Annotated in this window: 64 protein-coding genes; 54 read left to right on the top strand and 10 right to left on the bottom strand. The window is 26.5% G+C overall.

Features of this window, described 5'->3' with window-relative positions; all coding sequences use genetic code 11:
* From HMPREF1092_RS16160 to HMPREF1092_RS16110, 11 genes are all read left to right on the top strand, one after another.
* Positions 1-1,432: virulence-associated E family protein (locus HMPREF1092_RS16160; protein ID WP_002599774.1), on the top strand; the 1,432-nt coding region annotated here is incomplete at its 5' end.
* A gap of 261 nt (positions 1,433-1,693) precedes the next feature.
* Positions 1,694-1,978: a VRR-NUC domain-containing protein gene (locus tag HMPREF1092_RS16155; RefSeq protein WP_002599773.1), complete on the top strand. Its 285-nt coding sequence runs from the start codon at positions 1,694-1,696 to the stop codon at positions 1,976-1,978.
* Positions 1,968-3,326: an SNF2-related protein gene (locus HMPREF1092_RS16150; RefSeq protein ID WP_002599772.1), complete on the top strand. Its 1,359-nt coding sequence runs from the start codon at positions 1,968-1,970 to the stop codon at positions 3,324-3,326. Before HMPREF1092_RS16155 ends, HMPREF1092_RS16150 begins: the two co-directional genes overlap by 11 nt.
* Positions 3,313-3,723, top strand: a complete 411-nt coding sequence (locus HMPREF1092_RS16145; protein WP_002599771.1) for a sigma-70 family RNA polymerase sigma factor — start codon at positions 3,313-3,315, stop codon at positions 3,721-3,723. Before HMPREF1092_RS16150 ends, HMPREF1092_RS16145 begins: the two co-directional genes overlap by 14 nt.
* Before the next feature lie 157 nt (positions 3,724-3,880).
* The gene (locus tag HMPREF1092_RS16140; RefSeq protein ID WP_002599770.1) at positions 3,881-4,288 is read left to right on the top strand and encodes a terminase small subunit; all 408 of its coding nucleotides are present in this window, start codon (positions 3,881-3,883) and stop codon (positions 4,286-4,288) included.
* Between the two features lie 473 nt (positions 4,289-4,761).
* Positions 4,762-5,073: a helix-turn-helix domain-containing protein gene (locus tag HMPREF1092_RS16135; RefSeq protein WP_002599769.1), complete on the top strand. Its 312-nt coding sequence runs from the start codon at positions 4,762-4,764 to the stop codon at positions 5,071-5,073.
* Between the two features lie 20 nt (positions 5,074-5,093).
* On the top strand, positions 5,094-6,356 hold the full coding sequence (locus HMPREF1092_RS16130; RefSeq protein WP_002599768.1) for a PBSX family phage terminase large subunit: 1,263 nt from the start codon (positions 5,094-5,096) through the stop codon (positions 6,354-6,356).
* Positions 6,357-6,370: 14 nt separating this feature from the next.
* Positions 6,371-6,568 (top strand): hypothetical protein, encoded by a 198-nt coding sequence (locus HMPREF1092_RS16125; RefSeq protein ID WP_002599767.1) that lies wholly within the window; start codon positions 6,371-6,373, stop codon positions 6,566-6,568.
* Between the two features lie 22 nt (positions 6,569-6,590).
* Positions 6,591-7,883, top strand: coding sequence for a phage portal protein (locus HMPREF1092_RS16120; protein ID WP_002599766.1), 1,293 nt, complete (start codon positions 6,591-6,593; stop codon positions 7,881-7,883).
* Positions 7,884-7,886: 3 nt separating this feature from the next.
* Complete coding sequence (locus tag HMPREF1092_RS16115) at positions 7,887-8,708, top strand: structural protein (protein ID WP_002599765.1); 822 nt, start codon at positions 7,887-7,889, stop codon at positions 8,706-8,708.
* A gap of 150 nt (positions 8,709-8,858) precedes the next feature.
* Positions 8,859-9,155 (top strand): hypothetical protein, encoded by a 297-nt coding sequence (locus HMPREF1092_RS16110; protein WP_002599764.1) that lies wholly within the window; start codon positions 8,859-8,861, stop codon positions 9,153-9,155.
* On the opposite strand, the gene HMPREF1092_RS16105 is transcribed toward HMPREF1092_RS16110, so the two are convergent.
* Complete coding sequence (locus HMPREF1092_RS16105) at positions 9,136-9,321, bottom strand: hypothetical protein (protein ID WP_040414582.1); 186 nt, start codon at positions 9,319-9,321, stop codon at positions 9,136-9,138. The genes HMPREF1092_RS16110 and HMPREF1092_RS16105 overlap by 20 nt on opposite strands.
* A 177-nt stretch (positions 9,322-9,498) precedes the next feature.
* Between HMPREF1092_RS16105 and HMPREF1092_RS16100 the strand changes: the two genes are divergently transcribed.
* The 23 genes from HMPREF1092_RS16100 to HMPREF1092_RS15995 all read left to right on the top strand — a co-directional run bounded on the left by HMPREF1092_RS16100 (position 9,499) and on the right by HMPREF1092_RS15995 (position 26,138).
* Positions 9,499-10,131 (top strand): DUF4355 domain-containing protein, encoded by a 633-nt coding sequence (locus HMPREF1092_RS16100; protein WP_002599763.1) that lies wholly within the window; start codon positions 9,499-9,501, stop codon positions 10,129-10,131.
* Between the two features lie 26 nt (positions 10,132-10,157).
* On the top strand, positions 10,158-10,493 hold the full coding sequence (locus HMPREF1092_RS16095) for a hypothetical protein (protein ID WP_002599762.1): 336 nt from the start codon (positions 10,158-10,160) through the stop codon (positions 10,491-10,493).
* Positions 10,494-10,510: 17 nt separating this feature from the next.
* Positions 10,511-11,575: a major capsid protein gene (locus HMPREF1092_RS16090; RefSeq protein WP_002599761.1), complete on the top strand. Its 1,065-nt coding sequence runs from the start codon at positions 10,511-10,513 to the stop codon at positions 11,573-11,575.
* A 2-nt stretch (positions 11,576-11,577) separates the two neighbouring features.
* Positions 11,578-11,904, top strand: a complete 327-nt coding sequence (locus tag HMPREF1092_RS16085) for a hypothetical protein (RefSeq protein ID WP_002599760.1) — start codon at positions 11,578-11,580, stop codon at positions 11,902-11,904.
* Between the two features lie 11 nt (positions 11,905-11,915).
* The gene (locus HMPREF1092_RS16080) at positions 11,916-12,323 is read left to right on the top strand and encodes a DUF6751 family protein (protein WP_002599759.1); all 408 of its coding nucleotides are present in this window, start codon (positions 11,916-11,918) and stop codon (positions 12,321-12,323) included.
* The gene (locus HMPREF1092_RS16075) at positions 12,323-12,670 is read left to right on the top strand and encodes a minor capsid protein (protein WP_002599758.1); all 348 of its coding nucleotides are present in this window, start codon (positions 12,323-12,325) and stop codon (positions 12,668-12,670) included. The genes HMPREF1092_RS16080 and HMPREF1092_RS16075 overlap by 1 nt, the downstream gene beginning before the upstream one ends.
* Positions 12,667-13,098, top strand: coding sequence for a hypothetical protein (locus tag HMPREF1092_RS16070; RefSeq protein WP_002599757.1), 432 nt, complete (start codon positions 12,667-12,669; stop codon positions 13,096-13,098). Before HMPREF1092_RS16075 ends, HMPREF1092_RS16070 begins: the two co-directional genes overlap by 4 nt.
* Positions 13,099-13,107: 9 nt before the next feature.
* The gene (locus HMPREF1092_RS17610) at positions 13,108-13,326 is read left to right on the top strand and encodes a hypothetical protein (protein WP_002599756.1); all 219 of its coding nucleotides are present in this window, start codon (positions 13,108-13,110) and stop codon (positions 13,324-13,326) included.
* Between the two features lie 21 nt (positions 13,327-13,347).
* Complete coding sequence (locus HMPREF1092_RS17605; protein ID WP_002599755.1) at positions 13,348-13,623, top strand: hypothetical protein; 276 nt, start codon at positions 13,348-13,350, stop codon at positions 13,621-13,623.
* A 55-nt stretch (positions 13,624-13,678) separates the two neighbouring features.
* Positions 13,679-14,080 carry a hypothetical protein gene (locus HMPREF1092_RS16060; RefSeq protein WP_002599754.1) on the top strand — a complete coding sequence of 134 codons (402 nt, stop codon included), beginning with the start codon at positions 13,679-13,681 and terminating at the stop codon, positions 14,078-14,080.
* Positions 14,080-14,670, top strand: coding sequence for a bacteriophage Gp15 family protein (locus HMPREF1092_RS16055; RefSeq protein ID WP_002599753.1), 591 nt, complete (start codon positions 14,080-14,082; stop codon positions 14,668-14,670). Before HMPREF1092_RS16060 ends, HMPREF1092_RS16055 begins: the two co-directional genes overlap by 1 nt.
* Before the next feature lie 84 nt (positions 14,671-14,754).
* Entirely contained in the window at positions 14,755-15,501 is a 747-nt protein-coding gene (locus tag HMPREF1092_RS16050; protein ID WP_002599752.1) for an SHOCT domain-containing protein, read from the top strand.
* 80 nt (positions 15,502-15,581) lie between these two features.
* A complete protein-coding gene (locus tag HMPREF1092_RS16045; protein ID WP_002599751.1) occupies positions 15,582-18,521 on the top strand; it encodes a tape measure protein in 2,940 nt (979 codons plus the stop codon).
* A complete protein-coding gene (locus HMPREF1092_RS16040) occupies positions 18,521-19,234 on the top strand; it encodes a distal tail protein Dit (protein WP_002599750.1) in 714 nt (237 codons plus the stop codon). The genes HMPREF1092_RS16045 and HMPREF1092_RS16040 overlap by 1 nt, the downstream gene beginning before the upstream one ends.
* A 2-nt stretch (positions 19,235-19,236) precedes the next feature.
* Positions 19,237-21,201 (top strand): phage tail spike protein, encoded by a 1,965-nt coding sequence (locus tag HMPREF1092_RS16035; RefSeq protein ID WP_002599749.1) that lies wholly within the window; start codon positions 19,237-19,239, stop codon positions 21,199-21,201.
* Positions 21,202-21,306: 105 nt separating this feature from the next.
* A complete protein-coding gene (locus HMPREF1092_RS16030) occupies positions 21,307-21,837 on the top strand; it encodes a lysozyme (protein ID WP_002599748.1) in 531 nt (176 codons plus the stop codon).
* A 14-nt stretch (positions 21,838-21,851) separates the two neighbouring features.
* Positions 21,852-22,187, top strand: coding sequence for a BppU family phage baseplate upper protein (locus HMPREF1092_RS16025; RefSeq protein WP_002599747.1), 336 nt, complete (start codon positions 21,852-21,854; stop codon positions 22,185-22,187).
* A 144-nt stretch (positions 22,188-22,331) separates the two neighbouring features.
* On the top strand, positions 22,332-23,048 hold the full coding sequence (locus HMPREF1092_RS16020) for a hypothetical protein (protein ID WP_002599746.1): 717 nt from the start codon (positions 22,332-22,334) through the stop codon (positions 23,046-23,048).
* A 13-nt stretch (positions 23,049-23,061) separates the two neighbouring features.
* Positions 23,062-23,436 (top strand): hypothetical protein, encoded by a 375-nt coding sequence (locus HMPREF1092_RS16015; protein ID WP_002599745.1) that lies wholly within the window; start codon positions 23,062-23,064, stop codon positions 23,434-23,436.
* 18 nt (positions 23,437-23,454) lie between these two features.
* Complete coding sequence (locus tag HMPREF1092_RS16010) at positions 23,455-23,691, top strand: XkdX family protein (protein WP_002599744.1); 237 nt, start codon at positions 23,455-23,457, stop codon at positions 23,689-23,691.
* Between the two features lie 80 nt (positions 23,692-23,771).
* Positions 23,772-24,059 carry a hypothetical protein gene (locus tag HMPREF1092_RS16005; RefSeq protein WP_002599743.1) on the top strand — a complete coding sequence of 96 codons (288 nt, stop codon included), beginning with the start codon at positions 23,772-23,774 and terminating at the stop codon, positions 24,057-24,059.
* 16 nt (positions 24,060-24,075) lie between these two features.
* Positions 24,076-24,576 carry a hypothetical protein gene (locus HMPREF1092_RS16000; RefSeq protein ID WP_002599742.1) on the top strand — a complete coding sequence of 167 codons (501 nt, stop codon included), beginning with the start codon at positions 24,076-24,078 and terminating at the stop codon, positions 24,574-24,576.
* A gap of 593 nt (positions 24,577-25,169) precedes the next feature.
* Positions 25,170-26,138, top strand: a complete 969-nt coding sequence (locus HMPREF1092_RS15995) for a GH25 family lysozyme (RefSeq protein WP_002599741.1) — start codon at positions 25,170-25,172, stop codon at positions 26,136-26,138.
* Between the two features lie 38 nt (positions 26,139-26,176).
* Here the strand turns inward: HMPREF1092_RS15995 and HMPREF1092_RS15990 are convergent, their stop codons facing one another.
* Genes HMPREF1092_RS15990 through HMPREF1092_RS15980 form a run of 3 tightly spaced genes read right to left on the bottom strand, consistent with a single transcriptional unit; the run spans position 26,177 to position 28,479 of the window.
* Positions 26,177-26,809, bottom strand: a complete 633-nt coding sequence (locus tag HMPREF1092_RS15990) for a tetratricopeptide repeat protein (RefSeq protein ID WP_002599740.1) — start codon at positions 26,807-26,809, stop codon at positions 26,177-26,179.
* A 16-nt stretch (positions 26,810-26,825) separates the two neighbouring features.
* Complete coding sequence (locus tag HMPREF1092_RS15985) at positions 26,826-27,596, bottom strand: ABC transporter permease (protein ID WP_002599739.1); 771 nt, start codon at positions 27,594-27,596, stop codon at positions 26,826-26,828.
* Complete coding sequence (locus HMPREF1092_RS15980; RefSeq protein WP_002599738.1) at positions 27,589-28,479, bottom strand: ABC transporter ATP-binding protein; 891 nt, start codon at positions 28,477-28,479, stop codon at positions 27,589-27,591. The genes HMPREF1092_RS15985 and HMPREF1092_RS15980 overlap by 8 nt, the downstream gene beginning before the upstream one ends.
* Positions 28,480-28,640: 161 nt before the next feature.
* Between HMPREF1092_RS15980 and HMPREF1092_RS15975 the strand changes: the two genes are divergently transcribed.
* Positions 28,641-29,222 (top strand): peptidoglycan-binding domain-containing protein, encoded by a 582-nt coding sequence (locus HMPREF1092_RS15975; protein WP_002599737.1) that lies wholly within the window; start codon positions 28,641-28,643, stop codon positions 29,220-29,222.
* A gap of 27 nt (positions 29,223-29,249) precedes the next feature.
* Here the strand turns inward: HMPREF1092_RS15975 and HMPREF1092_RS15970 are convergent, their stop codons facing one another.
* From HMPREF1092_RS15970 to HMPREF1092_RS15960, 5 genes are all read right to left on the bottom strand, one after another.
* Positions 29,250-29,540, bottom strand: a complete 291-nt coding sequence (locus tag HMPREF1092_RS15970; protein ID WP_002599736.1) for a helix-turn-helix domain-containing protein — start codon at positions 29,538-29,540, stop codon at positions 29,250-29,252.
* 85 nt (positions 29,541-29,625) lie between these two features.
* The gene (locus HMPREF1092_RS17725) at positions 29,626-29,748 is read right to left on the bottom strand and encodes a hypothetical protein (RefSeq protein ID WP_002599735.1); all 123 of its coding nucleotides are present in this window, start codon (positions 29,746-29,748) and stop codon (positions 29,626-29,628) included.
* Between the two features lie 98 nt (positions 29,749-29,846).
* On the bottom strand, positions 29,847-30,014 hold the full coding sequence (locus HMPREF1092_RS17375) for a hypothetical protein (RefSeq protein ID WP_002599734.1): 168 nt from the start codon (positions 30,012-30,014) through the stop codon (positions 29,847-29,849).
* Positions 30,015-30,018: 4 nt separating this feature from the next.
* Positions 30,019-30,297 carry a hypothetical protein gene (locus HMPREF1092_RS15965; protein ID WP_002599733.1) on the bottom strand — a complete coding sequence of 93 codons (279 nt, stop codon included), beginning with the start codon at positions 30,295-30,297 and terminating at the stop codon, positions 30,019-30,021.
* Between the two features lie 11 nt (positions 30,298-30,308).
* Positions 30,309-31,229, bottom strand: a complete 921-nt coding sequence (locus HMPREF1092_RS15960; RefSeq protein ID WP_002599732.1) for a ParM/StbA family protein — start codon at positions 31,227-31,229, stop codon at positions 30,309-30,311.
* Between the two features lie 171 nt (positions 31,230-31,400).
* Here HMPREF1092_RS15960 and HMPREF1092_RS15955 point away from each other — a divergent pair, with 171 nt between their 5' ends.
* The 5 genes from HMPREF1092_RS15955 to HMPREF1092_RS17720 all read left to right on the top strand — a co-directional run bounded on the left by HMPREF1092_RS15955 (position 31,401) and on the right by HMPREF1092_RS17720 (position 36,440).
* Positions 31,401-31,721: a hypothetical protein gene (locus HMPREF1092_RS15955; protein ID WP_002599731.1), complete on the top strand. Its 321-nt coding sequence runs from the start codon at positions 31,401-31,403 to the stop codon at positions 31,719-31,721.
* A gap of 326 nt (positions 31,722-32,047) precedes the next feature.
* Positions 32,048-33,040 (top strand): hypothetical protein, encoded by a 993-nt coding sequence (locus HMPREF1092_RS16690; protein ID WP_002599730.1) that lies wholly within the window; start codon positions 32,048-32,050, stop codon positions 33,038-33,040.
* A gap of 144 nt (positions 33,041-33,184) precedes the next feature.
* Positions 33,185-33,466 carry a hypothetical protein gene (locus tag HMPREF1092_RS15945; RefSeq protein ID WP_002599729.1) on the top strand — a complete coding sequence of 94 codons (282 nt, stop codon included), beginning with the start codon at positions 33,185-33,187 and terminating at the stop codon, positions 33,464-33,466.
* Positions 33,467-33,493: 27 nt separating this feature from the next.
* Complete coding sequence (locus HMPREF1092_RS17785; protein ID WP_002599728.1) at positions 33,494-34,351, top strand: hypothetical protein; 858 nt, start codon at positions 33,494-33,496, stop codon at positions 34,349-34,351.
* 1,966 nt (positions 34,352-36,317) lie between these two features.
* Entirely contained in the window at positions 36,318-36,440 is a 123-nt protein-coding gene (locus tag HMPREF1092_RS17720) for a hypothetical protein (protein WP_002599727.1), read from the top strand.
* 7 nt (positions 36,441-36,447) lie between these two features.
* Here HMPREF1092_RS17720 and HMPREF1092_RS15935 read toward each other — a convergent pair whose 3' ends face one another.
* On the bottom strand, positions 36,448-36,813 hold the full coding sequence (locus HMPREF1092_RS15935) for a helix-turn-helix domain-containing protein (RefSeq protein ID WP_002599726.1): 366 nt from the start codon (positions 36,811-36,813) through the stop codon (positions 36,448-36,450).
* A 158-nt stretch (positions 36,814-36,971) separates the two neighbouring features.
* Between HMPREF1092_RS15935 and HMPREF1092_RS17370 the strand changes: the two genes are divergently transcribed.
* The 14 genes from HMPREF1092_RS17370 to HMPREF1092_RS15875 all read left to right on the top strand — a co-directional run bounded on the left by HMPREF1092_RS17370 (position 36,972) and on the right by HMPREF1092_RS15875 (position 43,643).
* The gene (locus HMPREF1092_RS17370; protein ID WP_002599725.1) at positions 36,972-37,127 is read left to right on the top strand and encodes a hypothetical protein; all 156 of its coding nucleotides are present in this window, start codon (positions 36,972-36,974) and stop codon (positions 37,125-37,127) included.
* Between the two features lie 153 nt (positions 37,128-37,280).
* Positions 37,281-37,535, top strand: coding sequence for a hypothetical protein (locus tag HMPREF1092_RS15930; RefSeq protein WP_002599724.1), 255 nt, complete (start codon positions 37,281-37,283; stop codon positions 37,533-37,535).
* Positions 37,489-37,761 (top strand): hypothetical protein, encoded by a 273-nt coding sequence (locus tag HMPREF1092_RS15925; RefSeq protein WP_002599723.1) that lies wholly within the window; start codon positions 37,489-37,491, stop codon positions 37,759-37,761. Before HMPREF1092_RS15930 ends, HMPREF1092_RS15925 begins: the two co-directional genes overlap by 47 nt.
* The gene (locus HMPREF1092_RS17365; RefSeq protein WP_002599722.1) at positions 37,758-37,898 is read left to right on the top strand and encodes a hypothetical protein; all 141 of its coding nucleotides are present in this window, start codon (positions 37,758-37,760) and stop codon (positions 37,896-37,898) included. Before HMPREF1092_RS15925 ends, HMPREF1092_RS17365 begins: the two co-directional genes overlap by 4 nt.
* A gap of 3 nt (positions 37,899-37,901) precedes the next feature.
* Complete coding sequence (locus HMPREF1092_RS15920; protein ID WP_002599721.1) at positions 37,902-38,306, top strand: hypothetical protein; 405 nt, start codon at positions 37,902-37,904, stop codon at positions 38,304-38,306.
* Positions 38,306-39,457 (top strand): DUF2800 domain-containing protein, encoded by a 1,152-nt coding sequence (locus HMPREF1092_RS15915; RefSeq protein WP_002599720.1) that lies wholly within the window; start codon positions 38,306-38,308, stop codon positions 39,455-39,457. The genes HMPREF1092_RS15920 and HMPREF1092_RS15915 overlap by 1 nt, the downstream gene beginning before the upstream one ends.
* 28 nt (positions 39,458-39,485) lie before the next feature.
* Complete coding sequence (locus HMPREF1092_RS15910; protein ID WP_002599719.1) at positions 39,486-40,037, top strand: DUF2815 family protein; 552 nt, start codon at positions 39,486-39,488, stop codon at positions 40,035-40,037.
* 3 nt (positions 40,038-40,040) lie between these two features.
* The gene (locus HMPREF1092_RS15905) at positions 40,041-41,999 is read left to right on the top strand and encodes a DNA polymerase (RefSeq protein WP_002599718.1); all 1,959 of its coding nucleotides are present in this window, start codon (positions 40,041-40,043) and stop codon (positions 41,997-41,999) included.
* A 14-nt stretch (positions 42,000-42,013) separates the two neighbouring features.
* Complete coding sequence (locus HMPREF1092_RS15900) at positions 42,014-42,349, top strand: hypothetical protein (protein ID WP_002599717.1); 336 nt, start codon at positions 42,014-42,016, stop codon at positions 42,347-42,349.
* Positions 42,350-42,362: 13 nt separating this feature from the next.
* Positions 42,363-42,623, top strand: coding sequence for a hypothetical protein (locus HMPREF1092_RS15895; RefSeq protein WP_002599716.1), 261 nt, complete (start codon positions 42,363-42,365; stop codon positions 42,621-42,623).
* A 1-nt stretch (position 42,624) separates the two neighbouring features.
* Entirely contained in the window at positions 42,625-42,861 is a 237-nt protein-coding gene (locus tag HMPREF1092_RS15890; protein ID WP_002599715.1) for an AbrB/MazE/SpoVT family DNA-binding domain-containing protein, read from the top strand.
* 151 nt (positions 42,862-43,012) lie between these two features.
* On the top strand, positions 43,013-43,207 hold the full coding sequence (locus HMPREF1092_RS15885) for a hypothetical protein (protein WP_002599714.1): 195 nt from the start codon (positions 43,013-43,015) through the stop codon (positions 43,205-43,207).
* Positions 43,208-43,414, top strand: coding sequence for a hypothetical protein (locus HMPREF1092_RS15880; protein WP_002599713.1), 207 nt, complete (start codon positions 43,208-43,210; stop codon positions 43,412-43,414).
* Between the two features lie 19 nt (positions 43,415-43,433).
* Entirely contained in the window at positions 43,434-43,643 is a 210-nt protein-coding gene (locus tag HMPREF1092_RS15875) for a hypothetical protein (protein WP_002599712.1), read from the top strand.
* Positions 43,644-43,779: the final 136 nt, after the last annotated feature.

The following is a 43,779-nucleotide window of genomic DNA, read 5'->3' as shown; positions in this document are numbered from 1 at the left end:
ATTTACTAAAATGTGTGAATTTGCAGCAGCAGATAAAAATGTTTTAAAGCTTATGGGAGAAGAAAAAATTCAAAAAGCTAAAGAAGATTTTGGGGTAGTAGATGAAGATAATACAGAATGGTTATGTGAGATAGAATATACAACTAAAGGAGAAATTAAGAGTACAATTAATAACTTTAAATTAATAATTCTAAATGATCCTTTATTAAAAGGAAAAATAGCATTTAATGAATTTTCTAATAGAGCTACAGTCTTAGGTAATTTACCTTGGAGAAAGGAATATAAAGAGTGTGATTGGATTGATAGTGATGATAGTGGAGTAAGAGAATATATAGAAAAGTATTATGGTATAAATTCAACTTCTAAAATTACAGATGCTTTAAATTTAGTTTTTGAAATAAATTCATTCCACCCAGTTAAAGATTATTTAAATAGTTTATCCTGGGATGGAGAATATAGATTAGAAACTTTATTAATAGATTATCTTGGTGCTGATGATAATAGTTATGTAAGAACAGTAACTAGAAAAATGTTAGTAGCTGCAGTAGCTAGGATTTTTAATCCAGGAATAAAGTTTGATAATATGATAGTTTTAGCTGGAACTCAAGGAATAGGAAAAAGTACATTAATTGCTAGGTTAGGTCGTGAGTGGTTTAGTGATAGTTTAACAACTGTAACTGGTAAAGATGCATACGAGCAATTACAAGGTGTATGGCTTATTGAAATGGGAGAAATGATGGCCACAAAAAAAGCAGATATAGAGGCTACTAAACACTTTTTATCTAAGACCGAAGATATTTATAGAGTTGCTTATGGCAGAAGGACAAGCAGGTTCAAAAGACAATGTATTTTCATTGGTACTACTAATGATAGAGAATTTTTAAGGGATAGAACTGGTAATAGAAGATTTTGGCCAGTAGATGTAGGAATAAATCCTATAAAGAAACAAGTCTATAAATGCTTAGATGAAAACACAGTTAATCAAATATGGGCTGAAGCTATAGAACTATATAAAAAAGGTGAAGAACTATATTTAACAGGAAAAGAAGAAAAAGAAGCTAAAAAACAACAAGATGCACATAGCGAAGAAAACGCTAAATTAGGACTAGTGCAAGAATATCTAGAAAAATTAATTCCTGATAATTGGTATGAACTAGATATAGCTGATAGAAAGACTTTTATTCATGGTGGAGATTTTGGGGATAGTGAAGGAACAGTTCAAAGAACTAAAGTATGTGTTATGGAAGTTTGGGTAGAGCTATTCAATGGTGATCCTAAAAAACTCACACCAATTCAAAGTAGAGAAATAAATGATTTATTGAATCAAATTAAGGGGTGGAAAAAGGCTAAAAGCAGTTTAAGATTTGGAAAAGATTATGGCACACAAAGGGCTTATGTAAGAAAAATAGGTGTCAACAAAATAGAAAAATAATTTTGTTGACGCGTTGACGCATAGTGTCAACATTGACAACAAAAAAAAGGATTTGTTGACGCTATGTGTTGACACCTTTAAATATGATATATAGAGGTTTTAAGACTTATTATATACTATGTCAACAAAATATTATTTATAAGTATAAAAATAATAATTAGATACTATATATATGTACAATATGTTAATACTAACGCCTAATTAGCCTAATCTATATAGCTAATAGAAATTTTGTTTACTTTGATTAAAACAGGAGGAAAAATGGAAGAAAGTAAAATTGAAAGATATCTTAAGAAAAAAATAGAGTTGTTAAATGGAAAAGCTTATAAGTTTGTATCACCAGGAATTTCGGGAGTACCTGATAGAATTGTATTATTACCACATGGAAGGATTGTTTTTGTAGAACTTAAAGCACCTGGTAAGAAATTAAGGAAATTACAAGAAATAAGATTTAAGGAACTTAGAAATTTAGGTTTTAGGTGTGAAATGATAGACTCCATAGAAGCAGTAAATGAGTTTGTAGGTGAATTTAAGAATGAAGTTTAAAGCACATAATTATCAGAGATATGCAATAAATCATGTTATAAATAATGAAAAAGCAGGTTTATTTTTAGATATGGGATTAGGAAAAACTATTTCAACTTTAACAGCAATTCAAGAATTAATTTTTTTAGGATATGTAACTAAGGTTTTAGTAGTAGCACCTAAAAGAGTAGCAGAAGATACATGGAGTACAGAAGTAGAAAAATGGGACCATATAAATTTAAAAGTTTCTAAAATTTTAGGTGATGCAAAAAAGAGAATTAGAGCAATAAATGAGGAAGCAGATATATATGTAATTAATAGAGAAAATGTAGTTTGGCTTGTAGATCATTACAGAAATAATTGGATATGGGACACATTAGTTATTGACGAATTATCAAGTTTTAAGTCAAGTAGTTCTAAAAGGTTTAGAGCTATGAAGAAAATAAGAAAAAATTTTAAAAGAATTATAGGATTAACAGGTACACCAACACCAAACGGATTATTAGATTTATGGCCACAACTTTATATAATAGATGGCGGAGAAAGACTTGGAACTACAATAACAGGATATAGAGAAAGATATTTTACACCAGGACAAAGAAACCAAAATATAATATATGAATGGAAGTTAAAAGAAGGTTCAGAAGAAGCAATTCATAAAAAAATATCTGATATTTGTATTTCAATGAAATCAGAAGATTATTTGGATTTACCAAAACAGATAAATAACATAATTAAAATTGAATTACCTGATTCAATTAAAAAGCAGTATAAACAATTTGAGAAAGAATTAGTTTTAGAAGAAGAAAATATAATAGCATCTAGTAAAGCAGTTTTATGTAATAAATTATTACAATTAGCAAATGGTGCAATTTATAAAGATGATGGAAGTTTTAAAGAATATCATAATGAAAAGATAAAAGCACTTGAAGAAATAATAGATATTTCAAATGGAAAACCAATATTAGTTTTTTATAATTTTAAAAGTGATTTAGAAAGAATAAAGTCATCAATTAAAAACTGTAAAGAATTAAAAGATCAGAAGGATATTAAATTATGGAATGAAGGAAAAATTCCAGTTTTATTAGTTCACCCAGCATCAGCAGGACATGGATTAAATCTACAGTATGGAGGTAATATTATTGTTTGGTTTGGACTTACATGGAGTTTAGAGTTATACCAACAAGCAAATGCAAGACTTCATAGGCAAGGACAAACTAATAGCGTAATAGTGCATCATTTAGTTTCTAGTAATACAGTAGATGAAGATGTATTAAAAGCTTTAGAAAATAAAGAAGTTAATCAGAACTTATTATTAGAAGCAGTTAAAGCAAGAATAAAGGAGTTTAAAGCTAATGAAAAAAGTTAAAGATAAAATAAAAAAATATAAATCTATAAAAGCCGATATAACTAATATAGATATTAGACTTCAAGAAATAGAAGAAGAACTTTTAGGTGTAACTTCAATGGAGAATGGAGAGAGAACAAGTAAAACTTATAAGATAGTTTCAGGTGTAGAAGTACAAGCCGATAAATATATGAATGAGAAAGAAAAATTACTTAAGGAAAAAGTTGTATTATTGAGAGAATTAAGAAGAATTGATAATGCAATGAGTGTTTTAGATGAAATAGAAAAAGGTATTATTGAAATACTAATAATAGATAATAGAAGTTGTGCATTAGCACAAATGAAATATAATTTATCATATTCGAGAGTTAAACAATTACAATCAGAAGCAATTAAGAAAATGGCTAAATATCTATGATTATAAAAAAACTATAAAAAAATTATAAAAAAATTATAAGATTTTAGGAATTTAGGGTGCTATAATGGTACTATGAAAAAGATGTAGGTAGGGACTTAGAAGTTATTTTCTAAGTCCTTTTTTAGTAGATAAATTTATAGAAAGGAGATGTGGTATAATGTCTAATGTTAATAGTAAAAATAAAGGTGGCAGACCTTTAAAGTTTAAAAGTCCTGATGAATTACAAAAGAAAATTGATGAATATTATAAGTGGGCTAATGAAAATAGAAAACATATTACTGTTACTGGATTAGCTTGGTTTTTAGGTACTAATAGACAAACATTATTGAACTATGAAAATGAGAATAGTGATTTGTATAGGAATATTAAAAATAGCGAAAAAGCTAAGTTTATTGACTCCATAAAGTGTGCTAAGGCTAGAATAGAAATGGAATACGAAGAAAGTTTATTTTATAAGAATAGTTCTGTTGGTGCTATATTCACATTGAAAAACAATTATGGATACGTTGATAAGCAAGAAATAGTCCAAGAAAACAGGGAAATAAATGTAACTTTAGAAGACTAATTTTATGCATAAAATGCTTAAAAAATTGCATAATTAGTGTATAAAATGAATACTTGATTTAGCGAAATAAAATTACCAATTCAAAGACTTGCTATAAAGCTAGTGTTATCAACGGTTTACGGCGATTTTAATTATAAAAAAAGTATATTATTTATTTGCACTAAACCGTTGTTTAGCGAAATAATTTGAGAATTGGAAATTTAATGCTAATTAGAAGTTTGGGAAATAGTTTAGGAAATTAAATAAAGAAATAGACCTAAAATTCAAGGCTTTGGAATCTAAAATAGATTTTATTTTAAAAAATTTTTTTAAAATTTTTATTTTGAAACCACCCCCCTACCTTCTAATTAGAAATTTAATTTAAAATTTACGGTCTAAAATAATATTTTTTCAAAACAAAGGCCAAATATATTGAACCTCGAAGATTACTTTTGATATAATTATGTTATAATATGGTAAAAAGAGGTACGGAAGTGTTTAAAGAGTTTATAGGAAGTTTAATTAAAAATAATATAGGTAGTCTAATTAAAAGTATTATTGAGGTATTTAAATTTTTCATTGATTATTTTAGAAGAAATAAAATAATCAAATATATAATTAATAATAAAGATAGTCAATGTTTACATTTTGATGATATTGTACAAAAAACAAAGTTAACGCCTAAAATTATTTATTATCAATTAAAAAAACTTGAAGAAAATGGTGCAATATTAGATTTGTCATCAGATTTAGATGGTTGTCGAGAATTTGAACTCATAAGAATATTGAATATAGATATTATTTAGATTACAAGGAGGTGATTGGATTGGCACTAGAAAGTTTTAAAATATCAAAAAAGTGTTTTAATAAAGTATATTTAAAAGAATTAGAAAACTATAGTAAAAGATATAATGTATTTTACGGTGGTGCTGGTTCAGGGAAATCTCACTTCGTAGTTCAAAAGCTAATATTTAAATATCTAAAGTATAGTAATCGAAAATGCCTTGTTACTAGAAAAGTAGGAAATACATTAAAAGATTCTATCTATGCTTTATTTAAATCAGTCCTTGGGGATTGGAAAATATATGACCAATGCAAAATAAATAAAACAGATATGACAATAGAGTTGCCAAATGGTAGCTCTTTTATTTTTAAAGGCTTAGATGATAAAGAACGTATTAAATCTATAGCAAATATTGATGATATTATTGTTGAGGAATGCACCGAAATAGATGCAGATACTTTTGACCAGCTAGATTTAAGACTTAGAACTAGAAACCCTTACTTACAAATCCATGTAATGTTTAACCCTGTTTCAAAAGCTAACTGGGTTTATGGAAGATGGTTTGAAAAAGGATATAACAAGAAAGATACAGTAGTTTTACATACAACATATAAAGATAATAAGTTTTTACCACAAAGTTATATAAATGCATTACTAAAAATGAAAGAAAATAACCCAGTATATTTTAAGATATATGCCCTCGGGATGTTTGCTACACTCGACAAACTAGTTTATACAAACTGGGAAGAAAAACAGTTCGATTTTAGAGAAATAATTAAAACTAATAAGAATGTTAAAGCTGTTTTTGCTATAGATTTTGGATACACAAACGATCCTACGGCTTTTGTTGCTGCATTAATTGATGATGTAGAAAAAATTATATGGGTTTTTGATGAATTCCAACAAAAAGGAATGACTAATAAGGATATTGCAGAAAAAGTAATAGAAATGGGCTATAAAAAAGAAAGAATTACTTGTGATAGTGCTGAACCTAAATCTATAGATGAGTTAAAAGTCAATGGATTAGATAGGGTAAGGCCATCAATTAAAGGAAAAGATAGTATTTTAAATGGAATCCAATATATTCAGCAATATAAAATATATGTTTTACCAAAATGTATTTATATTTTAGAAGAACTTAAAAATTATACCTGGATTAAAGATAAAACAACTGGTGAATACATAAATAAACCAATAGATAAGTGGAATCATGGCCTAGATTCTCTACGCTATGCAGTTACTACTGAAGCAAAATCTGTTTCACCAGTAATAACATTATTAGATAGAAGATTACTAGGTATATAAGGAGTGTAATAGAAATGGTTATAGATAAAAATGATTATTATCAAGATGTAGAAATTACAGATAAGAGTTTTAAAATAGATGGGCATGAAATTAGAGGAATAACTAAATATCAAATTAATTATGATAGTAAATCAAGAGTTATATCATTAGATTTAAGTATAGATGTTAAATCTGTAAAGAATTTTGATGCAGTAGAAATCCACTTAAAATAAAATTAAGAAAGGAGCTGATAAAATGTCATTTGATTTAAGCGATCAAGAAAATTTAGAATTAGTTAAAACCCAGTATAGCACATATATTTCAAGTACAAATTTTAATTTGTTTCAGAAAATGTATGATTACTATAAAGGTAATACAGATGCGATGGCTAATTATAAAATGATTACTGACAGAAGTAATTTGAAAGTAAATTTAAATTACATAAAGAAATTTATTAAAGAAGAAGTTTCATATTCAGTAGGAAATCCAATTATCTACGAATCAAGAAGTAGCAATAAGAATTTTATAGATGATATAGATTATATATTAGGTTCTTGGCCAAGCAATCACGATAGTGATTTAATGAAATATCTTTTAATATTTGCAGAAGTTTACGAGCTTTATTATATAGATGAAGATGGAGATTTTAACTCAAAAATAATTAAACCTACTGAAGGATTTGGATTTATAAATAATGATGGTGATTTAGTATTTTTTATAAATATAAGAACTGACGTAATAACTCAAAAGCAATTTTTAGATGTTTATACAGATGATTTTATATATCATTTTGATACACAATTTAATCAATCAGAAGCTCCAACTAATAATATATTTGGAAAAGTTCCTGTATCAGTTGGTCAATTAACTTTTGAAACTACAGATGATAGTCTTTATAAAGATTTAAAAGGACTCCAAGATGCATACGAAACTAATTTATCTGATATTTCTAATGAAATAAGTGATTTTAGAAATGCCTATTTAAAATTTATAGGAGCTCAAATAGAAAAAGACCAAGCAAAAGAAATGAAGGCTATGGGTATAATACAAATGCCTGAAGGTGGTAACGCTGAATGGTTAATTAAGAATATAAATGATTTATTTATTCAAAATACTTTAGATAGATATGAGGATAAAATGTATCAAATAGCCTGTCATATAAATGCAAATGAAAAAATGCAAAGTAATACTTCATCATTAGCACTAAGAGCAAGATTAAATTCATTAGAAAATAAATGTAGCTTAAATGAAGGAGCACATAAAGATATTCTAAAAAATAGAATTAAATTTTTATGTAAGTTTTTAAGTATAAAACAAAATAAAACTTATGATCCAAAAGATATAAAAATAAAATATACTGCTAATATTCCACAAGATGATCTAATGATGGCCCAAATTTTCTCACAAACACCAGAAGGAACTATCTCAAAACAAACTGCAAGGGCTCAATTTACTTTTGTAGATAATCCAGTAAAAGAAGGCCAACTTTGTGAACAAGAACAACAAGAAGAATTAAATATGACGGAACCAATTCACCAAGGAGTTTAATAAATGGCTGATAATAATAAAATAAATTATGATACAGAATTAACTCCTGAAGAAAAAGAAGAAGTTCAAGCAGCATTAAATAATTTAAATGACCAAGATGTACAAGATGATGAAGATTTTATAAAAGATGTTTATGGGCAAGCTGATAATGATATGAATGAGGTTTATAAAAGTAATAATGAAAATAAAAAAAGCATTTTAGATAAAATATCTAAGGTGCTTTTATATTATACAATAGCAAATGAAACATTAAAGCTTTCTAATAGCGAATATAAGAGCCTTTTTTCTGACTTTAGTAAAACTATAGCCATTATGTTTAAAAGCCACGCTAAACTAACCCATAACGTTATGGAGAATACTTTAAATAATGTGGCTAATAAAATAATGGATAAATATAATATAAGAAAAACTCAAAAAGATAGAGAAAAATTGGTTAATCAATTATATCATGGAAAGCATTTTTCAGAGAGAATTTGGGAAAATGAACAAAAAGTAGCTAAACAAATTCAATTGGAAATTAAAAACTTACTAAAAGGAAAAGTAAGTGCTAATCAGATAGCAAAAAGAATTCAATTAAGATTTAATTCTAATGAATATAACGCTAAAAGACTTGCAGACACAGAAATATCAAGAATACAAAATGAATTATTCAGACAAAATTGTCATGAAACAGGGGCTAAGTATGTTTTATATAGGGCTACATTTTGTAGAAGTTGCTTAGAATGTTTAAGCCATCATAATATAACATATAAATTAGAGAATGCACCAATCTTACCTGTACATCCAAACTGCAGATGTTATTATTCAGTAATTAATAAGGAATAAAAATAATAGCTTTGGCAATAATTTAAATGTAATTCAAAAAAATTAACTTACCATAATACATTTTGAATCCCCATTCAAAATAATATTCACTTTCTAGGAGTAGCATTATAAATGTTACTCTTTTTTGTTACAAAAATAAGGAGTGATTAAATGAACGAATTAGAAAAATTAAGTAGACCATTAATTAGATATTTAGAGAAAAATTATAATCCTCATACTAAGATAGAGATTACGAAAAATGGAATAAAAGTTTTAACTGAAGAAATTTCTATTCCTAATATAGATAATAAACAGAAAAAGTATGAGTTAACCTATGATTATAAACTAGGAGATAGCCGTTTGGTGATAACTAATTCAGAAGCTATATATAATCAGATAGAAAACAAAAAATTATTTATAGCTCCTGATATTATAGATGATAGAACCTTTATTTTTTTAGTGAATTAGGTAAAATCGGTTTTGTATCATCTTCCCAAAGGAAACATGCAAAATAATTGATATCGGCTAGACTATAAGTTCTAATATATTTCCAACCAAGATCTTTGAATTCTTCAAAAAGTTTTTCACGTTCTTGATTAGACATATTTTCTATTGCGACACGATATTCTTGCATAGTTTATCACCACTTTTCTTTAGTAATTTATAAGCATAGTACAAACTAATTATAGCATTTGAGGAAAGTCTTAGATAACTAAGGCTTTTTATTTTGTCCTGGAATAAGACATTAAACTGTTTCAAAAAAAATAAGTTTCTAGTTCTTAGGAGTTAGAAGTTTAGGAGGAATTTATAAATGAAAAAATCAGAATTAATTAATTTATTAAATGATATTGCTGACGATGGTTCAATAGATGAAGTGTTACAGAATACTGATTTAGTAAAAGGTTTTATAGCAAATGGATTAACATTAGATGCATTTAAAGGTAAAGCATCTGAAAAAGAATTTAAAGCTTATATAGATAGTTTAAATGATAAACACTTTGAAAAGGCTTTAAAAACTTGGAAGGATAATAATTTAGAGAAGGAATTTGAACCTTGGATAAAAGAAAAATATCCTGATTTAATTAAAGATCCAGTACAGAAACAAATAGCAGAATTACAAGCCCAACTTGAAAAAGAAAAAGCGGCTAGTGCTAGAAAAGATTTATTGGCACAAGCTATAAGTTATGCAAATGAGAAAAAAATACCTAGCCAATTTGTAGAAAGATTTTTAGGAGAAGATTTAGAAAAAACTAAAGCTGCACTAGATGAATTTAATACAGTTTATTCTAAATCTTTAGAAAGTTTAGTAGATGAAAGGATTAAATCAAGTTCATTTAATCCTGGTATGAATTCAAAAGGATTAGATAATAATTTTGGTAAACAAATGGCTGAAAAAATGAATAACGTAAGTAATGAGCCTAAAGGTCCTAATCCTTGGGCTTAAATTTTTATAAAAAGGAGTGAAATTTAATGAATTTCAATGCAAATGTAAAACAATTTTATACATCACCTGAAATTTTAGCAACAGAAAAGAATTTAGTTTCTTTTACAGTTACAGTTTCAGATTCTTCTATTTCAGGGAATGCAGAAGGAAAAAAGGTAGTGCCAAGAGGTAGTTTATTAGCTTCTGATGGAACTATAAAAAATGATGGGACAGTTATAGGAATATTGGCCAATGATGTTGATGTTACTTCTGGTCCACAACCTGGTTCTTTAATAGTTGAAGGATATATATTAAAAGATAGACTTCCAGTAAAACCAGCACAACTTGCCATTGATGCACTAAAGAAAATAACATTTAGATAAAAAGGAGATGAATAGGAATGGCAAATATAGATGATTTATTTAATTCAAATGTATTATTAAATTACTATCAAACAAGACAAATACCACCAATGTTAGGAGAATCTTTATTCCCAACAATGAAAATTCAAGATATTGAATTCGATATGATTACTGGTGCTGATGGACTTCCTGTTTCTGCTTCAATACATGCGTTCGATACTGAAACAGAATTAGCAAGTAGAGAAGCAATTCAAAAAGGAGCAGCAACATTAGCATTAATTAAAAGAAAAATTAGAATTGGAGAAAAAGATTTAATTAAAATTAACACTCCAAGAACTAATGCAGAACAACAATTAGCAATTCAAAAGCTATTTAATGATTCTGATAAAATGGTACAAGCAGTTCAAACTAGAGCTGAAGCAATGAGAATGGAATTACTTTCAACAGGAAAAATAAACATCAATGAAAATGGTGTAGCAGTTGAATTAGATTATAAAGTTCCAGAAGCTAATACAAAAACTTTCGATTGGAGTGATCCTAAAAAATCTACACCTTTAGCAGATATTCAAACTTTAGCACAAGCAGTTCAAGAAACTTCAGGAGTATTACCTACTAGAGCCTTAACTTCTACTAAAGTTTTAAATCTAATATTGTCATCAGTTTCAGTTAAAAAAGCTATATTTGGAGTTAATTCAGATAAAATCGCTACTAGAAATGACTTAAATACCCTTTTAACTGCTATGGAATTACCAACAATAGCCGTTTATGATGCTAAATATAGAGTTTTAGGTGCTGACGGAAAATATACTACTAAGAGATATTTTAATGAAAGTTCATTTACTGTATTTGGTCCTGATAAAGTTGGAGATTCAGTATTTGGATTAACTGCAGAAGAAATAGAACTTATAGGTGATAATAAAATGTCCCAAGCTGAAATGGTTGGAAATATTTTTGTTGGAGTAGAAAAAGAAACAGATCCAGTTGCTAGATTTACAAAAGCAGCAGCTACTTTCTTACCTTCATTAGTAACAGGAAATACTATAGGTATTGCAACAATTCAAGAAGTTTCATCTCAAGCATCAACTTTAGCAACAGGTAAATAGTAATGACTAAAACAATAAAGCAGTTCTTAGAAGAAATTCAAAATAATTATCCTAGAGTTAATTCAAAAAAATTAGAACTTTATCTTAATATAGCATTAGTTAAAATAAAAAATTATCTAAATACAGATATGACAGACACTAGTTTAATAAGTAATTATAGAACGGCTATAATTGTAGCAATAGACAATGAAATAAATTTAGCAGATAAAAAGAATATATCAATGATTAAGGAGGGTAATATTTCTATAACTTATAAAGAAAATTCTAGTAAATTAAGTTCTGAAGTTAAAGCTTTATTACCAAGACCCTTTATAAAATTAATGGGATAGGGGCTGATAAAATGGTTTTATTCCCTAATACAGATATAACTATATATAATAAATACTTTAGGCCTGATGATGATATAGAACATTATCAAAAAAGTATAATTGAAGAAGTTGACTGGCAAAATAAAATAATAGCAACAGAAGGAAATAAGGGTGTTACTTTAAGTGATAGCACTCTTATTTTTATAGATAAAACACCTAACTATATTAAGCCCAAAAAATTTTTAAAGTTTGCAGATAGTGAAAGAAATAATTATTTCACTTTAACACCAGGAGATATTATTGTGAAAGATAAAATTGATTTTGAGTTAACAGGAAGAAAAGGAAATAATTTAGCTGCATTAGAAAACGAGTATGACGATGTAGTTAAAATAGTTTCTGTTTCTGAATTTACAGATCATTTTGAGGTAACTTGTAATTAATGTTTACTGTAAAGCTTGAATTTAATCCTGAACAAATATTATCAGCAAGAGGATTAAATCCAAATGGAAAAGCTCAAAAATATTTTACTAATCAATGTATCAATCACATGGATAAATATATCCCTTATCGCCGTGGTGGATTAAAAAATACTAGAATTGCAAATATAAATAACGTTGTGTATGAAATGCCATATGCAATAAGGCAATTTTATACTAATAGAGGTAATGGTATTGATGGAATTAATCATGGTGGATTAAGAGGACCACACTGGTCAAATCGTATGTGGAATAGTGAAGGTGACGAAATTCTTAGAGATCTTGCTGAGTTAGTAGGTGGCCATTTATGATAATAGATTCAATTAGAGATTATATAAAACAATGTCCAAGCCTTGAAAAATTTAATGGTGCTGTAAGAGTTAATGTAAATTATTTAGACGATAATTCAACGACCTATAGCTTAGAAGAAGTTCCAAGTAATCCACTTATTAAAACTTATTTAGATGGAAGCTCAATTAATAAGTTTGATTTTGTATTTTGTAGTAGAGAGCCTTATGGATCAGATGTATTACAGAATATAGATAATAGTGGTTTTTATGAAGAATTTTCAGATTGGATATATGAAAATAATTTAAAAAGAAATTTTCCTAATTTAGGTGAAAATTTAGAGGTACTTGAAATTAAAACTACAAGTACAGGCTATGCAATACAAGTAGATGAAGATACTGGGCGATACCAAATATCTTTATCGATAAAATATTTTAAAAAGAGAAAGTGAGGAATTTAAATGACAGTTAGATTACGTACAATGGAAGCAGATTATTTAAATGTTTCAACTACTAGTGGAACTCCTAAATATGCTTTTATGGGAGTAGGTTTTACAAAAGCTGATGAAAGTCCATCAGCTAAAACTACATCTAAACAATATATAAATCAAAAAAGTGCAGTACAAACTATAACTTCTTATGATTGGAAAATGGCAGTAGAAGCTGACCAAATAAAATAAGAAGAAGCTATTCAATACATTATGAATATTGGGAGAAATGAGTTAGTCGGATCAGATGCAGAAACAGATTATATAAAAGTAAATTTAGATAGCCCTATTTCAGGTCAGGCAAACACATATGAAGCAAGAAAAAGAAAAGTGGCTATCCAAGTTTCAGATTTTTCTAGTAAAGACGGGGAAATGGGATTAAAAGCTAACTTTTTAGCTAAAAGCGATATAATAATCGGAACTTTTAACACTTCAACTCGTACTTTTACACCTGGTCCTGCTAATACATCAGTACAAGCAGAATCTTAATTTTAATAAATAAGAGCCTAATATATAGGCTCTTTTAATTTAGGAGGAATATATAATGGCAAAATTTGAATTTGGTAGAAAAACAGTAACCCTAGAAATATGTAATAAAACATATACTATAGAAGATGATAAAAAACTAGATAAAAAATTAGTTGATTTTGGTGAATTTATGAAAGAAAAAGCTAATGAAATACCCCAAAAAGCTGATTACACTTATTATAAAAAAATAACTACAGATTTTTGTAATGATTGCTATAAATTTATAGATTCTTTATTAGGAGTTAATTCTTCAGAAGAAATATTTAAAGACAGAATGTATGATATTGAAGATTGTTTTAGTCTTTTAGATTTTATAAGAGAAGAATTAGAAACTCAAAGAGCTCAAAGAATGAAAAAATACTCAAATTCAAGAATTCAAAGAGACCAAGTAAAACAAAACTTTAAAAAGAGAAGATAATGTTTAGCTTATTATTAGATAAATTACCAACTACAGTAACCATAGATAATACTATATATAAAATAAATTCTAACTTTAGAGTATCCATTTTATTTGAACTAATGATGTTAGATAATGAATTAACAGAAGAAGAAAAAATAAATAATGCTTTAGAATTATATTATCCGGTAATACCAACTGATTTAAATAAAGCAATAGAAGAAATAATAAAATTTTATAGTTGTGGGGCTAATTCTTCAGATTCAAAAGGAAATGGAAGCTCTTATAAATCATACAATGACGTGTATAACTTTGAATATGATTCCGAATATATTTATAGTGCATTTATGGACCAATATAATATTGACTTAAATTCAATTAAATATTTACATTGGTGGAAGTTTAAAGCTATGTTTAAAAGTCTTAAAGAAGATAATTTAATTTCTAAAATTATTAGTTATAGAAGCTTAGATTTATCTGAAATAAAAGATGATGAAGAAAAGGCTAGATATAAAAAACTTAAAGAAATATATAAACTTCCTAATCAATATGAAAAAGAAGATGATAAAAAAATTAAAGAGATTGAGGCTATTTTAATGAATAAAAACTAGTAAACACCTTTATAATTGCTAAAAAATAGTATATAATTTGTATAAAAATTACTTTATACAAAAGATAAATAGGGGGATTAAAATATGAGTTTTTTTAGTTTACATGAGACATGTTCTTGTTGCGGTGGAGAAACAGGATTTAATAAATATAAATGTAAAGGTGGATACATTTGCCCCGAATGCTTAAAAAAGTCTAAAAAATTAAATATTCAGTTTATTCCTTTTACAATGACAGGAGAATCTCTAAAAAATAAATTTAAAGAAATAGAAGAAAACTTAAAAGATTTTAATGAAACATCTTCAATTTGTAATTCTTTTTCTATCGATGATATTAATAAGAAAGTTTGCATTAAATCATCTAACGGTATAAAGATTATTAAATTTAACAATTTATTAAGTGTTGAATTGCTAGAAGACGAAAATATAAAAATTTCATCTGGCGGATTAGGAAGAGCTGTAGCAGGTGGAGTTTTATTTGGAGGAGCTGGCGCTATAGTTGGTGGAGTTACGGGAAGAAAAAAAACAAAGTCAATAGTTAAATCTTTAAAAGTTAAGATAACTATTAAAGATAAAATTAATCCAGTATTATATATAGTGTTATCTAACTCTGAATTAAAAACATCATCTTTATTATATAAAGGTCTATTAGAAACGGCTCAAAAAATAATAGGCGCATTAGAATGTATTATTGATGAAAATAACATAAAAAATAGTGGTTCTAACAACTTATCTAAAGCAGATGAACTTATGAAATTAAAAAATTTATTAGATTTAGGAATATTAACACAAGAAGAATTTAATAATGAAAAATTTAAAATATTAAATAGATAAAACTAAATTAATCATATGTAGAACACTCAATTTATTTGGGTGTTTTTATTATGCAAAAAATTAAGAAAGGAGTGTGATTTATGAGCGATGGTCAAATAGTTATTGATACTAAAATAGATACAAGTGGTGCCGAAAAAGGATCAGAAACTTTAAGATCACAAGTTGCTAAGTTAGCTCATGAATATAAAAAATCAGGGATGGATGCTTCTGAAGCATGGAAAAAGGCTTGGCAAGATATGCAAAAAGAAACTACAGAAGCTACTAATAACACAGAAAGTAAATTAGAATCACTAAGAAGTTCCTTAATCAGATTAGGAACTGCAATTAGTATAGCTTTTGTTGTTGATAAAGCTAAAGATTTAGGAAAATCTATATTAGAAACAGGAATTTCATTTGACGCATTAAAAGAGCAATCTGAAATGGCCTGGACTTCAATTCTAGGAAGTCAAGAAAAAGCCATTGAAATGTTTAATCAAATAACTAATTTTGCCGCTACTACTCCTTTTTCTCAAATGGGAGTAGATGCCATGGCTAAACAATTATATAATGCTGGTTTTCAAGGTAAGGCTTTATTTGACCAATTAACTAAATTTGGTGATTTAGGATCGGCTCTTGCAATACCAGAAGATTCACTTAGAGAAATGGTTCGTCAATATGCTCAAGTTCAACAAGCTCAAGTAGCTTATACAGAAGATTTAAATATACTACAAGATAGAGGTATACCAATTTACAAAGCTTTAGCTCAAGTAATGCATACTAATGTAGCTAATGTTAAAAAACTAGCTTCACAAGGTAAAGTAACAGCAGACATATATAATAAAGCAATTGATTCGGTAGCAAAAAAATTTAATGGGGCTATGGATAAACAATCAACTACTTTCAATGGGTTAATGTCAACCTTAAAAGATAACTGGGAGGTATTATCTGGTACTTTATCTAGACCAATCTTTGATGTTTTGAAAAAACATTTAGTTGAGGTAGGTAATAAATTAGAGAAATTTAATCAGTTAGCTGGAAAAGATGGAATAATTAAAGCCTTACAAGAAATGTTTCCTCAATTTTATCCATTAATAAATGTTTTTAATGGACTAGGCAATATTTTAACTAATATAGTTTTGCCTGTTATTAAGGACTTTTTTACTTTTATCGGGAAAAATGCTTTTATAATCGGTTTGCTTGCTACAACTTTAGGTGGTTTACTACTTACATTTAAAGGCTTTATGATAATTAAAAGTATTATATCATCACTTCAAATTTTAGGAGCTGTTTTTGGAATTGTAGAAATGGCAACTTTATCAGAAGCCCAGGCACAAACAGCAGCTAACTTAGCATTTCTAGCTTGTCCTGCTTTTTGGATTGTAGGAGCTTTATTAGCTGTAGTAGTTGGATTTATATATCTTTGGAATACTTCAGAAGGATTTAGAAACTTTTGGATTGGTTTATGGAATGGAATTAAAGAAGCTTGTTCTAATGCTGTCAACTGGATCAGTAAAAAATTCGATGAACTTGGAAAATGGTTCGATAATCTTGGAAAATGGTTTAATAGTATTCCTGGAAAAATATCTAATTGGTTTACCTATATTTCAAATTCAGTATCTAATTTTTGGACTAATATTTTAAACTCAATTAACAACTGGGGAATTAGTGTATCTAATAAATTTAAAGGTTGGGGTAATGATATTTCAAATATGTTTAAAAGTTGGGGTAATAATATATCAAACTTTTTTACTAAAACAATTCCTGAAACTTTCAAAAAATTAGGTTTAGCTATAGTTAACTTTATTAAATCTATTCCTAGCTTATTAAATAAGCTATCAATAATAGGCCATGACTATGCTTTTAAAATGTTTGTTTCATTAGGTCATTTTCTAGGTTTAGCTTTGGGTTCATTAATAAAATGGGGTATTGATGTATGGAACTTTTTCACTAAAACAATACCACAATGGATTACTTTCGTAGGTGAGTGGTTTTCAAAATTACCAGGGCGAATAGAAAAGTGGTTGATTAATACCTATCATAAAGTTGTAGCATGGGGTAAAGATATGATCCATAAGGCTGTAGAAACTGCTAGTAACTTTATTAACAATTTTACACTTTGGATTTCTCAGCTTCCAGGAAGAATAGAAAAATGGTTAATTACTACTTATAACAATGTAGTTGCTTGGGGTAGCAATATGATTAATAAAGCCATAGAAACCGCAAGTAATTTCATAAATAATTTTATAGCCTGGATTTCTCAATTACCTGGTAGAATAGCTAATTATTTATCTACTACTTATAACAACGTAGTTGCTTGGGGTAGTAATATGATTAATAAAGCTATTGAAACTGCTAGTAACTTTATTAATAACTTTATTAATTGGATTTCTCAATTGCCTGGACGTTTTGGAAGTTGGTTAAGTCAATGCTTAAATAGCGTTGCAAACTGGGGCTATAATTTATATGTTGCTGGACGTAATGCGGCTATAAATCTAGTTAACTCAATAGTAGATGAAGTTAAATCACTTCCAGGTAAAATGATGAATTTAGGAAGTTATATAGTACATGGTTTATGGCAAGGTATTTTAAATGCTAAGAAGAAACTTATGGACGATATAAGAGGTTTTTGTGGTGGTTTTATTTCAGGATTTAAGGAAGGATTAGGCATACATTCACCAGCTAGAAAAATGATACCTATAGGTAAATATACTATTCAAGGGGTTTCAGTAGGTATGGATAATGAAATGCCTAACTTAAATGACCAAGTTAAAGACCAAATGTCTAAAATGGTTAATAAAATGAAAGCAACCGTAAAAGCTGAAACATCAGCACAAAGTTTTAAGGCTTCATTTGGTGCTATGACTATGAATAAATCATTTAAATTAATGATGCCCGATCAAAAACAAACTATACACCAAAATATTAATAATAATATTGTCATGGATAGTGATGTTATAGCAGCACATACAACACATAAAGTTATAGAAAATATAACAGAAAATCAAGATAGTTATTTAGTAGCAACAGGAGGTATTTTATAATGAATAAACCTGTTTTTTTTATATTCAATAATAAAAATTCATTTGATGATTTTGGGATAAAAATGATAGATGATATAACCATTCCCAATCCACAACCTAAAAGTGAAACTATTTCTATTCCTGGTGGAGAAGATTTAGTCATAAAAGATGGTGGATATTCTGATATTACTATTCCAGTTCCAATTGATATTTTGAACAAAGAAATTATTAAAAGAAAATATAGAGATATTAAGAATTGGTTATCTGATATTAAGGATAATAAACTTATTTTTTCTAATGATTCAGAAGTCTTTTATAGGGTTAAACAAATTAATTTAGATTCATTTAAAACTGAATTTATTGAAATGGGAAGTGCAACAATTAATTTTATTTGTTCCCCCTATACTTATTATTTAGATGGAATTTTAGAAATACCTTTAGTTCCTATTTTATTTAATGATTATGGGAAAGAAGCTAAACCTATTTTTCACATTAAAGCAGAAGGGTTAGTTACTCTTACTATAAATAACAGTTCAGTTGAGTTAAATGTTGGCCAAGAAATTACTGTAGATGTAGAAAGAGAGCTAATTTATAAAGAAGGAGTTATAAATAATTCAATAAAAAAGGGTTCCTGGGATTCTTTAGTTTTAAAACAAGGAAAAAATGAATTAAGTTATTCATGTGATGGAACTTTTAATAGCATTACTATAATTCCAAATTGGAGGTGTTTATAAAAATGAGTATAGAATTTTATAATTTTAATAATACAAACTATGAAAATGATGGTGATGTCACTTTAGCACCTTCAAAAGCTATTTTTAAAATTAAAATGAATGGTATTTGTGAAATAGAAATAGACCACCCATATGATAAAGAAGGTCGTTGGAAGATTATAAATAAAGGTGGAGTTATTAAAGCTCCTACGCCTTATTCTAATGGTCAACTTTTTGGTATATATGGAATAAAGAAAAATATGTTAAAGACAGGAATTACAATTCAAGCTAGACATATATTCTTTGATTTAATTCACACTACAGTTGATGATATTAGAGCTATAGATAAAAATGGTCAAGATGCTTTAAATATCCTTCTACAAGGAACTAAATTTAATGGCCATAGTAACATTTCAGCTTCTAATACTTGTTATTTTGTTAGAGATAACATAGTTTCTTTAATTAACAGTGATAAAGATAATACTTTTATAAAGCGTTGGGGTGGAGAAATATTTTTAGATAATTATGATGTCTATATAAACGATAAAATCGGTGGTAATTATGGAGCTAGAGTATCTTATGGTATAAATATGCTTGACCTTGGTATAAAGGAAAATAACGATAACATCGTAACTAGAATTAAGCCTATATCCTATAATGGTAGAACACTACCTAATTACGGGTATGTAGATAGTCCTTTAATCAATAAATATAGAATTATATACGAAAAATTTATTCAAATGGATAATTTAAAATTAAAATCTGATTTACAGGACCAATCTGATGATTCAGATGACGGAAGTGTTTTATTTGATACTGAAGAAGAACTTTATCAAGCTATGAAAGATAAATGTAATGAATTATTTGAAAATGGAATAGATAAGCCTGAAATAACAGGAAATATTAAAGTTGCTCCACTTGAAAATTCAGAGTTTTATAAAGATATAAAAGGTTTAGTTAATATAAGTCTTGGAGATACAGTAATAGCACATAGTGAGCTTTTAGATATTGATATGACTACTCGTTGTATAGGATATGAGTGGAACATATTAACTAAAAAATATAACTCAATTGAAATAGGTGATGTGGTTAAAAATTATTTTGAAAATCAATCAGATATTTCTAATGCAGTTAGTAAAGTTTTAAATGGTAATGGGAATGTAAAAACTGAAAGCCTAGAAGGAATAATCAATGGTTTAAAAACTAAGTTCCAAGCACAAAGGAATATAGCCCAAACACAACAAGTTAGAGCTATGCTATTCGAAGATAAAATAAAGGGAAGCTCAACTTATGGAGCTTTATCTATTGGAAGTATGGGACTAGAAATTGCAAGTGAAAGAACACCTGATGATAAGGACTGGAATTGGCAAACTTTTATAACTGGAACGCAAGTAGTAGCTGATTATTTAATAGGTAAATTAAAAACTGTTTTAATTGAAAATATAGATGGTTCGTTTCAAGTTGATTTAAGTCAAAGTGGTGGAGTAAACTTTTATAATAATGGGAAAAAAGCAATAAATATTTCAAATAACTCATTTGACTTATACGATTGGTATCATGATGGGAAATTTATAGGTAGCTTAGCATCTATGACAAGGATAGAAAATAAAGATATAGCCCTTATTCAATTAGCAAACAGTAAAAATAGTATTGTTAGTATTGCCTACCCTAACAACAATGAATATACATCATATATAGAATTCGATAAATTTAATATAGCTGGTAATGAATTTGATAAACCAATTCAAGTAAAAGAAGAAACAAATTTTAATTGGAACTGGTTATATAGGGCCCATCTATCTAATGATGATAAAACTGGCTGGATTTATGTAGATGAGGATAGAGCCGAAATTTCAATAGGAGATTATTTTATAAATTGTAAAAAAGGTCAAGCAACGATTGGAAGAAACGCTAGTGCTGGTGGAAATCAAATTATTATAAAAGATGATGGAATTCATTTTTATGGCCAACTTTTCAAAGGAGATTGACTGGTAAATAGCTTAGAAGAATTATTTGGAGAATCTACTGGAGGAAGTTCAGGAAATACAAATGGCCAAGCAAGTAATAAAGCTAGTGCAAATATTATTTATTATATGAAAGGTATCGAAGGTTTTGCACCTAACTATTATCATGATTCCGTAAATGTATTAACCCTTGGCTATGGTATGACTAGGGATGAATTAAATGGTGTTTCAGTTCCAATAAGTGAAAGTGAAGCAACAAGACATTTAAGAGATAATACAAATAGATTTTATTATACACCTATCTATAATAATTTGAGAAGTAAAGGCATTACTCCACTTCAAAGAGAAATAGACTCATTTGTTAGTTTTGCTTATAACGAAGGTGTTGGAGCTTTATTGAGTTCTACTCTTTATAGACTATATTGTCAAGGAATTAGGGACGAAAGAATTCATAATGAGTTTAAAAAATGGACTCTTGCAGGTGGTCAACATTTACCAGGATTAATAAGACGTAGAGAAGAAGAATGGAGAATATTTAGTAATCAAGGTAATGTAAATGGATATTATTCAAGACCTTATATAAATTATATAGATTCAAGAGGAAATTCAACTAGTAGATTAGTAGAAACTAATGGAGGATATGGTGCTAATCCATATTAGAAAGGAGTGATTAAATGACATTAGATAATCAAACTTTAATTTTTAATTTAGATAAAACATTCAATTTATTCAATTTATCAGCTAAACAATTTGATACTGATAATGCAAGAAGTTTTACTTTTCAGTTTATTCAAAACAATACTCCATTTAATCTAAGTAGTATAAATGTTAGTGTTGGTGGAATTAAGCCCGATGGTAAAAAAATATTTAATGATGTTCAAATTATAGATTCTACAAATGGAATAGTAGAACTAGACCTAACTTCACAGATGTTAGCTGTAAATGGTGTATTAAAACTAGAATTTATTTTTATGAAGGATAACATAAGACTTTCATCTTATCCATTTTAAATTAATATAGTTCCTTCAATTACTAATTTTAATGCAGTTATAAGTTCAGATGAATTTAATACATTAACTAATACTTTAAATTCAGTAGATGGAACAATTAACAACTTAACTAATAAAGTTAATGAAGCTATCGAAAAGACGAATGTGCAAGAAATAGCGAAAGAAGTATTAGGTGTTACTTTATCTTATATAAATCCTACATTTAGCGATTGTAATGACTTTAAAGACCCTAACAAGTATTTTACATGGGATACAGGACAAGGAGCATTTAATAATACACCTTTAGGAAATCTATCACAGGGGAGTGGAATAGTGTTCGAGGTAATTAACTATGGGGTTGAAGGAAAAGTACAACAAGAATTTATACAGACATACCCATTAAATTCTGTTAAAAAATGGATTCGAAATTATGCAAATTATAAAGATGGTGTTTGGTCAGATTGGCAATATACAGGTTCAGTACAAGATTCTATCAATACAAATACTAAACAGATAGCGAGTAATAGTTCATCAATTAATGACCTATATAACTGGGTAAATAAAAATATACAAATGGAGTATATAAGTGGTGCTACATCATTAACTTTACAACCAAATAAAGCTTATTATTTAGACCAACAACACGTAGCAGATATAACTAGTATAGACCATTCAGCATTACAGAATGGAGAAAAAGTATATTTCTATGTAGCTTCAGGCGACCCACTCGCACATATAGTTTTTAGAAGACAAGGACTATGTAACCCAAGTACTAGAGTTTGGTTGCCTTGTGGTCAAGATTTTTGGATTAGAGGGAATGAGAATGGGGATAAGATTTTCACTATGATGAAAATAGGTGATGCTATGAGATTTTTAAGTTAAAAGGAGTGATAATATGCACAGTAAAAATTTTATATTTTGGAAAACAGCATTTGAAAGAAATCAAGTTGATATTTATACTTTAGCTCAAATGACTGGTATAAATGGGGAATTAACATCTGATGAATTTCAGGAGATAACAGGAATGAATTATATTCCTGATGTAGCTGGTAATAAAGTTAATTTTGTATCAACAAGTGATATAATGCAGCAATTAGCAATGAGTAAAATTGCTAATATGCAAAAAGATAAAATGATTAGTGATTTAGCTAGTCAAATAGCACTAAATAAAATAAATAGTATGCAAAAAGATATGATTATAAACAACTTATCAAAACAAGTTGCAAATAATAAATTAGAATTAATAGAATTAAAAAATAAAGAAATGTAGTAAAGGCAGGTAATTAATATGAATAATGACAACTTTAATTTTTGGAAAATGGTATATGATATGAAGGCTATCGACATTAACACTTTAAGAAAAGCAGTAAAAACAACATCTAATCCTTATGGAGAAATATCAGAAGAACAGTTTAAAGAAATAACAGGAGTAGATTTTGAAGTTAAAGAAACTACAGCAACACCACAAACTACACCAGTAACTCAACCAGTTACACCAGTACAACCACAACAAGTTACTCAATAATAAAAAAAATAGGCAATAATTCAAGAATCTAAAAAGGTTCTTTTTTTTATTGCCTTAATTTATAGAAAGAGAGAAGTTTTATGAAGATAGATATAACAGTTTTAGTTGGTTTTGTTGCTACAGTCTTATCAATTTGGTGTATATTAGTCAAATGGAAAAAAGATGGTGCAAAACAAGAGTCTTTAGAAACTAAAGAACAAACTATTTTATCAACTAAGTTAGACTATATAAGTAGAAACTTAGATGATATAAAAGTAGACTTAAGGACTAGAGCAAAAGAAAATGCAGAACTAAAAGAAAGACTTATAAAAGTAGAAGAAAGCACAAAGTCAGCACATAAAAGGCTTGATGAAATAGAGAATAAATAGAAAGAAGGTAATTAATATGAATATAGGAGATACTTTAATAAATCAAATTGGACCAGTTGTTATTGCTGCGGTAATAGGAATTTTAGGAGTAACTATAAAAGCTGTTGGAAATGTTATTATTGAACTTATTCAAAAGAAAAAAGAAGAAGTAGAACAAAAATTAGAGATAGGAAAACATCAGCAAGAACTAGAAACAGCTAGAGAAGTTTGGGGAATGATTGATGAACAGTATAGAATTACTGGTAAGGTTGAAGATTTAATAAAATCAAAAGCAAATGATTTTGATAAATTACTTTTAGCAAAAATACCTTATTTAACTATTGATGAAGTTCAAGATTTAAGACAAGCTATTGCTGGTGAAGTTAATAAAGGTAAAAAGCTTCTTAATGAGGATTCTTTTAAAACTCAATTAGTAGATATTCAAAATAAAAATAACAAATTAGTTCAAGAAAATTCTGAACTAAAAGCTAAATTAAATCAAGTTAAATCAGTTTTACCAATAGAGCAAAGTCAATAAAATATTTTAACTGATTCTTTAAAAACTTATATATCTATAAATTAAGTTAAAAATTAGTAAATGTTTTCAAATAAAAATTGATATAAAAAAATATAGTGTTATACTAAAAAAGTAAATTTTTAAATTTTTACATCCCGACAACAAGAAACCTATAATTAATTATAGGTTTCTTGTTTTTTTTAGATATTAACATTAAACAAAAATTATGATAAACTAGATTTAAGTACTATTTAGTTTTCTTAAAATTATCATAAATAAAAAAAGGCTAGAACTTTTCTAGTCTTTTTTCGTTCAAAATATATTTTTGAACAATGATTTAAAATTTAAAATTATTAATTGTTATAATAAAATAACTTGATATAATTAAAATACATTCTTTATTATACACTTCAAAAAAAAATAAGAAATCTAAAATATTTTAGGATTCTTATCTTTTACATGTTAACATTAAACATAAATTTTGATAAAATATATATGAAAAGTATTAAGCAATTTAAAAACTCTCATATATGTTTTTAAAGTACATAAAAAAGACTCGAAGAAATTCGGGTCTTTTTTATGTTCAAAAATATAAATGAAAAGGAGAAATACAAATGTTAAAAGGAATAGATGTATCAGAACATCAAGGAACAATAGACTGGAATCAAGTGAAAGGTAATATAGACTTTGCTATTCTAAGAGCTGGTTATGGCAATAACAATATAGATAAACAATTTATAAGAAATATATGTGAGTGCAATAGATTAGGAATACCAGTAGGAATTTATTGGTTTAGTTATGCTTATAATTGCGATATGGCAAGAAATGAAGCTAATTTTGCAATACAAGCTATTAAAAATTATAAAATAGATTTACCTATTTTCTTTGATTTTGAATATGACAGTGTTAATTATGCTAATAAATGCAGAGTTGCTGTAAATCAAAGATTAGCGACTGATATGGTTAAAGCATTTTGTAAAAGAATAAAAGAACTAGGATATAAACCAGGTAATTATTCTAATCAAGACTTTATTTTAAATAAATTTTATAATAATGAATTAACTCAATACCCATTATGGTACGCTTATTATAATCAAAATAAAAATCGTGATTGTATGATATGGCAGTATTCTGAAAATGGAAGAGTACCAGGAATAAATACGGATTCAGTAGATATGAATTATTGCTATACAGATTTAGGAGAAATAAAGCCTGTAGTTAACTTTAATGCTAAAGCATTATGGGAAATTTCTATTCAAGGTGATGAAGTTAAAGCTCTACAAGAAGAATTAAATAGACAATGTGGAGCTAATTTAAAAGTTGATGGACTTTTCGGAGAAGATACTTTAAATGCTTGTATAACTATTTATCCAGGAGCAAAAGGAAATATAACTAGACTAATTCAACAAAGATTAATTAATAGGGGGTATAACTTAAATCCATATGGTGCTGATGGTGATTTCGGAGATACTACTGTAAAAGCCGTTAAAAGACTTCAAGATTGCTTTAATCTTATACAAGATGGAATTATAGGCAAGAACACATGGAAAGCGTTATATGGATTAAATCAAGGTAGTTTTTAATATAAAAATAAGGAGCTTACCTGCTCCTTATTTTTATATTATTTAACTTTTTTATTCATAAATTCAATTACACTAGGTAATATATTAATATCAGATGATTCAATTATTTTTTTATAATAATTACTTTTATTTTCATTATTATAATATTTTATTAAACTTTTGAAAAAAGGTAATTTTAAAGATACTATTTCATCTTCAGGGTTAATTTTCAATGCTTTTTCCAATAATTCTATAGATTTATTTAAATCGGTTAATAAATATATATCAGCCATATTATCATATATAACTGGTAATCTTGATCTTTCGCAGAGTGGTAATAATCTATACCTATATTCCAATGCTTTTTCAAATTCAAAATTTTCTTCTGAAAGTATGCTTAAAATTGTTAAAGTATCTATATCTGATTCATTGAAATTTTCCAATATTATTTCAGATACTAATTTACATTTATCATTTATATTTCTTGCATAATATATTTCTTGTAATTCTTTCAATTCATTTATATTTAGTTTTTTGAAATCTTCAACAGTATAATCATCGGTATTATTAAGTTTTTTTTCAGTTGTAACAATTGTAAAATCTTTATTTAACTCATAAATATAATAATTACATGCTAATGCTATTAAAGAACTTATTGCAAAAACTATAAGTATTTTTTTTTGTGATTTCATAGTTTCCCCCTAAAACCTATTTATATTTATATTTATCGAATGAAACTGAAGATAGAATCAATAAGATAAAAATGTTCGAAACGCATGGTAAAATATATCTTAAAAACATATGGAAATTATTGAATTGCCAAATTAATGTATATAATTCACTAGCGTAAAAGAATGAATACCTAGGGATAATAGATAATTCGTAAATTCCTCCAAACAACAATAGCATTAATGAAGTTATTATTATAAATATTAAAATAGCTACATTTTGTCTTTTAAAAATATATGCCAATGTAATAGAAAATGTCACTATCGCAATAATATAAAATATTGTTGTTATACCTATAAGTGATAAGTTTAAAATTAAACTCGAAGTTGTAATAGTTTCAAAGTTTACTATTACAGATACCTTATCTGAAGTTAAGAAAGCTATTATACAATATAAAATATAAGTTATTAAAAAACAAATTATTGTAAATATATTTATAGATAAAAACTTAGCTATAAGCATTTGAAATCTACTATATTTTGACATAATATAGTATTTTATTGTTTTATTTTTAAATTCATTACCAATATTCCAAATAGAAAAAATACCTATTGATAATGGAAATAACGTTGAAAAGTTATATTCAAAAAAACGATAGATATTGGATAAAAATTCTTTATCAAATGAACTTTCCGATAAAAATATACTTATCAATGGTGATAAAATCATAAATGTAAATGATAAAATTATTACATTCTTTTCTTTACCTTTAAGTATTTTAAACAATTCAATTTTTAATAAATTACCCATTCGCCCCTCCCGATATTTTTTTAAATTCATATTTTAAATCAGCATTCTTAGAAACTTTTTCAATTTTCAAATCTAATTTATCTAAGTTAGAAATTAAATAATTTAATAAATTAGATGGAATTCTTACCTGATTAGTTGATACTATTTCTAATAATTCTAAATCAATTAAATTTTCAAACATTATTTTAGTAATTTCTTTATCAAAAACTATATATGCATAATCATTGTCATATTTGTTATATTCATATGAAATCTCCCCATTAGACAAAATAAATATCCTATCACATATATTCTCTAACTCTTCTAGTATATGGCTAGATATAATGATCAACTTATTTTTAGTTTTTAAATCTTTTATTATATCATGTAATACTTGTACAGATTCTATATCTAATGAATTTGTTGGTTCATCTAATATCAATAAGTCATAAGCAGGTATTAAAGTTAATATTAATCCTAATTTTTGTTTCATTCCTAAGGAATAACTAGAAACTTTTTTATTTATATTTTCTACTAATTTAAAACTGTTAACTAAATAATCAATATAACCTGAATCCTTTATATTATATAATTGTGATATTATTTTTATATTATCTATTCCCGATAAATTTTCATATAAATTTACATTCTCTATTAATGCACTTATATAAAAATCTTTATATAACATTTTTTTAATATCATTCCCATTTATTAAAATATCTCCATTGTCTGAATTCCATAAATCCGAAAGTATTTTAAATAAAGAGCTTTTTCCAGCTCCATTTGACCCAACTATACCAATTACTTCACCACTTTTGCCATTAAAAGAAATATTTTTTAGAATTTCATTTTTTTTAATTTTTTTACTTAAATTTTGAACTTTTAATTCAAATTTATCTATCATATCAATCTCCTTATTTTGTGAATTAATTTAGTCTAAATTATAACAAATTTATTAACCAAATGTCAATATTATCTATTTTTATCATATAATTGACAATAATAGAAATTTACTTTAAAATTATTTTGTAATTATAATTTTTTTTATTTTAAGGGTGATAATTTATGAGAAAAAAAGCAATTATAGGAGTACTAACTTTAATGTTATCAACGAGCGTACTTCTTCCATCACTTACATCATTTGCAGCAGAAAATCCGACTGCTATAGTTCAAACTGAAGGAAATGAGATTTTACAAAAAAGTATTGAATTTAATGAAGATAATTCTATTAATTCCAGTAAAGAAACACTAAATCAAGATTTAAAAAACATAGAGCCTAGAGGTTTTAACTTTTCTAAAATAGCTGTAAAAATCAAACAATGGAAGCCAGGTTTAACTAACTTAGTTAAGAAATGGACAAGAGCTTCAACAGCTGATTGGATTGCTGACACTATTAAAGTTGCTTGGGATAAGCTTAGAGCAATAACTGTCGACAGAGAATATGTTGGGCCTGGTTATAATACTACTGGAGACCCTGTAAAGACTGTACAATCTGCATTAAATAATAGAGGCTATAGCGCTGGAACTGCAGATGGTATATATGGTCCTAATACTAAAAATGCTATAATAAGATTTCAAAAATCAAGAGGCTTAGCAGCAGATGGCATAGTTGGCCCTGCTACTTGGAGACAATTAATGGAACAATAACTTTATATGTTAAAAAGGTCTGGAATATTAATATTCCAGACCTTTTATTACATTATAAATAGTACCGACTGAACAGTTAAATATTTTAGATAATTCACGAATACTAATTCCCTGTAGTCTATACATTTTTATAGATTCTATTTCCATATCAGTTAATTTCTTTTTTCGTCCACCCTTATGTTTTTTATTTAATTGCTCTTTAAGTTCTTTATTTTCTTTAATAATTTTATCATTTTCAAATTGTAGAGCTTGTACTACACATTTATATGTTTCAAGCTCTTTTAATAAATTATCATATTTTTCTTTATCTATTATCATATAGCCCCCTTAGTGTTCATTTATTATTTTTGAACAGTTGAATTAGTTCAATAATTAATTTATGAACGTTTATAGTATTCAAGTTTCAATTTTTGAACATTTTATATAACTTAATTGAATGACTTATATCTAAAATTCTTAACTTTTCTATCTTAATTCCATCATCTTTTAGTTGTTCTAAAAGTTCTTTATACATTTCAATATTCATTTTTCATTTGCTCCTTTACAGAGCAACCCTAAAAGAGTTATACTAATATTGCGAGTATTAGGTGGTAACTCTTAGAGTTGCTGCTTTTTTTTTATTTACTACCTTTCGTGATAAATATGAATTTGATCTTTATCTGAAATCTTTTCTTTTTCTCTAATTATTTCTTTAAGTCTATTATTATTTGTTTCTTGTCCAGAATATCTAAATATTCTTGCTTCATTTATTCCACTAGGCATTTTAATTAATATATAATGAATTTCTCTCATATCACTACCACCCCATATCTTCCATTGCTTTTTTCTTTTCATCCTTATCTACGATAACTTCTTTAGTAACTTTATCTTGTAAATCATAGTTTTCCAGTATTCCAAGAACAATTTTTTTAATAGCATTTTTTTCTTTAGTGCTAAAAACATCTTTTTTAGTTTTTAGATCTTCAGCTATTAAATTTTTTATATAATCACTTCTATTTGGTACTTCATCTAATTTTTTAATTATGTCTTTATCAAATTTATCATCTAATGAAAAACTTTTTGTTACTCTTGCCATTAAATCACTTCCTATTTGCTTAATTTTAATTCAGCCATAGTTTTAAAATTGTTAGCATTAGAAAAATCAGAATTTTTTTCTATTTCAATTTGTTTTATATATTTAAGTAATAATTTATCAAGTTCAGTAGCTCCACCACCAATACCTATAACATTATCTACACTGCTAAGTTCAAAATCCCTTTTTATACTTGCTATAACATTTGACACATGTTCTTCAATCATTTTATCTACTACTGATATACTTTTCTTTTCTCCATCTACTGTAAAGAATCCACGATTTATTAAATTATATATATCACTTGCTGCATATTTAGTGTAATAAGTGCTATTTAAATATTGAGCTATTTTAGAATAAAGAATTAACATTCCTTCAGGATATGTTGCTTTTTTCACCATCTTATATCCGTCAAATTGTGAAACATCCCAAGTTCCACCACCAATATCAATAACAATAGTTGTTTCTTTTCCTAAATTCTTTTCAAATACAACTCCAGCTGATTGAGGTATAACTAAACTATCCTTTATTTTAATTGTTTGATTAAATCCTATTTTATTTATTTTAAATGTAGATCCATCTAGCTCTTTTATCAAACTTAAAAAATCATCTTTTTGTTTTGAATAGTAAGCTACTGGAAGTCCACCACTTACGATTAACTCAATAAATTTTTCTCCTGGATAGCTTAATCCAATTGCTGCTAAAGTAGTTATTTTTAATAACTGTTTTCCTTCTTCTGTTTTAAACTTGTCAGCATCAACTATATAGTCACCATTTGGCTCTCCTACAATATAATTTATACCTTCACATTCTATTTCAAGAATATCAGAATTGTATTCATCGTGTCCTTCTCTTATAGTACTTAAAAATTTAATTTGTTCACTTGTTTTTGTAAAGTGATAACCATTGTCTAACCCTAGCATTTCTTTATTCATTACAGTTCCTCCTTGTAATACATTGTATTAAATTTATTTCAAAATTATATTTTTTATCTTAAATTAACTTAATTTTTATTAATTTAAGTAACCTTATGTATTAATTGTAATACATTGTATTGCGAAAGTAAACCCTTTTTGCTATAATTTTCTTAGAGGAGATGATATTTAATGATAGACTTTTTAGAAATGAGATCACTTTATTTCATTAGATATATAAATAACGAATATTTTATTAGAAAAATTGAGCCTTTAAAATATTCTGGAATAATCGTTATATATTTAAGAAACCAAATTAAGCCATTTAAAATTTTAAATACAGATAACCTATATTTAAGCATTATAGAACTAATCGCTCTAAACCAAATTAAAATACCTAATTTATTTAAATTAGATTTTTACCTTACTAGTGATAAATTATTTAGAAACTTCGCTTTTTTAGATTTAGTTAGAACTTTAGAACCAACTAATACATCATTCAAAGATATATAATAAAAATTTATTATATAAAATATAAGAGCTATAACATATTTACCAATTAATAGACAAATTAATAAAAATTATGTTATGATAAAGGAAATAATTTTAAATAAAAGAATATATAAGAACAGCAAAAAACCTGTCATACTCAAAGTTTGGTCGCCGAGAGTAATAACAGGTCAACTCTAATAAAGGATTTCTATTATTCTCCTAACACGTAGATTAAATCTAACGAGTAGGATATATTAACTATATAGTAAATTAAATTATAGTTAATGTCAATAGGAATCCTCCTTGTTAGAACTGATTAATGTTCTTATATCAAGGGGGATATTATTATGGAAAAAAGCAGATTATTAAGAAAAAGTAGACCAATTGTATATGATATGGACTTAGCAGTTTTAATTGGAGATAGGGAGGCTCAAGTCCTACAACAAATTGAATACTGGTGTAATATTAAAGAACAAGCAGACTTAAGAAATGAAAAAACTATAGAAATGGGATATATAAATGGCTATTACTGGACCTATAATACTATAGAAGAATGGCATAAACAATTTCCTTGTTGGAGTCTTATGACTATTAGAAGATTACTAAAAAATCTAAGAGATAAAAATTTAGTTATAACAGGTAATTTTAATAAAAAAGGTTATGATAGAACTTTGTGGTATACAGTTAATCATGAAGAATTAATAAGACTTGAAAAAGAATCTGAAAATAAAAAACAAGAAAATAAAAATTCCATATGTTCAAAAAGAACAAATGAAGAAAATAACCCTTTAAAAGATAATAAAAACGAAAAAATTATTGAAAATATTCATGTGTTCAAAAAGAACAAATCAAAAGTTCAAAAAGAACAAAACAATATGTTCAAAAAGAACGAACCTATACCTAAGAATACTACTAAGACTTCTACTAAGATTTCTACTAGTAGTAGTAGTGATGAATTTGAAAGTAATAATTTAATTGATTATTTCAATGAAAATATTTGTGAATTGAAAAAAACAACTAGAGTTAAGTTTGAGAAATTTATAGAAAATAAATCTATAGAATTTGTTAAAGCTCTTATCGATTATCAAGCAGAAATTAATACAAAAAGTTATGCAGGATTTGCAAAAGCAATAGATAACTTTAAAGATTTAGAAACAGTAGAAGAGTTAAACGAAGCAATAGAAAAATTTAGAGCTTCTAAAAAACAAAAAGCTGAATTTGCAAATAAAACTAAAAAATCTAATAAAAATAAAGTTACAACTTTTGAAGAAACTAAAGAACAACAATTACAATCTTATAATGACGTAGTAGAAGATGATTTTAATAATTTAACTCTTTAGATACTATGCTAATTAAAATAGTACTATTTGAGTTAAAATACGGTCTATATGGACAAGATTACCCTATAGACGTATAAATACATTAGTCTAGAATAAAATCGCTTAGAATTGATTTTAAACGGTTTGGAAAAACGGAGTGATAAAATGGAATATTTTTCAAAGATATTAGATTATTATAGAAATAAATATGAGTTATATTCAAGTTGTGGTTTAGATAGGGAGGATTCATTATTTTTAGAAGATACTGAAGAATTTAATAGGTACATTATAGAGAATAATATAGGGGTTTTATTTTATAAAATAGACTATCCTATGAAAATTAAAGAAAATGGAATGATTACAAGAGATTTTCATAATCCTAAACAGTTAATTATTCGTTGTTGGGGACAAGCTAGACCAGTATATACTATATTTGAAAATAATTAATATATAAATTTTTAGGGGGCTAAACAAATGAAAATGGGAATAAGAACACCAAGTTTAAAGAAAAGTTTTAAGGCTAGAACTACAGGAAGAGCTAAAAGAGCAATTAAAAGCTCAATTAATCCTGCTTACGGTAAGAAAGGTATGGGGTGGATCCATGATCCTAAAAAAGCAGCTTATAATAAAGTCTATAATAAAACTACAGTTTCATTTGGAGAATTATTAGATTTTAATATTGAAACTAAAGCTAAAGAAGAAAAAATAGTTAAAAAAGCAACTAATGAATTCGGATTAATTAGATACTATGGATTAACTGATTGGTGGACTAATGAGTTAACTGAAGTTGATAGAAATTTAATTTTAGAATCTAAAAGTAATATAAGGGAAGAAATTTATATACAAGAAAAACCAGGAAGTAGATATAATGATGAAAATTTTATAGAAATAAAGGACTTTGAATTTTTAAATGATATTTTAATAAATATGTATAATGAATATACTACTGCTAAAAAAATAGCATTAAAGATTGAAGAACTTATATTTAGAGATATAGAAGATGATTATATAATCTCATTACATTTCACGTTAACAAACTTAATGGACTTCTATTATAGAAATAGAGATAAAGATGATAGTTTAGATAGAGCAATATTTTTTGGATATAAAGATATAGAATTTTCAAATATATTTGCAAAAGAATTTTACTCAAAATATGGTGAAGTAATGCCTGTTAATAAAGCTTATGAACAAATAGGTATAATTCTAGAGAGAAAAAAGAAATATATTGAAGCTATAAGAATTTGTGAAAAAGGTAAATCAGAAGGTTGGAGTAATGATTTTGATAAAAGAATAAATAGAATAAAATCTAAAATTAGTAAAAATAAGTAATAAAGTCAGTAAATTTATTAATTTACTGACTTTAGTTACAACTAACATAGTTTTTAATTACTTTAAAATAATTCTTTGATTGCTTCAGCAACATTTACAACTAATATAGTATTTAATTACATATTGATTATATAATATACTAAAGTTTATGTTTATTCAATTATTATAAAGTGAAATTTTATAGAATGAGGGCATAAAACCTCGTGGCTTTATGCCCGAGGTAGTTCAAGCTTAGTATTACTTAATATTATTATATACTAGAAACTCATTAATTTATTTATTGTTTTTCTAGTTCCTTATAAAAATATGAGAAGATTAGTTAAAATTGAATTTATATATTAAAATATAAGACTAGAATCTTTACCATTAATGTTTAGATATTTTAAAATATTATACATTTATTAAAATATTAAAATAATTTTATTTTAAAATAAAATTATTAATACTATAATTTAAGTGCTAACCGATATGTTAAGATGTTAAACCACTCAAAAGGAGCTACTAATTAGTAGCTCCTTTTAGCATTACTTTAAATTTAAAATAAAAATATAAAAAGAATAGTTTAAATCATAAATAGATGATTAAATAATAAAATAAATTTTTATTACTTATTTTATTAAATAATAAATATTAGGTTACTATTATGAAAACTTTAAACATGACTATTTTTAAAATAAAGTGTTTAATATTATAATATATTTTGATATAGATATTTTTTTTAAAGTGTTTTTTTTATTTTGTTGTTAACAAAAAGGAGTTGCTTTTATATAAGGTAGCTCTTTTTTGTTTTTAAATAAAATTAATAATAAAAATATGAGAAGAGCAGTTTAGATTATAAATATTTATTTAAATTATGAAATGTATTTATATATATTTTTAAATAAATAATAAAAGATATTTTACTTTTGTGAAAATATTAAACAAAAGTGTTTTTAAAATGAGTTAGTGTATATTATAATTTAAACATGTTAAGGAACAAGCAAAGTGATTTTTAAATGTTTTGTAATTTTTTACTATCAAAAGGAGTTACCTATTTGTAAGGTGACTCCTTTTATATTTTATTATGATTAAAAACATATTAGAAAAACAGTTTAAGGTATGAATATTTGCTAAAAATGTAAAAATGTTTTCAGCTAAATTTATATAAAATAATTAAAATTTGTTAATTTTTGTTATAATGTTAAACAAATATAGTTGAAAAATTATTTAATTAATACTATAATAAATTTGAATTTAATATAAATTTTTGCATGAATAATTCTTTGCAAATCGTTATGATTTTAATAAAAAAGGAGCTATTATATATGGTATAGCTCCTTTTTTATTATATTAAAACTTATAAAATACTTTAATTTTATAGCTTAATAAACACTAAATTTTAAACATTTGTTTAATTTAAACACAAATGTGTTTGAAAGCGTTTTGATTTATTATATAATATAAATGAATTAAACAATAATACCTTATAAAAATAGTTTTTTAACGTTTTCCATATTTTATTTTTAAAGGAGTTGCTATGCCGATATGTAACTCCTGAAAATTTTATATATGGCTTAAACTAAAAAGTTAATACTATCTATAGTATTTTTTTTATTTGTTACCAACAAAAAGAGCTACCTTATGGAAAATAGCTCTTTTTGTGTTTAAATGTAATTAGTGTTAAAATATAAATAATCCTATATAAATACATTTATGTATATTGTTAATAAATTTAACACTATTCCTAAAAAAGAAGTTACTTTTAACAGAGTAGCTTCTTTTGTTTTTATAGTAATAAAAATATGAAAATTTTAGTAAAAAATGAATATGGATATTAAAATAAAAATATGTAGCATATTTAATTATTAAAAATGAGATTTTCTTAATAAAGGGTTGTCTAAATTTTTATAATTTCCTTGACTTGAAAGATAGAACATAAGTTCCTAAAATGTAGGTATAAATCCTTGAAGATTGGGGGAATTAAATAATGGCAACAAAAGAAGAAATGAAAAAAGAAATAATAAAAACTATCAATAATTTAAATAATCCATATTGGATAGAACATTTATATAAATATATAGTGGTAATAAAAAAACAAGAGAGTATTTAATACTCTCTTATTTTTTTAAGATTTTATCTAACAATGAATCTATTAATACCAATGATTCACTATCTAGTTGTGAAAGCTTTAAAACCGTAGGATATAACGATGAATTTTCTTTACTGATCTTATATAGCAATTCTTCAAGTTCAACATTTTCTTTAGAATCATTAAACATATTCCCGCTACCATTTACTAACCAATCTTTATTTACTTTAAACGTATCACATATGGCATCAATTAGTAGTGTTTTAGGTTGAACTCGACCAATTTCAATATTTGAAATAACATCTTTACTTACGGCAAGTCGTTTTCCAAATTCAGATTGATTTAATTTTAACTCCTTACGGAGTTCTTTAAACCTTTCTTTTATTTCTTGCATTTTTATCTCCTCCATTAATAATTATACTATATTATTTATTCGTTGTAAACGCAAAAAGTATAATTAAAATATCGTAATTTACTAAAAGTTCATAAAAAAACAGTTGTAAACGAAAAATAAAGTGATAAAATTTAGTTGTAAACGAAAGAGGTGAAAACATGGAAACAAATAGACTAGAAACAATAAAAAATATTTTATTTAAATTAGAAAAAGTTGAATCAAATGATGATTTATTAAATGTTGAAAATGCTATTGATTCATGCTTAATAGTGCAAAACTTAAAAAAAAGCGCAACAGTCCAAAAAACAAATTAGTTTCGGTTATAAACATGATAGTTCACACCAGCACTTATTTTTTTACTTTAATTTATATATTACGTGATCCCGTTTTCTCCCTATAAATAAATAAGTGCTGCTGCAAACTATCATGTTTAATCAGAAATTAAAAACAAAGGAGGAAAAAGAAAAATGATTAAAGCAGAAAGTCAAGTGATTGATAATGAAAGTTGCGAGATAACAATGGAAGTAGAAGGGAAACTTAAAGATTTAGAAAGAGAAGGAGTAGCAATAATAAAAAATTTAATTATTGAATTATCAAAAGGTACAGGAGCAGATGAAAGAGTTGTATTAATACATTTTATTAAAAGATTATCAGATCAGTTTGAAGGAGTTAACTATGGAGTTATCGGATATAGGGAGAAAGATGAAAGTAGTATTAGTTAAATTTATCCGTAGTAGTTTTGATAATTTATATTCTTATAAAACTGATATTGATGATTTAAAAGAAAATGACTATATAGTAGTACAAGCAAATGATGAATACAGTTTAGCTAAAGTAGTTAGATATACTAATGATTCTAATAAAATAGAAAAAGCCACTAAGTGGGTTGTTCAAAAAATAGATATTGAACAATTTAAAAATAAATTATTTTTAGGAGAATTAGAATGAGGAAATTAAGTAAATCCGAATTCATGAAAAAAGTAATTAATGATCACTACAATAAGAAATATATTGAAAAACAGGCTTATTATCATGAATCAGAAAATGTTCAAAACATAAAATCAAAAACAATATGGAGGAGATAAATAATGAAGATTATAGCAGAATTTAATTCTATTGAAGAAGTTAAGGAGTTTTCAAAAGCTTTTAAAGCTAATGAAATTATTATGCCACCCATTCAAATTGATAATGAAGCTATTAATGCTTTAGTAGAAACTAAAAAGTCAGAAGATTATGAAATTAAGGAAGAAACTAAGGCTAAAACAAAGAAAGTATCTAATAAAAAAGAAGAAGAAAAAGTAGTTAAAGAAGATGTAAAGGAAGAAAAAAAGATTGATTTTACTGAAATAAGAGAAGTTGCAACAACTCTTGTAAAAGCAGGTAAACAACCTGAACTTGCAGAAATAACTGCTAAATATGGTGCTAGTAAGTTATCAGAGCTTAAAGAAGAAGATTACGAAGCAGTATTAAATGAATTTAAGGAGTTAATGTAATGCCTGATAAACACGCTAAACTTAGTGCTAGTGGTTCTAGTAGATGGATTAACTGCCCACCTAGTGTAAGATTAGAAGAACAATTTGAAGATAAAACTTCTATTTATGCAGAAGAAGGAACATTAGCACATGAATTAGCAGAATTAAAACTAAGATTAGAACTTAAAGAAATAACTAAGAGAACTTATACTTTAAGGTTTAATAAATCAACTAAAGATAATCCTTTATATTCAAAAAATATGGACGATTATGTAGATGTTTATAAAGAGATATGTATAGAAAAATATCTTAATTCAAAAGAAACTACAACTGATTCAATAGCAGCAGTAGAACAAAGATTAGATTTTTCTAATTATGTACCTGCTGGATTTGGAACAGGAGATTTTATAGTTATAGCTGATGGAACATTAGAAATATGTGATTTGAAGTATGGTAAAGGTGTTCCAGTATCAGCAGAAAATAATAGCCAAATGAGATTATATGCTCTAGGAGCTATTAATAAATTTAGCTTCTTATATGATATAGAAAAAGTAAGAATGACTATTATTCAACCTAGATTAAGTAACATTTCATCAGATGAAATAAGTGTTAATGAATTATTAAAATGGGCTGAAGAAGTTGTAAAACCTAGTGCAGAACTTGCAATTAAAGGTGAAGGTGAATTTAAAACTGGTGCCCATTGTAAATTTTGTAAAGCTAGATCAGTTTGTAGAGCTAGAGCAGATGAAAATTTAGAATTAGCTAAGTTTGAGTTTAAGAAATCTGACACTTTATCAAATGATGAAATATCAGAAATATTAGAAAAAGTAGATAGTTTAGTTAAATGGGCTAGTGATGTAAAAGAATATGCACTAGATAAGGCTTTAGAAGGACAAGAATTTAAAGGATATAAATTAGTTGAAGGAAGAAGTCAAAGAAAATGGAAAGATGAAAAAGCCGTAGCAAAAATATTAACTGATAGGGGATTTTTAGAAAATATCATATGGACTAAAAAACTTACTACTATTTCTAATATTGAAAGAGCAATAGGTAAAAAAGAAACTGAAAGATTATTTAAAGATTTAATTGATAAACCACTTGGTAAGCCTACATTGGTGCCATTATCAGATAAAAGAGAAGTATACAATGCTGCAAAAGCAGATTTTCAATAAAAAAATTTAGAAAGAAGGAATATAAACAATGATAAAAGCAAGTAGAAAAGGAACAAAAGTAGTAACAGGAGAAGTTAGATTAAGCTACGCTCACATTTGGGAGCCAAGTGCAATAGAAGGAAACGAGCCAAAATATTCAGTATCAGTTATAGTTTCTAAGAATGATAAAGAAACTTTAAGAGCAATTAAAGAAGCTGTAGAAGAAGCTAAAGAAACTGGAAAAGGTAAATGGAATGGTAAGATACCACCAGTTTTAAAAACACCTTTAAGAGACGGAGATGTAGAAAGACCTGATGACGAAGCATATGCAGGTTGCTATTTCTTTAATGCTTCAAGTAAAAATAAACCTGGTATAGTTGATGAAAATGTACAACCTATCTTAGATCAATCAGAAGTTTATTCAGGTTGCTACGCAAGAGTTAGCGTTAATTTCTATGCTTATAATGCAAACGGAAATAAAGGTGTAGCAGCAGGACTTGGTAATATTCAAAAAATAAAAGATGGAGATTCTTTAGGTGGAGCAACTAGAGCTGAAGATGATTTTGAAGCAGTTGAACATGAAGAAGATTTCTTAGGATAGAAAATGAGAATATTAAGTATTGATGTTGAAACTTATAGCAGTATAGATATTAAAAAAGGAGGAGCTTACAGATACTGTAGCTCCTTTGATTTTGAAATTATGCTATTTGCTTATGCTTTTGATGATGAACCAGTCCAAATTGTAGATTTTATGTTAGGTGAAAAATTACCAAGAGAAGTAGAAGAAGCATTAACAGATCCTAAAATATTAAAAACTGCATTTAATGCTAACTTTGAAAGAAACGCTATTAAAAATTATATACTACATGAGACATGTAAGCCCGAGGAATGGGAATGCACAATGATTAAAGCTTTAACTTTAGGTTTACCAGGAAGTCTAGAAATGGTAGGAAAGGCTTTAAAATTTCCTGAAGATAAACAAAAAATGAAAGTTGGGAAAAGCTTAATTAGATATTTCTGTATGCCATGCAAACCTACAAAAGTAAATGGTGGAAGAACTAGAAATCTTCCCGAACATGATATGGAGAAATGGAATTTATTTAAAGAATACTGTAAACAGGACGTAGAAGTTGAAAGAACTATAAGAAAAAAATTAAGTGTATATGAAACAACAAAAAAAGAAAAATTATTATGGAATTTAGATCAGAAAATTAATGATAGAGGAATTAATTTAGATATTAATTTAATAGAAAATGCTATTAGAATTAATCAAGAATATACAGAAAAATTAACAAAAGAAGCCATAAAAATAACTGGACTTGATAATCCGAACAGTCCAGTACAGTTAAAGAAATGGCTTTCTAATCAAGTTGGATTTGAAGTTACTTCATTAACTAAAGATAGCATACCACAATTATTAGAAAATGCAACTAACGATAATGTTAAAAGAGTATTAGCGTTAAGAAGTCTTATGGCCAAAACAAGTGTTAAAAAGTATCAGGCTATGATAGATGCTAGAAATGCAGACGGAAGAGTTAAAGGGCTTTTACAGTTTTATGGTGCTAATAGAACAGGTAGGTGGGCTGGAAGATTAGTACAAGTTCAGAATTTACCGCAAAATCATTTACCTGATTTAAATAGTGCTAGAGAACTTGTAAAGCTAGGTAATTTAGATTATTTAGAGTTTGTTTATGATAACGTATCTGATACTTTAAGTCAGCTTATAAGAACAGCTTTTATACCATCTAAAGAAAGTAGATTTATAGTTGCCGACTTTAGTGCAATAGAAGCTAGAGTAATTGCTTGGTATGCACAGGAAAAATGGAGAATAGATGTTTTTAAAACTCATGGGAAAATATATGAAGCTTCAGCAAGTCAGATGTTTCATATACCAATAGAACAAATAAAAAAGGGTTCTGATTTAAGACAAAAAGGAAAAATAGCAGAACTTGCTTTAGGATATGGAGGAAGTGTAGGAGCTTTAAGTTCAATGGATAAGAATAAAAGTATTCCTGAAGATGAATTACCTGGATTAGTTCAATCTTGGAGAAATGCTAATCAAAATATAACTAAGTTTTGGTGGGATTGTGATAAAGCAGCTAAGAAAGCTATAAGTAGAAGAACGACTGTAGAAATGCAGTTTGGACTTAAGTTTATATATAAACCAGGAGTTTTATTTATTCAATTACCAAGTGGTAGGAAATTAGCTTATTTAAGACCTAAAATTGAGGACCATAAAACTTTTAGCGGTACCAAGATAACTTATGAAGGAATGGAGCAAACGAGTAAACAATGGAAAAGACTAGATACTTATGGGCCTAAATTAGTTGAAAATATTGTACAAGCTACGGCAAGAGATTGTCTAGGTGAAACAATGATAAGGATAGAAAATAAAGGTTATAAAGTTGTAATGCACGTACATGATGAATTGATTTTAGATACACCAAATAATTTTGGAAGTTTAGAAGAAGTTAATAAAACTTTTGGTGAACCTATAGACTGGGCTCCAGGACTTTATTTAAAAGCAGATGGTTACGAGTGTAATTATTATATGAAGGATTAGGAGGATAAAGAATTATGATAATTTTAGATAAAAATATTACTAAAGACCAGGAGAGAATGAGAGATTTAATGGAATCTATATTAGATGTAAAAGATAGAATACAAGGCCTAGAAATAGATTTAGATAACTATAAAAATAATTTATTAGATTTAATGAAAAAGAATAATACTTACGAGATAGAGAGCTATACTGCTAAAGCTAATATAATTGAGTTTAATAGAGAGAGTTTGGATAAAGATAAAACAATAGATGCAATAAATAAAGTTAATAAAGGTCTAAAAGAAAAAGTAGATATTAGTGGATTAATTAATAGAAGTAATGTGTGTTTTGTTTTAGTTAAAGAATTATAGGAGTGTAAATAGTATGAAAGCTACAATAGGAAAATTTATTATAGAATCGGATACTAGACAATATGTTGTTTATGAAAAGTGTATTGTGAACGTAGGAACGGCTACCAAAGAAGAAAATATCGGTAAGGAATACAATAAGCCTATTGGATATTTCAATCACTTAGAAGAAGCCTATAAATTTATTGGAGAAAGAACAGTTAAAACTAATGATGATGTAGAAACTATTCTAAATAAATTACAAGAGATAATTAATGCTATAAAGGAGAAAAAATAAAATGAAAAGTACAGGAATTGTAAGAAAAATAGATGACTTAGGAAGATTATGTATACCAGCAGAACTTAGAAGAACTTTGAATATTAATGAATGTGATCCACTTGAAATATTTATTGAAGATGAATCAATAATATTAAAAAAATATAATCCAGGGTGTATTTTCTGTGGTGAGTTTAAAGATATTATTAGCTTTAAAAATAAAATTGTATGTAAGAAATGTATTAAAGAATTAAAATAAACCATTTTGCTGACATCACCAAAATGGTAGGAGGAATTAAAATGTTATGGATTATAGCAAAGATAGTGCTTATTACTTGGATAGGGCTTAATGTAGCACTTAGAATACTTACATTTATAGATAAAAAAGAAGAAAAGGAAAGATTACTGTAATGGGTAGAGAATATAGAATTTACTTAGATGGCAAATTAGATAATATTTGTTGTAGTGAGTATGTATTAATGTGTAATACGACTTCTTTAATAAATAAGTATGGAAAAGATAGGGTAGAAATTAAAGAGTGTGATGATACTTTAGATGAAGAAAAAATAGAATATTTAAAAAAGGTTGTGGAGGGATTACATTAAATGTTTATAAAGAAAATAAGATTTCAAAGAACTAAAGGGGCAAAAATTGAGAGTGGTTGGTGGATAGGAAAATATGAGTATGCAGAAGATTGTATCATATTAGATTCTAAATACAATCCAATTATCAAAGATAAAAATGGTTGTTTATGCTGGGATTATGTTACTGATTGGAAGAATCCAGTTTTAATACAGGTAGATAATAATTAATACAAAGGAGCTTAATTAAATGGATAAGGAAAAGATTGAAGCCATTAATAGATATATTGCTATAGTAGATTCATTATTAATACGTTTAGATGATGTTATAGGTAGTGTAGATGATGAAGCATATATAGAGCAGTGCCTAGAAGATGATATGAATTATATAAATCGTAGAGTAAGGATTATAAGGAATCAAAAGGAAGAATTATTAAACGCTTTTAAGGAGGAAAAATAAAATGAAAAAGTTATTTATATCACAACCTATGAGGGGTAAAACTGATAAAGAAATATTAGAGGAAAGAGAAATGGCAATTAAAAAAGCTAAGGCGATATTAAGAGAAGATGTTGAGGTATTAGATACATTCTTTGAT

The organism is Clostridium thermobutyricum (assembly GCF_000371465.1).
GTDB classification, from domain to species: domain Bacteria; phylum Bacillota; class Clostridia; order Clostridiales; family Clostridiaceae; genus Clostridium; species Clostridium thermobutyricum.
Note: the sequence above shows the minus strand (reverse complement) of the source record. Positions and strands in the feature narration are given on the sequence as shown.

Coding starts and splice junctions, on each gene's coding strand:
- HMPREF1092_RS16155 (WP_002599773.1), top strand. CDS start 1,694: ATGGAAGAAAGTAAAATTGAAAGATATCTTAAGAAAAAAATAGAGTTG.
- HMPREF1092_RS16150 (WP_002599772.1), top strand. CDS start 1,968: ATGAAGTTTAAAGCACATAATTATCAGAGATATGCAATAAATCATGTT.
- HMPREF1092_RS16145 (WP_002599771.1), top strand. CDS start 3,313: ATGAAAAAAGTTAAAGATAAAATAAAAAAATATAAATCTATAAAAGCC.
- HMPREF1092_RS16140 (WP_002599770.1), top strand. CDS start 3,881: ATGTCTAATGTTAATAGTAAAAATAAAGGTGGCAGACCTTTAAAGTTT.
- HMPREF1092_RS16125 (WP_002599767.1), top strand. CDS start 6,371: ATGGTTATAGATAAAAATGATTATTATCAAGATGTAGAAATTACAGAT.
- HMPREF1092_RS16120 (WP_002599766.1), top strand. CDS start 6,591: ATGTCATTTGATTTAAGCGATCAAGAAAATTTAGAATTAGTTAAAACC.
- HMPREF1092_RS16115 (WP_002599765.1), top strand. CDS start 7,887: ATGGCTGATAATAATAAAATAAATTATGATACAGAATTAACTCCTGAA.
- HMPREF1092_RS16110 (WP_002599764.1), top strand. CDS start 8,859: ATGAACGAATTAGAAAAATTAAGTAGACCATTAATTAGATATTTAGAG.
- HMPREF1092_RS16105 (WP_040414582.1), bottom strand. CDS start 9,321: ATGCAAGAATATCGTGTCGCAATAGAAAATATGTCTAATCAAGAACGT.
- HMPREF1092_RS16100 (WP_002599763.1), top strand. CDS start 9,499: ATGAAAAAATCAGAATTAATTAATTTATTAAATGATATTGCTGACGAT.
- HMPREF1092_RS16095 (WP_002599762.1), top strand. CDS start 10,158: ATGAATTTCAATGCAAATGTAAAACAATTTTATACATCACCTGAAATT.
- HMPREF1092_RS16090 (WP_002599761.1), top strand. CDS start 10,511: ATGGCAAATATAGATGATTTATTTAATTCAAATGTATTATTAAATTAC.
- HMPREF1092_RS16085 (WP_002599760.1), top strand. CDS start 11,578: ATGACTAAAACAATAAAGCAGTTCTTAGAAGAAATTCAAAATAATTAT.
- HMPREF1092_RS16080 (WP_002599759.1), top strand. CDS start 11,916: ATGGTTTTATTCCCTAATACAGATATAACTATATATAATAAATACTTT.
- HMPREF1092_RS16075 (WP_002599758.1), top strand. CDS start 12,323: ATGTTTACTGTAAAGCTTGAATTTAATCCTGAACAAATATTATCAGCA.
- HMPREF1092_RS16070 (WP_002599757.1), top strand. CDS start 12,667: ATGATAATAGATTCAATTAGAGATTATATAAAACAATGTCCAAGCCTT.
- HMPREF1092_RS17610 (WP_002599756.1), top strand. CDS start 13,108: ATGACAGTTAGATTACGTACAATGGAAGCAGATTATTTAAATGTTTCA.
- HMPREF1092_RS17605 (WP_002599755.1), top strand. CDS start 13,348: ATGAATATTGGGAGAAATGAGTTAGTCGGATCAGATGCAGAAACAGAT.
- HMPREF1092_RS16060 (WP_002599754.1), top strand. CDS start 13,679: ATGGCAAAATTTGAATTTGGTAGAAAAACAGTAACCCTAGAAATATGT.
- HMPREF1092_RS16055 (WP_002599753.1), top strand. CDS start 14,080: ATGTTTAGCTTATTATTAGATAAATTACCAACTACAGTAACCATAGAT.
- HMPREF1092_RS16050 (WP_002599752.1), top strand. CDS start 14,755: ATGAGTTTTTTTAGTTTACATGAGACATGTTCTTGTTGCGGTGGAGAA.
- HMPREF1092_RS16045 (WP_002599751.1), top strand. CDS start 15,582: ATGAGCGATGGTCAAATAGTTATTGATACTAAAATAGATACAAGTGGT.
- HMPREF1092_RS16040 (WP_002599750.1), top strand. CDS start 18,521: ATGAATAAACCTGTTTTTTTTATATTCAATAATAAAAATTCATTTGAT.
- HMPREF1092_RS16035 (WP_002599749.1), top strand. CDS start 19,237: ATGAGTATAGAATTTTATAATTTTAATAATACAAACTATGAAAATGAT.
- HMPREF1092_RS16030 (WP_002599748.1), top strand. CDS start 21,307: ATGAAAGGTATCGAAGGTTTTGCACCTAACTATTATCATGATTCCGTA.
- HMPREF1092_RS16025 (WP_002599747.1), top strand. CDS start 21,852: ATGACATTAGATAATCAAACTTTAATTTTTAATTTAGATAAAACATTC.
- HMPREF1092_RS16015 (WP_002599745.1), top strand. CDS start 23,062: ATGCACAGTAAAAATTTTATATTTTGGAAAACAGCATTTGAAAGAAAT.
- HMPREF1092_RS16010 (WP_002599744.1), top strand. CDS start 23,455: ATGAATAATGACAACTTTAATTTTTGGAAAATGGTATATGATATGAAG.
- HMPREF1092_RS16005 (WP_002599743.1), top strand. CDS start 23,772: ATGAAGATAGATATAACAGTTTTAGTTGGTTTTGTTGCTACAGTCTTA.
- HMPREF1092_RS16000 (WP_002599742.1), top strand. CDS start 24,076: ATGAATATAGGAGATACTTTAATAAATCAAATTGGACCAGTTGTTATT.
- HMPREF1092_RS15995 (WP_002599741.1), top strand. CDS start 25,170: ATGTTAAAAGGAATAGATGTATCAGAACATCAAGGAACAATAGACTGG.
- HMPREF1092_RS15990 (WP_002599740.1), bottom strand. CDS start 26,809: ATGAAATCACAAAAAAAAATACTTATAGTTTTTGCAATAAGTTCTTTA.
- HMPREF1092_RS15985 (WP_002599739.1), bottom strand. CDS start 27,596: ATGGGTAATTTATTAAAAATTGAATTGTTTAAAATACTTAAAGGTAAA.
- HMPREF1092_RS15980 (WP_002599738.1), bottom strand. CDS start 28,479: ATGATAGATAAATTTGAATTAAAAGTTCAAAATTTAAGTAAAAAAATT.
- HMPREF1092_RS15975 (WP_002599737.1), top strand. CDS start 28,641: ATGAGAAAAAAAGCAATTATAGGAGTACTAACTTTAATGTTATCAACG.
- HMPREF1092_RS15970 (WP_002599736.1), bottom strand. CDS start 29,540: ATGATAATAGATAAAGAAAAATATGATAATTTATTAAAAGAGCTTGAA.
- HMPREF1092_RS17725 (WP_002599735.1), bottom strand. CDS start 29,748: ATGAATATTGAAATGTATAAAGAACTTTTAGAACAACTAAAAGATGAT.
- HMPREF1092_RS17375 (WP_002599734.1), bottom strand. CDS start 30,014: ATGAGAGAAATTCATTATATATTAATTAAAATGCCTAGTGGAATAAAT.
- HMPREF1092_RS15965 (WP_002599733.1), bottom strand. CDS start 30,297: ATGGCAAGAGTAACAAAAAGTTTTTCATTAGATGATAAATTTGATAAA.
- HMPREF1092_RS15960 (WP_002599732.1), bottom strand. CDS start 31,229: ATGAATAAAGAAATGCTAGGGTTAGACAATGGTTATCACTTTACAAAA.
- HMPREF1092_RS15955 (WP_002599731.1), top strand. CDS start 31,401: ATGATAGACTTTTTAGAAATGAGATCACTTTATTTCATTAGATATATA.
- HMPREF1092_RS16690 (WP_002599730.1), top strand. CDS start 32,048: ATGGAAAAAAGCAGATTATTAAGAAAAAGTAGACCAATTGTATATGAT.
- HMPREF1092_RS15945 (WP_002599729.1), top strand. CDS start 33,185: ATGGAATATTTTTCAAAGATATTAGATTATTATAGAAATAAATATGAG.
- HMPREF1092_RS17785 (WP_002599728.1), top strand. CDS start 33,494: ATGAAAATGGGAATAAGAACACCAAGTTTAAAGAAAAGTTTTAAGGCT.
- HMPREF1092_RS17720 (WP_002599727.1), top strand. CDS start 36,318: ATGGCAACAAAAGAAGAAATGAAAAAAGAAATAATAAAAACTATCAAT.
- HMPREF1092_RS15935 (WP_002599726.1), bottom strand. CDS start 36,813: ATGCAAGAAATAAAAGAAAGGTTTAAAGAACTCCGTAAGGAGTTAAAA.
- HMPREF1092_RS17370 (WP_002599725.1), top strand. CDS start 36,972: ATGGAAACAAATAGACTAGAAACAATAAAAAATATTTTATTTAAATTA.
- HMPREF1092_RS15930 (WP_002599724.1), top strand. CDS start 37,281: ATGATTAAAGCAGAAAGTCAAGTGATTGATAATGAAAGTTGCGAGATA.
- HMPREF1092_RS15925 (WP_002599723.1), top strand. CDS start 37,489: ATGGAGTTATCGGATATAGGGAGAAAGATGAAAGTAGTATTAGTTAAA.
- HMPREF1092_RS17365 (WP_002599722.1), top strand. CDS start 37,758: ATGAGGAAATTAAGTAAATCCGAATTCATGAAAAAAGTAATTAATGAT.
- HMPREF1092_RS15920 (WP_002599721.1), top strand. CDS start 37,902: ATGAAGATTATAGCAGAATTTAATTCTATTGAAGAAGTTAAGGAGTTT.
- HMPREF1092_RS15915 (WP_002599720.1), top strand. CDS start 38,306: ATGCCTGATAAACACGCTAAACTTAGTGCTAGTGGTTCTAGTAGATGG.
- HMPREF1092_RS15910 (WP_002599719.1), top strand. CDS start 39,486: ATGATAAAAGCAAGTAGAAAAGGAACAAAAGTAGTAACAGGAGAAGTT.
- HMPREF1092_RS15905 (WP_002599718.1), top strand. CDS start 40,041: ATGAGAATATTAAGTATTGATGTTGAAACTTATAGCAGTATAGATATT.
- HMPREF1092_RS15900 (WP_002599717.1), top strand. CDS start 42,014: ATGATAATTTTAGATAAAAATATTACTAAAGACCAGGAGAGAATGAGA.
- HMPREF1092_RS15895 (WP_002599716.1), top strand. CDS start 42,363: ATGAAAGCTACAATAGGAAAATTTATTATAGAATCGGATACTAGACAA.
- HMPREF1092_RS15890 (WP_002599715.1), top strand. CDS start 42,625: ATGAAAAGTACAGGAATTGTAAGAAAAATAGATGACTTAGGAAGATTA.
- HMPREF1092_RS15885 (WP_002599714.1), top strand. CDS start 43,013: ATGGGTAGAGAATATAGAATTTACTTAGATGGCAAATTAGATAATATT.
- HMPREF1092_RS15880 (WP_002599713.1), top strand. CDS start 43,208: ATGTTTATAAAGAAAATAAGATTTCAAAGAACTAAAGGGGCAAAAATT.
- HMPREF1092_RS15875 (WP_002599712.1), top strand. CDS start 43,434: ATGGATAAGGAAAAGATTGAAGCCATTAATAGATATATTGCTATAGTA.